51 protein-coding genes, 1 other RNA gene and 1 riboswitch (1 of these 53 only partly in view) are annotated in these 57,126 nt (G+C 57.0%); of the genes, 34 read left to right on the top strand and 18 right to left on the bottom strand.

Translation table 11 applies throughout. The features are described 5' to 3' along the window. The 4 genes from recR to GS632_RS00245 form a co-directional block, all read right to left on the bottom strand. Positions 1 to 262: the 5' end (the start) of a recombination mediator RecR gene (gene recR, locus GS632_RS00260; protein WP_171180150.1), read on the bottom strand. 332 nt of this gene lie to the left of the window's left edge; the window shows 262 of its 594 coding nt (coding positions 1-262); its start codon is at positions 260 to 262; its stop codon lies off the left edge, out of view. 61 nt (positions 263 to 323) lie between these two features. Continuing rightward, positions 324 to 677 carry a YbaB/EbfC family nucleoid-associated protein gene (locus tag GS632_RS00255; RefSeq protein ID WP_171180148.1) on the bottom strand — a complete coding sequence of 118 codons (354 nt, stop codon included), beginning with the start codon at positions 675 to 677 and terminating at the stop codon, positions 324 to 326. A gap of 87 nt (positions 678 to 764) precedes the next feature. Further along, entirely contained in the window at positions 765 to 1,634 is an 870-nt protein-coding gene (locus GS632_RS00250; protein ID WP_171721934.1) for a TauD/TfdA family dioxygenase, read from the bottom strand. An 87-nt stretch (positions 1,635 to 1,721) separates the two neighbouring features. Beyond that, positions 1,722 to 3,485 carry a DNA polymerase III subunit gamma/tau gene (locus tag GS632_RS00245; RefSeq protein ID WP_171721933.1) on the bottom strand — a complete coding sequence of 588 codons (1,764 nt, stop codon included), beginning with the start codon at positions 3,483 to 3,485 and terminating at the stop codon, positions 1,722 to 1,724. Positions 3,486 to 3,657: 172 nt separating this feature from the next. Between GS632_RS00245 and GS632_RS00240 the strand changes: the two genes are divergently transcribed. Continuing rightward, positions 3,658 to 4,158, top strand: coding sequence for a protein-tyrosine phosphatase family protein (locus GS632_RS00240; protein WP_171180143.1), 501 nt, complete (start codon positions 3,658 to 3,660; stop codon positions 4,156 to 4,158). A gap of 2 nt (positions 4,159 to 4,160) precedes the next feature. On the opposite strand, the gene GS632_RS00235 is transcribed toward GS632_RS00240, so the two are convergent. Beyond that, complete coding sequence (locus GS632_RS00235; protein WP_171721932.1) at positions 4,161 to 4,568, bottom strand: hypothetical protein; 408 nt, start codon at positions 4,566 to 4,568, stop codon at positions 4,161 to 4,163. Positions 4,569 to 4,658: 90 nt separating this feature from the next. After that, positions 4,659 to 4,881, bottom strand: a riboswitch (cobalamin riboswitch). Between the two features lie 132 nt (positions 4,882 to 5,013). Between GS632_RS00235 and GS632_RS00230 the strand changes: the two genes are divergently transcribed. Then, positions 5,014 to 5,871 carry a hypothetical protein gene (locus tag GS632_RS00230; RefSeq protein WP_171721931.1) on the top strand — a complete coding sequence of 286 codons (858 nt, stop codon included), beginning with the start codon at positions 5,014 to 5,016 and terminating at the stop codon, positions 5,869 to 5,871. A gap of 36 nt (positions 5,872 to 5,907) precedes the next feature. Here GS632_RS00230 and rsgA read toward each other — a convergent pair whose 3' ends face one another. The 3 genes from rsgA to GS632_RS00215 form a co-directional block, all read right to left on the bottom strand. Then, positions 5,908 to 6,936: a ribosome small subunit-dependent GTPase A gene (gene rsgA / locus GS632_RS00225; protein ID WP_171721930.1), complete on the bottom strand. Its 1,029-nt coding sequence runs from the start codon at positions 6,934 to 6,936 to the stop codon at positions 5,908 to 5,910. A 158-nt stretch (positions 6,937 to 7,094) separates the two neighbouring features. Beyond that, an RNA gene (gene ffs, locus GS632_RS00220) (signal recognition particle sRNA small type) lies at positions 7,095 to 7,193 on the bottom strand. Between the two features lie 39 nt (positions 7,194 to 7,232). Beyond that, on the bottom strand, positions 7,233 to 9,086 hold the full coding sequence (locus tag GS632_RS00215) for a bifunctional 2',3'-cyclic-nucleotide 2'-phosphodiesterase/3'-nucleotidase (protein WP_253284401.1): 1,854 nt from the start codon (positions 9,084 to 9,086) through the stop codon (positions 7,233 to 7,235). 198 nt (positions 9,087 to 9,284) lie between these two features. Between GS632_RS00215 and nudC the strand changes: the two genes are divergently transcribed. Next, positions 9,285 to 10,268: an NAD(+) diphosphatase gene (gene nudC, locus GS632_RS00210; protein ID WP_171620015.1), complete on the top strand. Its 984-nt coding sequence runs from the start codon at positions 9,285 to 9,287 to the stop codon at positions 10,266 to 10,268. Positions 10,269 to 10,305: 37 nt separating this feature from the next. After that, positions 10,306 to 10,773, top strand: coding sequence for an SRPBCC family protein (locus GS632_RS00205; RefSeq protein WP_171721929.1), 468 nt, complete (start codon positions 10,306 to 10,308; stop codon positions 10,771 to 10,773). 155 nt (positions 10,774 to 10,928) lie between these two features. On the opposite strand, the gene GS632_RS00200 is transcribed toward GS632_RS00205, so the two are convergent. Next, positions 10,929 to 11,762, bottom strand: a complete 834-nt coding sequence (locus tag GS632_RS00200) for a prephenate dehydratase (protein WP_171180131.1) — start codon at positions 11,760 to 11,762, stop codon at positions 10,929 to 10,931. A 120-nt stretch (positions 11,763 to 11,882) separates the two neighbouring features. Here GS632_RS00200 and GS632_RS00195 point away from each other — a divergent pair, with 120 nt between their 5' ends. The 5 genes from GS632_RS00195 (at position 11,883) to GS632_RS00175 (ending at position 18,247) form a co-directional block, all read left to right on the top strand. Next, positions 11,883 to 12,395, top strand: coding sequence for a cytochrome c family protein (locus tag GS632_RS00195; RefSeq protein ID WP_171180413.1), 513 nt, complete (start codon positions 11,883 to 11,885; stop codon positions 12,393 to 12,395). Positions 12,396 to 12,565: 170 nt separating this feature from the next. Then, positions 12,566 to 14,470, top strand: a complete 1,905-nt coding sequence (locus GS632_RS00190; protein ID WP_171721928.1) for an extracellular solute-binding protein — start codon at positions 12,566 to 12,568, stop codon at positions 14,468 to 14,470. A gap of 1 nt (position 14,471) precedes the next feature. Beyond that, positions 14,472 to 15,566, top strand: coding sequence for a microcin C ABC transporter permease YejB (locus tag GS632_RS00185; protein WP_171180127.1), 1,095 nt, complete (start codon positions 14,472 to 14,474; stop codon positions 15,564 to 15,566). Further along, a complete protein-coding gene (locus GS632_RS00180) occupies positions 15,567 to 16,673 on the top strand; it encodes an ABC transporter permease (RefSeq protein ID WP_171721927.1) in 1,107 nt (368 codons plus the stop codon). Further along, positions 16,670 to 18,247, top strand: coding sequence for an ABC transporter ATP-binding protein (locus tag GS632_RS00175; RefSeq protein WP_171236027.1), 1,578 nt, complete (start codon positions 16,670 to 16,672; stop codon positions 18,245 to 18,247). The genes GS632_RS00180 and GS632_RS00175 overlap by 4 nt, the downstream gene beginning before the upstream one ends. 24 nt (positions 18,248 to 18,271) lie before the next feature. On the opposite strand, the gene GS632_RS00170 is transcribed toward GS632_RS00175, so the two are convergent. Further along, positions 18,272 to 20,200 carry an elongation factor G gene (locus GS632_RS00170; RefSeq protein WP_171236026.1) on the bottom strand — a complete coding sequence of 643 codons (1,929 nt, stop codon included), beginning with the start codon at positions 20,198 to 20,200 and terminating at the stop codon, positions 18,272 to 18,274. A 211-nt stretch (positions 20,201 to 20,411) separates the two neighbouring features. Next, on the bottom strand, positions 20,412 to 21,767 hold the full coding sequence (hemN, locus tag GS632_RS00165) for an oxygen-independent coproporphyrinogen III oxidase (protein ID WP_171180119.1): 1,356 nt from the start codon (positions 21,765 to 21,767) through the stop codon (positions 20,412 to 20,414). Positions 21,768 to 21,828: 61 nt separating this feature from the next. Between hemN and fnrL the strand changes: the two genes are divergently transcribed. Beyond that, a complete protein-coding gene (fnrL, locus tag GS632_RS00160) occupies positions 21,829 to 22,572 on the top strand; it encodes a transcriptional regulator FnrL (protein WP_171180117.1) in 744 nt (247 codons plus the stop codon). Positions 22,573 to 22,644: 72 nt separating this feature from the next. After that, the gene (locus tag GS632_RS00155) at positions 22,645 to 22,899 is read left to right on the top strand and encodes a GlsB/YeaQ/YmgE family stress response membrane protein (RefSeq protein WP_171180115.1); all 255 of its coding nucleotides are present in this window, start codon (positions 22,645 to 22,647) and stop codon (positions 22,897 to 22,899) included. A 44-nt stretch (positions 22,900 to 22,943) separates the two neighbouring features. Here the strand turns inward: GS632_RS00155 and GS632_RS00150 are convergent, their stop codons facing one another. Further along, positions 22,944 to 23,783, bottom strand: coding sequence for a universal stress protein (locus GS632_RS00150; protein ID WP_171180113.1), 840 nt, complete (start codon positions 23,781 to 23,783; stop codon positions 22,944 to 22,946). Positions 23,784 to 23,984: 201 nt separating this feature from the next. On the opposite strand from GS632_RS00150, the gene ccoN reads away from it, so the two are divergent. The 10 genes from ccoN to nusG all read left to right on the top strand — a co-directional run bounded on the left by ccoN (position 23,985) and on the right by nusG (position 33,053). Continuing rightward, positions 23,985 to 25,592, top strand: coding sequence for a cytochrome-c oxidase, cbb3-type subunit I (ccoN, locus tag GS632_RS00145; RefSeq protein WP_171095983.1), 1,608 nt, complete (start codon positions 23,985 to 23,987; stop codon positions 25,590 to 25,592). 14 nt (positions 25,593 to 25,606) lie between these two features. Beyond that, positions 25,607 to 26,335 (top strand): cytochrome-c oxidase, cbb3-type subunit II, encoded by a 729-nt coding sequence (gene ccoO, locus GS632_RS00140; RefSeq protein WP_171721926.1) that lies wholly within the window; start codon positions 25,607 to 25,609, stop codon positions 26,333 to 26,335. Positions 26,336 to 26,345: 10 nt separating this feature from the next. After that, a complete protein-coding gene (locus tag GS632_RS00135) occupies positions 26,346 to 26,531 on the top strand; it encodes a cbb3-type cytochrome c oxidase subunit 3 (protein WP_171236024.1) in 186 nt (61 codons plus the stop codon). Beyond that, positions 26,528 to 27,391, top strand: coding sequence for a cytochrome-c oxidase, cbb3-type subunit III (gene ccoP / locus GS632_RS00130; protein WP_171180109.1), 864 nt, complete (start codon positions 26,528 to 26,530; stop codon positions 27,389 to 27,391). The genes GS632_RS00135 and ccoP overlap by 4 nt, the downstream gene beginning before the upstream one ends. 417 nt (positions 27,392 to 27,808) lie before the next feature. Continuing rightward, a complete protein-coding gene (gene ccoG, locus GS632_RS00125) occupies positions 27,809 to 29,236 on the top strand; it encodes a cytochrome c oxidase accessory protein CcoG (RefSeq protein WP_171180107.1) in 1,428 nt (475 codons plus the stop codon). 2 nt (positions 29,237 to 29,238) lie between these two features. After that, positions 29,239 to 29,697, top strand: a complete 459-nt coding sequence (locus tag GS632_RS00120) for a FixH family protein (protein ID WP_171236022.1) — start codon at positions 29,239 to 29,241, stop codon at positions 29,695 to 29,697. A gap of 3 nt (positions 29,698 to 29,700) precedes the next feature. Next, positions 29,701 to 31,878, top strand: coding sequence for a heavy metal translocating P-type ATPase (locus tag GS632_RS00115; RefSeq protein WP_171721925.1), 2,178 nt, complete (start codon positions 29,701 to 29,703; stop codon positions 31,876 to 31,878). A 5-nt stretch (positions 31,879 to 31,883) separates the two neighbouring features. After that, the gene (gene ccoS, locus GS632_RS00110) at positions 31,884 to 32,042 is read left to right on the top strand and encodes a cbb3-type cytochrome oxidase assembly protein CcoS (RefSeq protein WP_170596844.1); all 159 of its coding nucleotides are present in this window, start codon (positions 31,884 to 31,886) and stop codon (positions 32,040 to 32,042) included. A gap of 91 nt (positions 32,043 to 32,133) precedes the next feature. Further along, positions 32,134 to 32,331 carry a preprotein translocase subunit SecE gene (gene secE / locus GS632_RS00105; protein WP_050605011.1) on the top strand — a complete coding sequence of 66 codons (198 nt, stop codon included), beginning with the start codon at positions 32,134 to 32,136 and terminating at the stop codon, positions 32,329 to 32,331. Positions 32,332 to 32,519: 188 nt separating this feature from the next. Further along, the gene (nusG, locus tag GS632_RS00100; protein ID WP_170427716.1) at positions 32,520 to 33,053 is read left to right on the top strand and encodes a transcription termination/antitermination protein NusG; all 534 of its coding nucleotides are present in this window, start codon (positions 32,520 to 32,522) and stop codon (positions 33,051 to 33,053) included. A 114-nt stretch (positions 33,054 to 33,167) separates the two neighbouring features. Here the strand turns inward: nusG and GS632_RS00095 are convergent, their stop codons facing one another. From GS632_RS00095 to GS632_RS00085, 3 genes are all read right to left on the bottom strand, one after another. Further along, entirely contained in the window at positions 33,168 to 33,932 is a 765-nt protein-coding gene (locus GS632_RS00095) for a hypothetical protein (RefSeq protein ID WP_171721924.1), read from the bottom strand. Then, positions 33,929 to 34,696 carry a hypothetical protein gene (locus tag GS632_RS00090; protein WP_171180099.1) on the bottom strand — a complete coding sequence of 256 codons (768 nt, stop codon included), beginning with the start codon at positions 34,694 to 34,696 and terminating at the stop codon, positions 33,929 to 33,931. Before GS632_RS00090 ends, GS632_RS00095 begins: the two co-directional genes overlap by 4 nt. A 412-nt stretch (positions 34,697 to 35,108) precedes the next feature. Next, a complete protein-coding gene (locus tag GS632_RS00085; protein WP_171180096.1) occupies positions 35,109 to 36,308 on the bottom strand; it encodes a peptidoglycan-binding domain-containing protein in 1,200 nt (399 codons plus the stop codon). A gap of 454 nt (positions 36,309 to 36,762) precedes the next feature. Here GS632_RS00085 and rplK point away from each other — a divergent pair, with 454 nt between their 5' ends. The 8 genes from rplK to rpoC all read left to right on the top strand — a co-directional run bounded on the left by rplK (position 36,763) and on the right by rpoC (position 49,641). Then, positions 36,763 to 37,212 (top strand): 50S ribosomal protein L11, encoded by a 450-nt coding sequence (gene rplK / locus GS632_RS00080; protein ID WP_010440985.1) that lies wholly within the window; start codon positions 36,763 to 36,765, stop codon positions 37,210 to 37,212. A gap of 1 nt (position 37,213) precedes the next feature. Further along, entirely contained in the window at positions 37,214 to 37,912 is a 699-nt protein-coding gene (rplA, locus tag GS632_RS00075) for a 50S ribosomal protein L1 (protein WP_171180094.1), read from the top strand. Between the two features lie 184 nt (positions 37,913 to 38,096). Continuing rightward, positions 38,097 to 38,510, top strand: coding sequence for a hypothetical protein (locus GS632_RS00070; RefSeq protein ID WP_171721923.1), 414 nt, complete (start codon positions 38,097 to 38,099; stop codon positions 38,508 to 38,510). A gap of 347 nt (positions 38,511 to 38,857) precedes the next feature. Continuing rightward, positions 38,858 to 39,637 carry a methyltransferase domain-containing protein gene (locus GS632_RS00065; protein WP_171721922.1) on the top strand — a complete coding sequence of 260 codons (780 nt, stop codon included), beginning with the start codon at positions 38,858 to 38,860 and terminating at the stop codon, positions 39,635 to 39,637. Positions 39,638 to 39,989: 352 nt separating this feature from the next. Further along, on the top strand, positions 39,990 to 40,508 hold the full coding sequence (gene rplJ, locus GS632_RS00060; protein WP_170387618.1) for a 50S ribosomal protein L10: 519 nt from the start codon (positions 39,990 to 39,992) through the stop codon (positions 40,506 to 40,508). A gap of 79 nt (positions 40,509 to 40,587) precedes the next feature. Further along, the gene (rplL, locus tag GS632_RS00055; RefSeq protein WP_008204003.1) at positions 40,588 to 40,962 is read left to right on the top strand and encodes a 50S ribosomal protein L7/L12; all 375 of its coding nucleotides are present in this window, start codon (positions 40,588 to 40,590) and stop codon (positions 40,960 to 40,962) included. Between the two features lie 250 nt (positions 40,963 to 41,212). Then, positions 41,213 to 45,349, top strand: a complete 4,137-nt coding sequence (gene rpoB / locus GS632_RS00050) for a DNA-directed RNA polymerase subunit beta (protein ID WP_171721921.1) — start codon at positions 41,213 to 41,215, stop codon at positions 45,347 to 45,349. A gap of 50 nt (positions 45,350 to 45,399) precedes the next feature. Further along, complete coding sequence (gene rpoC / locus GS632_RS00045) at positions 45,400 to 49,641, top strand: DNA-directed RNA polymerase subunit beta' (protein ID WP_171180089.1); 4,242 nt, start codon at positions 45,400 to 45,402, stop codon at positions 49,639 to 49,641. A gap of 95 nt (positions 49,642 to 49,736) precedes the next feature. Here rpoC and GS632_RS00040 read toward each other — a convergent pair whose 3' ends face one another. After that, a complete protein-coding gene (locus GS632_RS00040) occupies positions 49,737 to 50,234 on the bottom strand; it encodes a DinB family protein (protein ID WP_171721920.1) in 498 nt (165 codons plus the stop codon). Between the two features lie 223 nt (positions 50,235 to 50,457). Here GS632_RS00040 and GS632_RS00035 point away from each other — a divergent pair, with 223 nt between their 5' ends. Then, complete coding sequence (locus GS632_RS00035; RefSeq protein WP_171721919.1) at positions 50,458 to 51,069, top strand: hypothetical protein; 612 nt, start codon at positions 50,458 to 50,460, stop codon at positions 51,067 to 51,069. 87 nt (positions 51,070 to 51,156) lie between these two features. Beyond that, positions 51,157 to 52,026 carry a DMT family transporter gene (locus tag GS632_RS00030; RefSeq protein WP_171236015.1) on the top strand — a complete coding sequence of 290 codons (870 nt, stop codon included), beginning with the start codon at positions 51,157 to 51,159 and terminating at the stop codon, positions 52,024 to 52,026. Here GS632_RS00030 and GS632_RS00025 read toward each other — a convergent pair. Together GS632_RS00025 and GS632_RS00020 are read right to left on the bottom strand one after the other, a co-directional pair. Next, positions 52,011 to 52,817 (bottom strand): putative rhamnosyl transferase, encoded by an 807-nt coding sequence (locus tag GS632_RS00025; RefSeq protein WP_171721918.1) that lies wholly within the window; start codon positions 52,815 to 52,817, stop codon positions 52,011 to 52,013. The two genes, GS632_RS00030 and GS632_RS00025, sit on opposite strands and share 16 nt — an antisense overlap. A 4-nt stretch (positions 52,818 to 52,821) precedes the next feature. Further along, positions 52,822 to 53,628 carry a putative rhamnosyl transferase gene (locus GS632_RS00020; RefSeq protein ID WP_171721917.1) on the bottom strand — a complete coding sequence of 269 codons (807 nt, stop codon included), beginning with the start codon at positions 53,626 to 53,628 and terminating at the stop codon, positions 52,822 to 52,824. Between the two features lie 389 nt (positions 53,629 to 54,017). On the opposite strand from GS632_RS00020, the gene rpsL reads away from it, so the two are divergent. From rpsL to fusA, 3 genes are read left to right on the top strand one after another with little or no spacing between them, the layout of a single operon-like run. After that, the gene (gene rpsL / locus GS632_RS00015; protein ID WP_005621086.1) at positions 54,018 to 54,389 is read left to right on the top strand and encodes a 30S ribosomal protein S12; all 372 of its coding nucleotides are present in this window, start codon (positions 54,018 to 54,020) and stop codon (positions 54,387 to 54,389) included. Between the two features lie 15 nt (positions 54,390 to 54,404). Continuing rightward, positions 54,405 to 54,875, top strand: coding sequence for a 30S ribosomal protein S7 (gene rpsG, locus GS632_RS00010; RefSeq protein ID WP_010441203.1), 471 nt, complete (start codon positions 54,405 to 54,407; stop codon positions 54,873 to 54,875). An 18-nt stretch (positions 54,876 to 54,893) separates the two neighbouring features. Beyond that, positions 54,894 to 57,011: an elongation factor G gene (fusA, locus tag GS632_RS00005; protein WP_171180077.1), complete on the top strand. Its 2,118-nt coding sequence runs from the start codon at positions 54,894 to 54,896 to the stop codon at positions 57,009 to 57,011. The last annotated feature ends 115 nt before the right edge of the window (positions 57,012 to 57,126 follow it).

Raw genomic sequence — 57,126 nt, 5'->3', positions numbered from 1 at the left:
CGTCTTCGACGACGCACAGCTCTCCGGTTGCGCGGTCCTCGCTGTTGCAGATGTCACAGATATCGGTGGTGCCCACATTGCCGCAATTCAGGCATTCCCGAGCGGTGATTGCGACCTGCTGCATCGCGTCTGAAAGGGGCGTCAGCAGCAGGGCGCGTTTTCGAATCAGGTGCAACACCGCGCGGCGGGCCGAGCGGGGGCCAAGGCCGGGCAGTTTGGCCATCAGGTCGATCAGATTGTCGATGTCGCTGTTCGAACTCACGGTCTGTCCTGCGTATCGCCGGAGGGAAGCTCCGGCGAATCCAATTGTGAAATGATGAAAATCAGAACGGCAGCTTGATGTCTGCGGGCAGGCCCATGCTTTCGGTCAGCTTGGCCATTTCAGCCTGAGAGCGCTCGGCAGCTTTGGTCTGCGCGTCCTTGATGGCAGCCAAAATCAGGTCTTCGACCACTTCCTTGTCGTCACCGTTGAATATCGACGGGTCGATGTCCAGACCTTTGAGCTCGCCTTTGGCGGTCGCCGTCGCCTTGACCAGACCAGCCCCGGATTCACCGACAACCATCATGTTGTTCAGCTCTTCCTGCATTTCGGTCATCTTTGTTTGCAAGTCCTGCGCGGATTTCATCATCTTGGCCATGTCGCCCAGACCGCCAAGCCCGCCGAGTCCTTTCAGCATAGGTATTCTCCTGTGTCTCTGTTTGGTCTCTAGATACGGCCCGTCGAAGCGCGGCACAAGGGTTGTCCCGCCGGTCGGAGAGGTCTTTCAAACCACGCGGACGTCGTGCAAGCCGTCTGTCTCGGTAACCGAGCAGCAGATCGATTTCAGGGTTCTTGGATGGTCGTAGTCCCAGGGACGACCGCGATGCATTGTTGCGCGCTCGTCCCAGATCAATACATCGCCGACGGACCAATGGTGCGAATAGACGTATTCGGGCTGCGTGCAAAACGCGATGGCTTCGTCCAGTAGGGACTGACTTTGTTCATGCCCCATGCCTTCGATGGCAAAGGCGTGCGAGGCGATGAACAGGGCTTCTTCTCCGGTTACCGGGTTCGGCCAAATCGCGCGCCATGGGCGATCTGGCCATCGCGTCATTTTTGGCAGCGCAGCGAGGTCGGCTGAAATTTTTGAACGGGAATGCGACAACCGGTGCCAGATGATGGCGTCCCTAAGAACGGATTTCAGACGATCTGGCAAATCCGCCCAAGCGGCGCGGGTCGATGCGATCTCGGTTTCGCCGCCGGATGGCGGGACGACTTTTGCCGTCAGAATATTGATCAGCGCCGGCGTCGGCAGGAACGTGCTGTCTGTGTGCCACAACATGTTGGCCTGCAAATCCAACAGGCGCAGATCGTCTTTCGCACGCAGCCCATCCTTGGTTTTGTTTGTCAGTTCGGGAAGCTGAAACTCAACATCGCGACCCGCTGCCATGGCTTCACGGTTTTCCAATGGCCCAAAAAGTTCGGCAAGGCGAATGTGGTCCGCATCAGATATCGATTGGGCCGGAAACAAAAGCACAGAGCGGGTTTCGAATGCGCGCCGGATTTCCGGAAAGTAACGCTGTTTGGTAACGTCGCGCAAATCCAGGTCGTGAACGACCAATCCGAAACGTGGGTGCAGTGGTGATGTTCGCATGAAATCCCTCCCTGACATCATGGAAGGGTGTACCTGTTTGAAGGGTCGATCTGCTTCGTTTGCGACACGGGATCGAGCGCTTTCGGGTCAGTCTTCTTCGAACGGGTCCCACTCATCTTCAACTTCAGGAAGCGCTTCGGTCTCGACCTGGGCGGCGCGTTGTTCCGGCGTCTCGATCTTTGTGATCTTTGCCTTGGGGAATTGCGCCAGCACCGCCTGAACCAGAGGATGCTTTTCAGCTTCGGCCTTCAAGGCCAGCTCGGCCTCATCTCGCACTTCGGCAATTGTCGGAGCATCCCCGTTCGAGACGATCGAGACAGCCCATCTGTTGCCTGTCCAGCGTTGCAGGGCAGAGCCCAGCCGGGGCGCAAGGTCTGTCGGTGCCTGCGTGGCTGGGGTGAACTCGATCCGACCGGGCTGATAAGACACAAGTCGCACGCCGTTTTCCACTTCAACCAGAAGCTTCACGTCGCGGTTGGCGCGGATCAGTTCGACCACGTGCTCAAAGGTCGGGTACCGGGCCAGGGCCGTCTGAGCATCCTGTGCCAATGCGGCAACCGGCGCGCCGCTTGAACCACGTGGGGCCGAGGCGTATGTGGATGCGGGGGTGGCGCTGGCCTGCGCGGGTGTTGCACCCTGCCGAGACATCAAGGTGCCGCCGCTGGGTCCACCTGCCGGAGGCGGCGGGGCGTCCTGCAGCCGTTTGACCAGTTCTTCAGGGCTGGGCAGATCCGCCACATGAGTCAGGCGGATAACGGCCATCTCAGCGGCCATCATGGCATTGGGCGCGGCCGAGACTTCTTCGAGCGCTTTCAGCAACATCTGCCACATCCGGGTCAGAACGCGCATCGGCAGGGCCTCTGCCAGGTGCTGTCCACGGCTCCGTTCGTCCGGAGAAACGGTTGGGTCTTCGGCGGCGTCTGGCGTGATCTTCACGACGGACACCCAATGTGTGATCTCAGCCAGATCGCGCAAGACAGCCAATGGGTCAGCACCTTCTGCGTATTGGCCGCTGAGTTCCGTCAGTGCGCCTGCGGCGTCGCCCCGCAGGATCATGTCCATCAGGTCCAGAACGCGGCCACGGTCCGCAAGGCCCAGCATTGCGCGAACCTGTTCGGCAGTGGTTTCACCCGCCCCGTGCGATATCGCCTGATCCAGCAGCGAGGTTGCATCCCTTGCAGACCCTTCCGCGGCGCGCGTGATCAGCGCCAGCGCATCTTCTGCGATCTCAGCGCCTTCCGCTGACGCGATCTTTTGCAGAAGGCCGATCATATCCTCGGGTTCGATCCGGCGCAGGTCAAAGCGCTGACAGCGCGACAGAACTGTGACCGGCACCTTGCGGATTTCAGTGGTTGCAAAGATGAACTTCACATGCTCGGGCGGTTCCTCAAGCGTCTTGAGCAGCGCGTTGAAAGCGCTGGTCGAAAGCATGTGGACCTCATCGATGATGTATATCTTGTAACGCGCGCTGGCGGCGCGATAGCGGACACTGTCGATAATCTCGCGAATATCGTTCACGCCAGTTCGGCTGGCGGCGTCCATCTCCATCACATCGACGTGGCGGCCTTCCATGATAGCTGCGCAGTGTTCGCATTGGCCGCAAGGTTCGGTCGTCGGGCCGCCATTGCCGTCGGGCCCGATACAGTTCATACCCTTGGCGATGATCCGTGCGGTGGTGGTTTTACCGGTTCCGCGAATGCCGGTCATGATGAAAGCCTGCGCAATCCGGTCCGCTTCGAACGCGTTTTTCAGGGTGCGCACCATGGCATCCTGACCCACCAGATCGGCAAAGGTTTCCGGGCGATATTTGCGGGCGAGAACCTGATAGGCGGGGCTGGGCGTGTCGGTCATGTTTTCTCGGTCGGATTCGGTGCTTCGGCTCAGCGTAGTGGTCGCTGCCTTCCGCGTCCACTGCGAGGCGCGATGATTTTTGATTTAGATTCTGACCGGATTCGCACTAAGCTGGTCCAACAAAATTTATGGTGCATTTTCGTTAAGAGTTCTTGGTGGAGGACACTGGTTTATGTCGCAACTGGTTATCTATGCCCTGCAAGTCGCGGGGGGTACACTTGCCCTGACATCGATGCCCGGACGGGGCGGGGATTATGAAAGGGATCTGGATACGATTGCCGCATGGAAGCCGGGGCTGGTTGTTTCAATGACAACGGACGTCGAGATGCTCCAAAACGGGGCGCAGGAATTCGGCAGCGATATCCAAAGCCGCGCCAGCCGGTGGGTGCATCTGCCGATCGAAGACTTTGGCGCCCCTACGCCTGCAGTTGAAGAGGCGTGGCCCTCGATCAGCGCGGCCGCCCGGCATGCTTTGACGGGTGGAGGGCGGGTACTGGTGCATTGTCGGGGCGGCTGCGGCAGGTCGGGAATGGTTGTTCTGCGGCTGATGGTCGAATGCGGCGAACAGCCAGACAAAGCCCTGGAGCGTTTGCGGGCGCTGCGTCCTTGTGCCGTGGAAACAGACGCCCAATTGGCCTGGGCAGCACAGAATTTTCAGGCTCAAGTCGTATAGTCTTAGGCCGAAATCTGTTCAGGCGCGTGCACGGGTTTGCGAGGCCGCAGCTTTGCAACGTCGATCATCGCGCAGGGTGGGTCTGTAATGATGCCGGATGGCAAGGTGCTGAACGTGTTTCCAAAGATCAGATCGGCGTAAGCGTTCAGGTCCTGCGGCTCTGCTTCAGGCTGTGTATCGCAAAAGATGCGAATTCTGTCTGATTGCGCTCGGAAAGTTGCGTGGCATCCTTGCGTGCAATGTGACAATTCACTGCCACCTTCGAACTCGAACCCGTCGCTTGTGGCGGCTGTGGCCTGCTTCATCGCCTCGGAAATTGAGCGTGCCAGCCGCGCCAGGGCAGGGCAGGTTTTGCCCGTCCGCTGACACACCGTTGCACTGTATTCATGCGTCTTCGTCTTCCAGATCATCCTGCGCCCTCCGCGCGTGGTGGGCAGGAGAGTTGGGTCAGGTGGGACGGCAACGTGCTGTCAGGACCTGCCCGGACACCCCGCCCGAGTTTCGGTTTCAGTTCCGATGGCAGGTCTCCTGACTTGCGGGTCATGGCTTTGCCGACCTTCCCAGCCTTTGGGGCCAGTGGTGTTTTGGCATCGCTCACCGCTTACAGTTGCGGGGGCAGTCGCGGATTTGGTTTGCGCCCGGATGACCAGACTGAACCGCACCGTGTTCCCTTTTCATCCCGACCCCTTGTGGGGGACAGGAACCATCACACAATCGCTAGCGTCTGATCCGGTTCCGAGTCAAGCTGATCTTTTACCCCGACGTGTGGTCATGCTGGATGGGGGGAACGTTCCTCTTTAGTGTTTAAAAAATTGAAGCCAAGCAATTCAGTTTTTCAGTGCAGGGTCAGGGATCATGTTGGACGCAGAGCAGACGGTGTCGGCTGAAGATTTCCTTTTCCCATCCGGGTCCACGACCCTTGCAGCACGGTTGTACCGACCGCTGTCAGAGCCTGAAACCGTGGTTGTGCTGAATAGTGCAACGGGTGTGCCGCGCGACTATTATCGCCACTTCGCGCATTGGCTTGCGGCAGAGCGAGGCATGGCATGTCTGACCTATGACTACCGGGATTTCGGGCATTCTCTGACCGGTCGCATGAAAGATGCGCGTGCGACAATGGCGGATTGGGCCTTGATCGATATGCCAGCGGCGCGGGCGGAAATGCGCAGGCGTTATCCCGATGCGCAGCAATGGACCATTGGTCATTCCGTTGGTGCGATGCTGGGGCCTGTTCAGCCCGACATCGACCAAATCGATCGGATGATTTGCGTGTGTTCGGGGCTCGTAACCCTCAGTGATCACCCATGGCCTTACCGTGGATTGGCCGGTGTTTTCTGGTATGGACACGCACCGGTACTGGTCAAAGCACTTGGCTATCTGCCGGGAAAGGCGATCGGGTTTGGTGCGGATTTGCCGGCCTCAGTCTACTGGCAATGGCGCAAATGGTGCACGGCTCCTTTGAATTATGTACCTGAAATCGGACAAAACCTTCCTGAGGCGCGTTGGGACGGCTCCGGTAGACCCGTGGATTTGTTCACTTTCGAGGACGACCAGATGGTCCCGCCCGAAGCTGTCTGGCGGCTTGCCGACCTTTATGGCGCCGAGGCTAAGCGGCACCTGCTTAGGTCTGATGACTTCGGATTGTCAGAGATTGGCCATATCGGAGCTTTTGCTCGGCGTAATGCGGCAGTTTGGCCGAGCCTGATCGCGTGATCAGGCTCGACTTTTGAATTACCGAGCACCTTTCGCTTAGCGCCCTTTATGCAGTTTTCGATCCTTCATGACACCCCGCACCATCTTACCGAACGCTTTGTCCCGTGCCCGGGATTGGGCGACGGTTTCCGAGTTGCGCTGATCTTCGCGCCGAAGCTTTCGCCATCGATCCAAGCGGGCAGGGTCAAGCACGCCTTGTTTGATCGCCCGCTGTACGGCACAGCCTGGTTCGGATTCGTGCTGACAATCTGAAAAACGGCAGTTCAGGCCAAGTTCGGTGAGGTCCGAGAACACCTCGTCGATACCGTCCTGAGCTTCAAGCAGACGCAATGCGCGCATTCCAGGCGTATCAATCAGCCAGCCGCCGTTGCGCATCCGATGTAACGCGCGCGCCGTGGTTGTGTGCCGACCGCGAGCGTCGTTCTCGCGAATACCTGATGTCGCCAGATCCTGATCGGTCAAGCCGTTGGACAATGTTGTCTTGCCAACACCTGACGACCCAACCAGTGCTCCGGTCTGGCCTTTGGGGCACCAGGATAAGACCTTTTCCATTTCCGTTAGGTCCAGCGCGTTGATCGCCAGAACTGTCAGAAACGGGTCCAGAGCCTGCACCTGTTCCGAGAAACGATTGGGGTCATCCGATTGGTCAGCCTTTGTCAGGACAACAACCGGGTAACATCCTGCCTGATGTGCAAGTGCCAGATAACGCTCTAGCCGGGGCAGGTTGAAATCAGCGTTGCACGAACTGACGATGAACAGCACATCGACATTGGCAGCGATCAGTTGCGTCGCAGCGCCTGTACCGGCGGCGCGTCGGTGTAACAGGCTGCGCCGGTCGAGTAGATGTTGCACGCGATTGTCGTCGTCCGTGAGAACCCAGTCTCCGACGGCATAGCTGCCGGTCGATTGATCAAGGGTCAGCAATGGAGTTTCGCCCTGCGGGTTCAGCCCGATCAGGCGGTCCCTATGAACGGAAGCGATGCGAAAAGGCGTGCACGAAGGATGAGCCGCGTGTTGCGCGGCAAAGTGAGAGGACCATCCAAGGTCCGAAAGTGAAGAATTCATTGGTCTGCCTGTTGTCAGAAACAGCAATCCCAACGGATGGCGATCGCGCATCCCCGGGTCATGTGTTCAGGCAGTCAGCAAGTAGTGTGAGATCAGAACCGCGCTGCCCGAAGGGTTTTTGTTACAATCATAAAGCCCTCCTGTGGCTAAGGTTCATGAAGTGAGAGGTTGGACATCGACCCAAGCGGGGCTCGTTGTGGCTGCTTCCTTCCGGACCTGACCAGGTTGGCGAGGCGCTCGCCCGCGCCAACCTCTCGAGTCTGGATATAGGGAAGGTGTGGGCAAAAGACAACCCGTCAGAATGTCAGGCGAATACGTTCGAACCCATTGGAATCTGATTCCAGCAGTCTGGCTTTGAACGGGCGCAATTCGTTAATGTGTTTTAACGCACCCGGACCGGTTCGAAGCACGGATTGTGTACCTGTTTGGGGTGCCAGCACAAAAGGATAAGGTTGCTGCGCGATTGGATCAGGCGGAAGGCGATCGGACAGGTAATCCCGCACCAAATCCTTGATGTCCAGCGACGGCAGATTGATGCGTTGGGCCGTGGAAGCGGCGGGGAAATGCCCACCACCGCTGACGCGGTAATTGTTGCTGGCCAGCACTAATCTCTGTTCAGGAAGAACCGGCTGGCCTGCGTATTTCAGGTCGCGAATCCGTCTGTTAGCAGGATCGATCATGCGCCCCTCGGCGTTGAAGCGCGCTGGTTGCGACGGATCAATTTTATAGGTCAGGCCAAAGATGACGTCGAAATTGTACCCGGCGCGTTCGGGGTTGATCAGATCCGTTTCGACATCACAGGCAAGCTGGTTGAACATGCTTGCCGACATTTCAAGCCAGTCCAGCACATCTGCGCCGCTGATCTGGATGGCACGCAATTCGTTGGGAAACGGATACAGATCCGCAACATGACGCAGGCATATTTCTCCTGCCGGAACATCCGTAAAGTGCCTGGGGCCTGCGCGGCCGCCGCTTTTACCGGGAGCCACGACTGACAAAAGCGGTAATTCGCCCGGGGCGGATCCATGCAGGAAAGGACGCAGAGCTGCAGCCTGTGCCGCGGCAACCAGGGCCAGCCCGCGATCTGGTGCGCAGAAGCTGAAATAGCTGTGCATGGTGTCAGCCACGTGCGCCACAGGTTTGGCCACTGCGCGACGGGTTTGACGATGGGCATTGGCAACAAGGCGCACCAAGTCATCGTCTTCATCGACCTCAGCGCCATTTTCACAGACAGGGTGCAGTTCAACGTGGCAATCCGTAACGCTGAACCCGGCATCTGGCCGAGGTGTAACAACCAGATCGATTACGCCAAGATACGACCCCGCGGAACCGGCCATGACAACCGGTGTTTCATGTATCAACCCTTTTTCCTGATCGAGATACGAGGCGTCGCCGTGGCCGCCGCCTGGAAAGGTCAAGTGAGTGTGCCCGGCGACAATTGCGTCGATTCCATCTATAGCTGCCAGGGGGATGACGGCGTTTTCCATGCCTTCAGAAGCATCCGCCGGACCCAGGCCTGAATGGGCCAACATCACTATCAGATCACACCCTTGATTGCGCAGAAGCCCAGTCAGGTCGCGCGCGGTTGAGAAGATACCGCTGGCTGTTACCTCTCCGTTCAGGTGATGTTCTTCCCAGCGGACGGTCTGGGGGGGAAGACCAGAAATAAGGCCGATGCGAATGGGTGTCTCGGTGCCGTTCACAGATACGGTTCGGTCCAGGATTGCATGGCTATGCCAGATCTGATTGCCGCCCGAGCGAAGCAAGTTGCTGCACAAAACCGGGCATGGCGCTTGTGCGAGGATGTCGTCCAAGGTTGACAGCCCAAAGCCGAAATCATGGTTTCCAAGGCCGATGGCGTCGTAACCAAGCGCCGCGAACGCCTGCATCATCGGATGCGGTGTGTCGTTACGGACAGCCCATTCGCCCAGAGGTGTACCCTGAATAGAATCTCCGTTGTCCACCAAAAGGACCAACGTGTCATGGGCTTGTTGACGGGCGTTTCGGATCAGGCTGGCGGTGCGCGTTAACCCAAGCGTCGGGTCCTGGGTGTCCGTGTAATAGTCAAAACCTGTCAGGTGCATATGCAGGTCAGTCGTTGCCAGAATGCGAACACGCCCGTAGTTTTTCGCGGGGCGTACCTGCTTCAATGGGTTTTGCTTCACTTTGGATAGTCTGCTTTTGAAAAGGGTTATTGATTAAATAGCATAGAGCGTAACTTAAATGATTTTTCCGAGGCCGCCATGCGGCTTTTCGACGGCGGCGATGTGTAGCGCAAAGGATTGAATTGCCATTGCAACGCAGGCTGTGACATGACAGCCCTGTGCCCCGAACCAAAAGGAAACCCAATGAAACACGCAGAGCAGGTGACGTTTGGCGGCTCGGGTCTGGATCGGGCGGCCCATATTCGCGGGAGCGCTGAACTTCTGGCAGAAGCGACAAACAACCCGGCCGCGCAATGCATGATGGTGTGGCGCGGCAAAGTTCTGGTTGAAGGTGACGGGCTGGATCAGCTTGCTTTGCTGCCTATGACGCATTCGTTGGTCAGTGACGGCCCCGAAGGCGTAGTTGAGGCCCCGGTTTTTTTGGGTTTGACCGCCGAAGATGCGCCTTTGTTTGCCTTGGATATCTCGGCCTGGACGGCCGAAGGTCTGGACCTGACCGGACTAGGGGAGTTCGTAGACAAATCTGAGCAGCAGCACCCGGATTTGCCGGATGGGTATGTTTTTGCCGAGTTGCGCCGGATCATGACGCGATTGTCAGCGCGGGATGCGGAACTGGCCGCGATGGCTAAGGCAGTGATCGGCTGGCACGAAACGCATCGATTTTGCGCGCGTTGCGGTGCAGCCAGTGAGATGTCGCAAGGCGGTTGGCAACGCAGTTGTCCATCATGTGGCGGGCAACACTTCCCACGTACCGACCCTGTTGTGATCATGTTGATCACATATGGGGAGAATGTGCTGATGGGGCGGTCTCCGGGTTGGCCCGAGGGGATGTTTTCGTTGCTGGCCGGCTTTGTCGAGCCCGGAGAAACCTTGGAAGCTGCCGTACGCCGCGAGGTAATGGAAGAGGCGGGCGTGCCGGTCGGGGAAGTATCCTATCTGTCCAGCCAGCCCTGGCCATTCCCGGCTTCGTTGATGTTCGGCTGCGCGGGTGAGGCACTATCGTGTGACATCGCTATTGATCCCGTCGAGATCGAAGAGGCGATGTGGGTGAGCAAATCCGAGATGATGCAGGCCTTTGCCGGGGACCATCCAACTCTGTTGCCCGCTCGCAAAGGTGCAATCGCACATTTTCTTCTTGAGAACTGGCTTGCGGATACGCTGGACTGACGAAATATTGGCGCGGCCATAAACATCGAAGGGTATCATGCAGTTTTCAGCCCGTGAGGATATCGAAGCCCCAATCAACGCGGTATTCGACATGGTGTCGGATTTCGAGCGGTTCGAACGCATGGCCATGCGCCGGGGGATCGACGTAAGGCGCTCAGATGCCGAGGCGATCTTTGCTGCGGGAACTGAATGGCAGACAGAGTTCAAGCTGCGCGGCAAGTTGCGCCAGATGTCGGTGATCATGGCGGGCTACGACCGGCATTCGCAAATGCGTTTCGAGGCCAACAGCAAGGGCATGACCGGCCTGACAAGTGTGGATTTTCTGGCCCTGTCACCGCGCAGAACGCGCCTGAGCCTCGAGATGTCACTGGCGGCCAAAACCTTGCCTGCACGCCTGTTGTTGCAATCTGTAAAGTTGGGCCAATCCCGGTTTCGCAAACAGCTGCAATCCCGGCTGAGTGAATTTGCACGCGAGTTGGAGCAGCGCCATCTGCATGGCGCATAACAAAACGCTGTTGCGCTGTTACATTGTGCGATTGAGCAAAAGAGGCAGGTTGTCGAGTTGAACGGCCACAAGCGCTAGCGTGATGATCGCTTGCAAGGAGGCTGGGCGCAGCAACCTGCGCCAATCCAAATTTGCCCAATCGAAGGAATTGTTACCTATCCGCGCGGTTGCGCGGCTGGGTAAACGCCCAGTATTTCAACGTTGGTCGTGAAATGCTCTAACTCGTCCATGGCCAGTTGTACATTCCGGTCGTCGGGATGCCCGACGATATCTGCATAGAACTGTGTCGCGGTGAAGGATCCGTCGACCATATAGCTTTCCAGCTTGGTCATGTTGATCCCGTTGGTAGCAAAGCCGCCCATCGCCTTGTAAAGCGCCGCCGGGATATTGCGGACCTGAAACACAAAGCTGGTGATCATGCCATGTTCGCCGCGACGTGTCAGATCGAACTGGCGGGACATCACAAGGAAACGGGTCGTGTTGTCGTCACTGTCCTCGATGTGGCGGGCCAGCACATTCAGGTTGTAGATCTCACCAGCCAATTCGCTGGCCAGCGCTGCAGAGTGGAGGTCGCCCACCTCAGCCACTTCGCGTGCCGCGCGGGCGTTGTCGGGGCTGACACGCCCGCGAATGTCGTGCTTTTTCAGGAACCCCGCGCATTGCGGCAGCAGCACCAGATGAGAATGTGCCTCGGTGATATCTTCCAGTTTTGCGCCGGGGACGCCCAACAAGTTGATATGTACCCGCACAAATGCCTCGCCGATGATATGCAAGCCGCTATGAGGCAACAGCCGGTGAATATCGGCGACCCGTCCGTAGGTTGTGTTTTCGACCGGAAGCATCGCCAGATCGGCCGCGCCGGAACGAACCGATTCGATCACATCTTCGAAAGTACGGCAGGGCAGGGCCTCCATATCGGGCCGCGCGTTGCGGCACGCCTCGTGACTATAGGCGCCCGGTTCACCTTGAAATGCGATGCGATTGGTCATTTGGTCGATTCCATGCAACAAGTTCGCGATTTGGTCGTTTCGTCGCGGTGTCTATACCTTGCCTCTCGTAAGGGGAAGCCTTAGACAGCAGCCCAGACAGCTGAAATGGACTCGCGATCAATGTTCGACACGATGACAGTTACCAAGGCCGCTGCAGGCCTGTTCGGCACTTTCCTGGTGCTGCTTCTGGCCAAATGGGGGGCGGATGTCCTCTATTCTTCCGGTGGCCATGGCCACGCTGAGGCCGCCTACATTATCGAAACCGAAAGCTCGGGCGAAAGCGCCGACGGTGAAGAAGTGGTCTTCGAAGACCTGCTGGCCGCCGCTGACGTTGAGAAAGGTGCCAAGGTTTTCCGCAAGTGCACCGCGTGCCACAAGCTGGAAGACGGCGCAAACGGAACGGGCCCATACCTGTACGCTGTTGTGGACCGCCCTGTTGCATCGGCCAAGGGCTTTACAGGTTACTCGGCCAGCATGCAGGCCCACGGCGGCAACTGGACGCCTGAGGCGCTGGATGCCTTCCTGGAACGCCCAAGCGCCTACATCTCGGGCACATCGATGAGCTTTGCGGGTCTGAAAAAGCCGCAGGATCGCGCAGACGTGATTGCCTATCTGCAGACAATCGGCAACTGATTGCCAGTCAGATCAAAGCTTTCCAAAGCCGCTGCCCCATGCAGCGGCTTTTTTTGTCTGAAGGAAACTTCACAAAGCGCTCACGCATTCTAAACTTGAATCTGTCAGCGTTGGCACTTTAGCTAGCGGTTACGACATTGATGATAACAATGACCCAAAGGACGAGCCACATGATATCCCTGATGCCCGCTGCACGTGATCTTAAGATACGGCCTTGGGCTGGCATATTGGGGCTGTGCACGGCTTTGATCACTCCGCAAATCGTGCAGGCTTTGGACGATGGTGTTACCAGCAGTCATGGCTACTCATATTTCGGCAATCTGGATTATCCCGCTGATTACGCTCACCTGAACTATGTGAACCCGGATGCTCCTAAAGGTGGTGAGCTTTCTTTGGCTGCCTCGGGCACGTTCGATTCTCTCAATCCCTATTCCCGCAAGGGGCGCGCTGGCGCTTTGACGACGCTGCAATATGATCGCTTGTTTGAAAGTGCGGATGACGGTGTCGGGCAATATTACGGAGTATTGGCAGAAAGTCTGGAGTATGACGAAGGTCGGAACTACGTCATTTTTCACCTGCGACCCGAAGCAACCTTTTGGGATGGAACGCCGGTGACGGCGGAAGATGTCGTCTATAGCCACCGCCTGTTCATCGAACAGGGTCTGCCCTCTTACGCGCAGGCCGTAGGTCGCATGGTGACGGGGGCCGAAGCGCTGGATGAACATACGGTTAAGTTCTCGTTTAACCCCGAAGTCACACGCCGTAGCCTGATCGAAACAGTAGGCTCGACCCCCGTATTTTCAAAAGCGTGGTTCGAAGCGGATGAGTCCAGGCGCCTGGATGAGCCTCGCCTGGAAGTAGCGGTTGGATCAGGTCCGTATAAGCTTGACAGCTACGACATCAATCGTCGGATCGTTTACAAGCGCCGTGATGATTATTGGGGCAAGGATCTGCCGTTTAATGTTGGCCGGAACAACTTCGACACAATCCGCGTCGAGTACTTTGCTGATCAGACCGCGGCGTTCGAGGGTTTCAAAGCCGGTGAGTACACGCTGCGTATCGAAAGCGACCCCAAGCTTTGGGCGACGGGGTATGATTTCCCCAAGCTGAGCGAAGGCGTGGTGGTTCGCGATGAGATCGTGGATGGTAGTCCGCCGACCCCATCGGGTTTTGTTTTCAATCTGGGAAAACCGCAGTTTGCTGACAAGGATGTCCGCAAAGCCCTTGCCTTAGCCTTTAATTTCGAATGGGCAAACGAGTCTTTGCTGTTCGGGCTGAATGCGCCACGCAATTCCTTCATTCAAGGCACCCCGCTTGAGGCAAAAGGTCTGCCTGAAGGTGATGAGCTGGCGTTTTTGCAAGCGTTGGGTAACGTTGTGCCCGGAGACTTTCTGACAGAGCCTGCTGTCTTGGCCCACGAGTCAAATCCTGCGCGTCTGAACGATCGGAGAAATCTTCGCAAAGCAGCGAAAATACTGGACGAGGCCGGTTGGCCTGTTGGTGATGGCAATGTGCGGCGCAATGCCGAAGGGCAGACATTGAAGGTGAATATTCCCTATCCTTCAAACCTGCCGACATCGACAGCAACCATGATCGAAACCTACGTTCAGAACTTGCAGTCTATTGGTGTCGACGCTTCGGCTGAAAAGGTTGACCCGGCGCAGTACACCCTTCGCAGCCGCGAGAGGGACTACGATATGGTCTATTCCACACGTTACGGTTCATTCCTGTCCACAGGCGGCGGGTTAAGCCAGATGTATGGATCGGAAGAAGCTGCATTCAGCCTCTTTAACCCCGCCGGATTGGCTAGCCCCCTAGTTGACGCAATCATTGAAGCGTCTTTTGAAACCGACAATCAGGCAGATCAGGACACGGCACTTACTGCGCTTGATCGCGCCTTGCGTTATGAGTTCTTCGTGGTCCCTGTGGGATTCATCGCTGACTACTGGACGGCATATTACGATATGTACGAATACCCCGAAAACCTGCCGCCCTATTCGTTGGGTCATCTGGATTTGTGGTGGATCAATCCGGAAAAAGAGGCTGCGTTGAAAGCGAAAGGCGCACTGCGATAACATGGGCGCCTATATTCTAAGACGCTTGTTGCTGATCATTCCAACCCTTTTGGGCATCATGATCGTCAACTTCACGCTGGTACAATTCGTGCCGGGTGGACCGGTCGAGCAGATCATCGCGCAGATCGAAGGTCAGGGGGACGTATTTGCCGGATTTGCGGGTGGAGGCGATGCTGGCGCAGGTTCTGAACCCGCAGGTGGTGTTTTCGATGATAAATATGTCGGCGCACGCGGCCTGCCGCCCGAGTTCATTGCTGAGTTGGAAAAAGAATTCGGTTTCGACAAACCGCCTTTGGAGCGGTTCCTGATTATGATGGGCAACTATCTGACGCTGGACTTCGGCGAGAGTTATTTCCGTTCGATCAGTGTGATTGATCTGGTGCTTGAAAAGATGCCGGTTTCAATCTCATTGGGTCTGTGGTCGACCCTGATTGCTTATCTGGTTTCTATTCCGCTGGGCATCCGCAAGGCGATCAAAGATGGATCACAGTTCGATACCTGGACCAGCGGGGCGATCATTGTGGCTTATGCGATCCCGGGCTTTCTGTTTGCGATCCTCCTTCTGGTGCTGTTCGCGGGTGGGTCGTACTGGCAGATCTTCCCGCTGCGTGGGCTGACCTCGGACAATTGGGAGAGCCTGAGCCTCTTCGGCAAGATAGCGGACTACTTCTGGCATATTGCGCTGCCGACCATTGCGCTCACGATCTCGGCTTTTGCGACACTGACATTGCTGACCAAGAACTCGTTTCTGGATGAAATCAAGAAACAATATGTCATGACGGCCCGCGCAAAGGGGCTGAGCGAGCGAAAGGTGCTGTATGGTCATGTTTTCCGCAACGCGATGCTGATCGTGATCGCGGGCTTTCCTGCTGTGTTCATCGGCGTTTTCTTTGGTGGGTCGATCATCATCGAGACCATTTTCTCGCTGGACGGTCTGGGCCGTCTGGGATTCGAGGCAGCCGTGGCGCGCGATTACCCGGTGATTTTCGGCACCCTCTTCATCTTCGGCCTGATGGGGCTGGTCGTTGGTATCATTAGCGATCTTATGTATGTGCTGGTCGATCCGCGCATCGACTTTGAAAAGCGGGAGGGGTAAATGGCGCTCTCCCCTCTGAACCAGCGTCGCTGGAACAACTTCTGTCGCAACCGGCGCGCGTTCTGGTCGCTCATCATATTCTCGGTTCTGTTTGGCCTTTCCCTATGCGCCGAGTTTATCGCAAATGACAAACCTATCCTCGTGAAGTACCGGGGTGAGTTCTATACGCCGATCTTCAATTTCTATGCGGAAACGGAATTTGGTGGCGATTTCCAGACGGAAGCCATTTATCGCGATCCCGAAGTTCAATGCCTGATCGACAGTGGCGGACTGGAAGAGTGTTTCGACGATCCCGAAGGCATTATGGAACAAATCGACGCCGGGACATTCCAGTCGGAAGGGTTCGAGCGTGGCTGGGCGCTTTGGCCGCTGATCCCATACTCCTTCAACACATCGGTAGACCGACCTGGGGCTGCGCCTTTGCCGCCTAACGGTCAGAATCTGTTGGGCACGGATGACACCAAACGCGATGTGCTGGCACGCGTGATATACGGGTTCCGGTTGTCGATCCTGTTCACACTGCTTGTGACCGGTGCCGCCAGCCTGATCGGCATTTTCGCTGGTGCCATTCAAGGGTTCTTCGGCGGTTGGTTGGATCTGATCTTTCAACGGATCATCGAGATCTGGTCAGCGACGCCTTCGTTATATGTGATCATCATCATGTTCGCTGTTCTGGGCCGAAGTTTCTGGCTGCTGGTAGCGTTGATGATCCTGTTCAGTTGGACAGGACTGGTCGGTGTCGTACGCGCGGAATTCCTGAGGGCCCGAAACCTTGAATATGTGCGCGCGGCGCGTGCGCTGGGCGTCGGCAACATGACCATCATGTTCCGCCATATGCTGCCCAATGCAATGGTGGCCACTCTGACGTTCATGCCCTTCATTGTCACCGGAACCATCGGCGGTCTCGCCTCGCTGGATTATCTGGGCTTTGGATTGCCATCTTCGGCCCCGTCTTTGGGAGAGCTGACCTTGCAGGCAAAACAAAACCTGCAAGCCCCGTGGCTGGCTTTCACTGCCTTTTTCACCTTTGCCATCATGCTGTCGCTGCTGGTCTTCATTTTCGAGGGCGTGCGGGATGCGTTTGATCCTAGAAAGACCTTCTCATGAGCTTGCTGGATGTGAACAACCTCAAGGTCTCGTTCCGGCAGGACGGTCAGGTCAGTGCTGCTGTCAAAGGCGTGTCTTTTACCGTGGATCGGGGTGAAACCGTTGCGTTGGTGGGCGAATCCGGCTCAGGCAAATCCGTAACGGCTTTGTCGACAGTGTCACTGCTGGGTGACAGTGCGCTGGTTGAAGGATCGGTGACCTATGATGGGCAAGAGATGATTGGCGCCTCGGAACAACACCTGATGGATGTACGCGGCAATGACATAAGCTTCATCTTTCAGGAGCCAATGACCTCGCTGAACCCGCTGCACACGATTCAAAAGCAAATGGCGGAATCGCTGGCGCTGCATCAGGGGGTAACCGGTGACGCGGCGCGGGGGCGGATTTTGGAGCTACTGACCAAGGTTGGTATCCGCGACCCCGAGGACAGGTTGGACAGCTACCCCCACCAGTTGTCTGGTGGACAAAGACAGCGGGTGATGATCGCAATGGCGCTGGCCAACAAGCCGGACATTTTGATTGCCGATGAACCGACAACGGCGTTGGATGTGACCATTCAGGCGCAGATACTCGAGTTGTTGGCCGAATTGCAGAAATCCGAGAATATGGGGATGCTGTTCATCACCCATGATCTGGGTATCGTACGCCGGATTGCCGACCGCGTTTGTGTGATGAAGGATGGTGAGATTGTCGAAACCGGTGTCACGCAGGACATCTTTGACAACCCACAGCATCCCTATACCCGGAAACTTTTGGCCGCGGAACCTTCGGGTCAGCCCGAACCGGTTGCCTCAGACGCGGAAGAGGTCGCGCGCACCGATCACCTGAAGGTCTGGTTCCCAATCCAGCGCGGATTTCTGAAGCGTACTGTTGGCTATGTGAAGGCGGTGAATGACGCCACGCTGAGTGTACGCGCGGGTGAGACTTTGGGAATCGTCGGCGAAAGCGGTTCGGGCAAGACTACGCTGGCGCTGGCGATCATGCGCCTCATTGCGTCCGAAGGCGGCATCACCTTCCGCGATCAGGATGTGCGAAGATGGTCTACCCGCGAATTACGCAGATTGCGCAAAGATATGCAGATCGTGTTTCAAGACCCGTTCGGCAGCCTTAGCCCACGCATGACCTGTCAGCAGATCATCGCGGAAGGTCTTGCCATTCACAACATTGACCCTCACCGCGCCCCGCGTGAGCTGGTCGCCGAGGTGATGACCGAAGTGGGGCTGGATCCTGCGGCGATGGACCGGTATCCGCACGAGTTCTCAGGCGGACAGCGCCAGCGTATCGCAATTGCGCGCGCGATGGTTTTGCGGCCCAAACTGCTGGTGTTGGACGAACCGACCAGCGCGCTGGACATGACGGTGCAGGTTCAGATCGTTGATCTGCTGCGCGATCTGCAGAAGAAATACGGGTTGGCATATCTGTTCATCAGCCACGACCTGAAAGTCGTGCGGGCGATGTCGCATAACGTAGTCGTCATGCGAAATGGGGATGTGGTGGAAATGGGTGCGGCCGAGGCTTTGTTCGAAAACGCTCAGACTGACTATACTCGCGAGTTGATTGCAGCGGCGGGCTGAAATCAGCCCGCCTTCCTCAGGCCATCACGCGCTTGCCTTTTCTTTGGTCGCCGCTTTCGGCACTGGCCCGCGCAGTTCTTCGTAGTGATCAAAGGTCAGCTTGACCCACCCGGTTCCGCGCGTGGCACTGGCAAGGGTGCGATGCAGTTCATCCTCGGTCACCGCGGGGATTTGGGCGTTGAAGATCTCCCATCCTGACGCGTTTGGGTTGCCCTCAAATCCCAGAACCTGCCCTTGCAGCGAGCTGATCGTTGGGACGAGATCGCCAACAAAATCGGATGGCAAGTGAATCTCGGCGTTCAGCATCGGTTGCAGAACCACTGGTTTGGCCTGAGGCAGCGCTTCACGCACCGCGTTCTTGCCTGCGGTGCGGAACGCATAATCCGAACTGTCCACGTTATGGTGTTTACCGTCGCTCAGCGTGACTTTGACGTCGACGACGGGGAAACCCTCGGGACCTTGCTCCAGTGCATCCTTAGCCCCGTGTTCCACCGACGGGATGTAGTTCTTGGGTACTGCGCCGCCTTTGACAACTTCTTCGAACTTGAACCCCGATCCGCGAGGTAGGGGCGTGACCGAGATCACCACATCCGCAAACTGTCCGGCGCCGCCGGATTGTTTGCGATGACGGTGGCGATGTTCGACAGGCGCGCGGATGGTCTCGCGATAGGCGGTTTCGACCTGATCCGCTTCAATCTCGATCCCAAAATCCTCGGCCAGCTTCGCGGTCACACGGCGCATGTGTTGCGGGCCTTGCGATCCAAGGATCGAATGGCCGCTCAACTCATCCTGTTGCAGGTGCAGGCCGGGGTCGATCTCGGCCAGACGGCTTAGGGCGTTGGACAGGCGCACATCGTCCCTTTCATGCGCGGGTGAGACGATCTGACGATGCGCGACCGGATGCGAGGCCGCCCATTCCGGCAGTTCAGTCGCAGAATTGCTGTCGTAGATATAGCCGGGGTTGAGGTGGTCGGATTTGACCGCCAGACCAATCTGCCCGGCTTCCAGCGTTGCGATTTGGGTCTTGGCATCAAGCGTTGTCAGATTGCCAACGGTCTCACCGCCCAAAGCTTCATGCGCTTTGACGCCATCCCCAAGCCCGCGCAGAACAACGATCTTTCCGATGTGCTTTTTGACATCTGCAAAACCGGCAATGGCTCGGGCACTGTCGGCGGCTTCGTCCCGCCCGGCGGCGATATCGAATTCAGGCGCTTCGTGCCGCAGCGCCTTCATCAGCCGCGTCAGGCCGTTGCCATGGCTCGCGGCACCCAGGCATGCTGGAATCAACTGATGATTTTGCAAGACTTGTGCGGCCAGGTCATAAACCTCGTCGCTGGGGGGCTGCTTGTCTTCGATCAGTTGCTCCAACAGATGGTCGTCAAAATCAGACAGAGTTTCCAGTAACTCGGTGCGCGCTTCCTGCTCTCGGTCTTCCACGGATTGAGGCAACTCGATCAGGGCCGAGGGTTGGCCCTCTTGATACTTCCAGGCCCGTTCAGAAATCAGATCAACCGCGCCGATGATCGTGTCTCCTTCGCGGATTGGCACCTGACGCAGGGCGATATGATGGGTGCAGTACGTTTGCAGTGCTGCGATGATGTCGCGGATGCGCCCATTGGGATTATCCATGCGGTTGATGAATAGAAAGCAGGGGATGCCCGCTTCTTCCACCAGTCGAAGGTAAGGGGCGCACAGAACGGCAGCATTGGGATCGGGGGGCACAACCACGACCGCCGCGTCCGAGATGGCCATTGCAGGCCCGACATAGGCCAGCGCATCGCCGCCGCCATCTACGTCGATCGAACACCAAGGCTCGTCCAGGTAAGAAAAACCGTGCAAATGCACGGTTCCGGAAACATCGAATGTTGTGGGGCGCCCGTCGAGGCGGCTGATGGCCTCGACCAGGGTAGTTTTGCCCGATTGGCTGGGCCCGAGGACGGTGAAAACGCGCATTAGTGTTGTCCCTCTTTCAGGTTGCAGAATGGCTGCACGAAAGGGGCGTCCGCCGCTTTTTCGTCGGCAAGGACCGTCTGTATTTGCCCGCCTCAGGGCGCAGAATGGATGGCCAGTCTGCCCCTTGAGTGTGGAGAAAAGCGCAGGCGCGCGTCAAGCCCCCGTTGTGCCCAGTGGCCTGCGGGCCCGGCGAGGCCCGCAGAAGAAGAGATCAGATCGCCGAGCTGTGGCCTGCCTTGCTCAGGTCATAGGCGTCAAAGCTGCGGGCGATCATCCGGGTCAGGGCGCGTGCCTCGGGCGGGATGAAAAGCCCGTCTTCGGTGATCCGCAACAGCCCGTCGAATGCGGCATTGGCGGAATGATACATGTCATTCAACGCGGCGGCCGAGATGTCGTGGTCGCGCAGGATTTCGGCACTGTTGATCTTAAAATCGCACATCAGCGCCTCGATCAGGCGCGCGCGCAAAATGTCCTGACCCTTGAACAGGTGCCCGCGGGCGGTCGAAAACTGCCCGTCGCGAACCGCTTTGGCATGGGCCGAGGTGGCCGAGGCGTTCTGCGCATAGCCTTGCGGAAAGCGCGAGATCGAACTGGCCCCGACGCCGATCAGAACATCGGCCTGATCGTCGGTATACCCTTGGAAGTTACGCTTTAGACGTCCCGCGTGCAGGGCACGGGTCAGACCGTCATCTTGTATGGCGAAATGGTCGATGCCAATTTCGGCATAGTTGTCCCACAGGAACAGACGGCGGGCGGTATCGAACAGCTCGAGCCGTTGTTCCGGCGTGGGAAGCGCGTCGGACGGGATCATCTGTTGGCGCTTCGCCATCCAAGGCACATGTGCGTAGCCATACAAAGCCACGCGATCCGGGCTGAGCGACAGCAGCTTCTGCACGCTTTCGGTCATCCGGGCCTTTGTCTGATGCGGCAGGCCAAAAAGGATATCTGCGTTCAAACTGGTAATGCCACGTTCGCGGATCATGTCGATGGCGTCGCGGGTGGTGTCGTAGCTTTGGATGCGACCGATGGTTTTCTGAATTTCGTCGTCGAAATCCTGCACCCCGATCGACGCACGGTTCATACCTGCCTCTGCCAGCGCATCCAGACGGTCTTCATCAATTTCGTTCGGATCAATCTCGACCGAAAATTCGGCATCAGGCCCCATGGGCACAATACCCAGGATATATTGCGCCAATTCGCGCATCAGCTGCGCGTTCAGCAAGGTTGGCGTACCGCCACCCCAGTGCAGGCGCGATAGCACCACGCCTTTGGGCAGGCGTGCTGCAAGCAGGTCTAACTCGGCCTTCAGAACGTCCACATAGGCGATCACAGGGTTGTCGGTTTGGGTTCCCTGTGTCCGGCAAGCACAGAACCAGCACAGTCTACGACAGAATGGAACGTGGATGTACAGGGAAATGGCACTGCCGGGTTTGATCCCCGAAATCCAGTCACCAAACAAGTCTGCTCCCACATCATTGCTAAAGTGGGGGGCGGTGGGGTAGCTTGTGTAACGCGGTACTTTCGCGTCAAAAAGTCCAAGCTTTGCCAATTGTGGTTTCACTATCATGGCGATACCCTTAGGCGACAGATGACTTGGTTACTTTGATGGAGATCAAGTGGGGACCCGCATGACAATAAAAGCACAGTTTGATCATTCCAATTGCGAAGACTGCCCGATTCGGCATCGCGCAGTTTGTGCTCGTTGCGATGCGGATGAGCTGGAAGAGCTTGAAAGTATTAAATATTACCGCAGTTTCGAGGCGGGCCAGACCATCATATGGTCGGGCGATCAGATGAATTTTGTGGGCTCGGTCGTGGCCGGGATCGCTTCGTTGACGCAGACCATGGAAGATGGTCGGACCCAGATGGTGGGTTTGCTGTTGCCAAGTGATTTTGTCGGCCGCCCCGGGCGCGAAGTTGCGCCTTACGATGTGCAGGCGACCACAGATGTCGTCATGTGCTGTTTCCGCAAGAAACCGTTCGAAGAGTTGATGGCAACTACACCACATATCGCCCATCGCCTGTTGCAGATGACGCTGGACGAACTTGATGCTGCCCGCGAATGGATGCTGGTGCTTGGGCGCAAGACCGCGCGCGAAAAAATCGCCAGCCTGTTGTCGATCATTGCGCGCCGGGATGCGTCGATTAGCCAGAAGGGTCTGGCAGGGCCGATTGTGTTTGACCTGCCTCTGACCCGAGAGGCCATGGCAGACTATCTGGGCCTGACCCTTGAAACCGTGAGTCGCCAGATTTCGGCCTTGAAAAAGGAAGGCGTGATCACACTGGAAGGCAAGCGCCATGTGACCATTCCGGATATGGGCCGTCTCATGGAAGAAGCTGGCGACGACTCGGATGGTGGCTTTTTGGTCTGATCCTTGTGCGCGATGGGATAGGATAAACGCCGTGACCTTGGATCGCGGCGTTTAACAACTCAGGAGCATCGCATGGTTTTTAGCAGCGTCTTGGCAATGATTTTTATCGGCGCAATCGCCGGATGGCTTTCGGGAAAGATCATGGAGGGCCGCGGATTCGGTTTGCTGGGGAACATCATCGTCGGAATTGTCGGCGCGTTTCTGGCAGGCATGATTTTCCCCGCGCTAGGCTTTTCTGTGGGCGGAGGGTTCTTTTCCTCGGTCTTTTTCGCGACCGTGGGGGCCGTGATCCTGTTGTTTGTGATCGGCCTTATCCGAAAGGCATGACAAAAGCCGCCGACTTGGGCGGCTTTCGAACTTTTTGGCAGAGTTCAGTGTGCCAGGAAAACGGGAACTGAAGATTGTTCCAGCATGTTGCGGGTTGCACCGCCAAGTATTGCTTCGCGGAAGCGCGAGTGACCGTAGGCACCCATTACGATCAAGTCAGATTCCGTGTCCGACGCATGACGGTTCAGAATATCTGACACGCGCGTCATGGTCTTGCTCAGCACATCGATCTCACACTTGACCCCGTGTCGGGCCAGCATCTGAGACAGCATTCCGCCCGGATCCGACCGGTCAGGGCCGTGGCGCGGAGGATCAATGACAACGATGCGGGCCAGTTCCGCCTGTTTCAGGAAGGGCAGAGCGCGCCGGACGGCGCACATCGCCTCGACGCTTTCATTCCAGGCGATCATTACATTGCGTGGCACTTTCATTGGCGGAGTGTCGTCCGGAACCACCAGAACCGGGCAATGGCCTTCAAACATTGCGGACTCGATGATGGGTTCAGCTTCGGCCCCGCGATCTTTTCCATAGGGGTGCGGTAAAACCACAAGATCCGAAAACCGGGCCCGATGCGCGACATGGCGTCCGATGTCAGCGATCTGCGCCACACCATGTTCAGCAGACCAGCGAACGCCGGATTTACCCAAATAGTCTTGGGCAAATGCCAGCACCTCCTGCGCCTCGGTGTTGGCTCGGCTGAGCGTCTCCTGAACGATCAGGGCGTTCGCTCCGGCATAGTAATAGCCGGTCTGGCTGCGATCGACACCAAGGCACAGCGCCTCGGCATGGGCATCCTGCGACTCTGCCAGCGCTATAACCTGAGCCAATGCAGGCTCAGCCGTTTGCGTTTCGGTCATGACAGTGAGAATAGATTTGTACGCCATTTCGACCTCTTAGTTCGGGCATATGGTCTCATGTGACCGGTTGGCCCCTTTCATCCTTTATGCGTGTCACAGAAAACGCGGAACTGTCTTGATACAGATCAAAGCAATAGCGGCTGTCGTGCTTCAGAACGGCAGCCAGTCAAATAGGTTTCGCGTGTCAAAAGAATCAAAACCGCGCGAAGCACGGCAAAGGGACGCAATATGTCGAATTACATCAAGCTGATCGTGCTTGGTCTGGTCGTGGTGTTTGCCGCCATCGGATCAAATTATGCACGCGATTTGGCGTATCAGGTGCATGCGATTCTGGTGATGCTTATCGCCGGTGGATTGTTCATCTGGACGCTTCGAAACACAGAAGAGCCAGATATTCTTGTCGATCGCTCGGGCGAATACATGGATGACGTGATCCGCTACGGCGTGATCGCAACGGCCTTTTGGGGTGTGGTAGGGTTCCTGGCTGGAACCTTTATTGCGTTCCAACTGGCGTTTCCGGTGCTCAACTTCGAATGGGCCCAAGGGTATCTGAACTTTGGACGTTTGCGTCCGCTGCACACCTCGGCGGTGATTTTTGCATTTGGCGGTAACGCGCTGATCGCAACGTCGTTCTACGTGGTGCAGCGCACCAGCGCCGCGCGTCTGTGGGGTGGAAACCTCGCATGGTTCGTGTTCTGGGGCTATCAACTGTTCATCGTGCTGGCCGCGACCGGTTACATTCTGGGCGGTACTCAGTCGAAAGAATATGCCGAACCTGAATGGTATGTGGACCTGTGGCTGACCGTTGTTTGGGTCGCTTACCTTGCTGTCTATCTGGGCACGATCATCAAGCGGAAAGAACCCCACATCTATGTGGCAAACTGGTTCTATCTGGCGTTCATCGTGACCGTTGCGATGCTGCACCTGGTCAACAACATGACCATTCCGGTCAGCATCTGGGGTTCGAAGTCGGTCATCGTCTGGTCGGGTGTTCAAGACGCCATGATCCAGTGGTGGTATGGCCACAACGCTGTGGGCTTCTTCCTGACCGCGGGCTTCCTGGGCATGATGTACTACTTCATTCCGAAACAGGCCGAGCGTCCGGTCTTCTCGTACAAGCTGTCGATCATCCACTTCTGGGCACTGATCTTCCTGTACATCTGGGCTGGTCCGCACCACCTGCACTATACCGCGCTGCCTGACTGGGCCTCGACGCTGGGCATGGTGTTCTCGGTGATCCTGTGGATGCCGTCCTGGGGTGGTATGATCAATGGCCTGATGACCCTGTCGGGTGCATGGGACAAGCTGCGCACCGACCCGGTGATCCGGATGATGGTGATCTCGGTCGGCTTCTACGGCATGTCCACCTTTGAAGGCCCGATGATGTCGATCCGCGCAGTAAACTCGCTGAGCCACTACACCGACTGGACCATTGGTCACGTGCACTCGGGCGCGCTGGGTTGGAACGGCATGATCACCTTTGGTGCGCTGTACTTCCTGGTACCTGTCCTGTGGAAGCGCGAGCGTCTGTACTCGCTGCAGATGGTCAGCTGGCACTTCTGGCTCGCCACCATCGGCATCGTGCTCTACGCCGCTTCGATGTGGGTCACCGGTATCATGGAAGGCCTGATGTGGCGTGAAGTGGATGCCAACGGCTTCTTGGTGAACTCGTTCGCCGACACCGTGGCCGCCAAATTCCCGATGTATGTGGTGCGTGCGCTGGGCGGTGTCCTGTTCGTCGCTGGCTCGGTCATCATGTGCTACAACCTGTGGATGACTGTACGTAAAGCGCCGGCCAAAGAGGCCAGCCTGACCGTCGCAGTCCCGGCTGAATAAGGAGGGCCGGAGCAATGGCAATTCTCGACAAACACAAGATCCTCGAGACCAACGCGACCCTCCTGCTGATCTTCAGCTTCCTGGTCGTAACCATCGGTGGCATCGTTCAGATCACCCCGCTGTTCTACCTTGAGAACACCATCGAAAAGGTGGAGGGCATGCGCCCTTACACCCCACTCGAAATGGCGGGTCGTGAGATCTATCTGCGTGAAGGCTGCTATGTCTGCCACAGCCAGATGATCCGCCCGATGCGGGATGAGGTTGAGCGCTATGGCCACTACTCGCTGGCGGCTGAGTCGATGTATGACCACCCGTTCCAGTGGGGGTCCAAGCGTACCGGACCTGATCTGGCGCGTGTTGGTGGCCGTTACTCGGACGACTGGCATGTGCGCCATCTGCGCGATGCACAATCGGTGGTGCCGGAATCGGTGATGCCCAAGTATGGCTTCCTCGAAACCCGCAAGATCGACGGCGAGTATATCGGTGACATCATGGCTACCAACGCTTTGGTGGGAACGCCCTATACCGAAGACATGCTGGAGAACGCCGTGGCAGATTTCCGCGCGCAGGCCGATCCGGACAGCGACTATGACGGGTTGCTGGAACGCTATGGCGATAAAGTCAACGTGCGCAACTTCGACGGCCAGTCTGATCTGACCGAAGCCGACGCGCTGATCGCTTACCTGCAAATGCTGGGCACGCTGGTCGATTTCTCGACCTTCACCCCGGACGCAAGCCGCTAAGGAGGGTGTGATGGAAGAATATACACTCCTACGGCAGTTCGCGGATAGCTGGATGCTGCTTTTGTTGTTCGTCTTCTTTATCGGCATCATCATCTGGGTATTCCGCCCCGGTGCCAGCAAAGAATACAACGACACCGCCAACATCCCGTTCCGGCATCAAGACAAACCCGCCACATCCAAGGAGGCGCGGCAATGAGCAAGACACCTGAAAAACAGCCGGGTGATCCGAATACAACCGGTCATTCCTGGGATGGGATCGAGGAATTCGACAACCCGATGCCGCGCTGGTGGCTATGGACGTTCTATGCGACCATTTTCTGGGGTCTGATCTATACGATCATGTATCCGGCATGGCCGCTGGTTCAATCTGCAACAGCAGGGGTTCTGGGGTGGTCCTCGCGTGAGCTGGTTCAGCAGGAGCTGGTTTCGTTCGAAGAGGCAAACGCCCCTTGGAATGCCAAGCTGGTAGAGACATCGCTCGAGGATATCTCGAAGGACCCCGAGTTGCAGCAATACGCCGTGAACTCTGGCGGGGCCGTATTCCGCACCTGGTGCGCACAGTGCCACGGTTCCGGTGCTCAAGGCGCGCCCGGCTTCCCCAACCTGTTGGACGATGCATGGCTGTGGGGCGGTTCGCTTGAAGATATCGAGTACACCGTTGCCTATGGTATCCGGAACGAAGAAAGCGACGATGCGCGCTATTCTGAAATGCCGGCCTTTGGTGAGATTCTCGAAAGCGAAGAGATCACCCAGGTTGTCCAATACGTCATGTCTCTGACCAATGCGCAGACCGACGACGCGGCGGCGCAAGCGGGCAAAGTTGTCTTCGATGACAACTGTGCTGCCTGCCACGGCGAAAACGGCCAGGGCGACGTATTCCAGGGTGCTCCGAACCTGACGGACGCAATCTGGCTTTACGGCGGCAGTGAAGAAGCTCTGACTGAAACGGTCACATACAGCCGCTTTGGCGTGATGCCCCCGTGGGAAAATCGTCTGACCGACGCGCAGATCCGCGCTGTCACGGCCTATGTCCACCAGTTGGGTGGTGGTCAGTAAGTTTAAAGGAACACTTTCGGGCGGTTCGCTGCCCGAAAGTTGTGGCACCGGCTGTTCCATCTGTTCGCGCGTTTCCTGAACAGCCGGTGCCTTATTTTCCAACAAACCACCTTACAGACCTACAGCCCGCTTTCGTGGGGCTATTGGGGGCGTTCTTACGGCCCGAGTCTCAGGCTGCGACAATTGGTCGGCCTGAAGCGCGTGGTTTATAAGCGTCGTGATCGGTATCGCGACAATAGCCGGTTTTCTGTTAGAATACGTGAATAATTGGTTAAAAAAACGTCTACTCCGACATCTCAGAGGTCGGTTCATCTTCAAAAGATGTGTGTTCGATGCGCGTTTTGACCCATGTCAAAGTTCGCTTGCCCGTGATCTGGAACAAGACGCCTTCAGAAGACCCATTAGTGGAGCCAGCCAGTGAGCGATTCCGATCCTGCCCCCAGCCTTTACGCAGCCAGAGAGCCGATCTTTCCAAGACGTGTCTCAGGGCCGTTTCGGAACCTGAAATGGATCATTCTTATAGTGACACTGGGCATCTACTACGTGACCCCGTGGATCAGGTGGGATCGCGGCCCCAGCCTGCCGGATCAGGCGGTACTGTTGGATCTGGCGAACCGACGGTTTTATTTTTTCTGGATCGAAATCTGGCCACATGAATTCTACTTTGTCGCCGGTCTGCTGATCATGGCCGGCCTTGGCCTGTTTCTGTTCACTTCGGCCCTTGGGCGCGTCTGGTGTGGCTATGCCTGCCCGCAAACAGTCTGGACCGACCTTTTCATACTGGTCGAGCGTTGGATCGAAGGGGATCGAAATGCTCGTCTGCGCCTGCACCGCCAAGAAAAGCTGGATTTCCGCAAGGCTCGCCTACGGATCACCAAATGGATCGTTTGGTTCTTGATTGGCTTGGCGACGGGCGGGGCCTGGGTATTCTATTTTGCAGACGCCCCGACGCTTTTGATGGATCTAGTCACTGGCAACGCGCATCCGGTCGCGTACACAACGATGCTGATCCTGACGGGCACTACCTTTTTCTTTGGCGGTTTCGCCCGCGAACAGATCTGCATCTACGCTTGCCCATGGCCCCGCATTCAAGCGGCAATGATGGACGAAGACACACTGGTTGTCGGTTACCGCGAATGGCGGGGCGAGCCACGCGGCAAGGGTAAACGGACTGCAGATTCCGAATTGGGGGATTGCATCGACTGTATGGCCTGCGTGAATGTCTGCCCTGTTGGGATCGACATTCGCGATGGACAGCAGCTTGAATGCATCACCTGCGCCCTGTGTATTGATGCCTGTGACGACATGATGGCAAAGATCGGTAAGCCGCGTGGGCTGATCGATTACATGGCCCTCAGCGATGAAACGAGAGAGCGGTCCGGCCAGCCGCCCAAAAGCGTGTGGAAGCATATCTTCCGGGCCCGCACGATCATGTACACGTCCCTGTGGTCGCTGGTTGGCTTTGCCCTGCTCTTTGCGCTGTTCATTCGCTCGGATATCGATTTGACTGTTGCGCCGGTCCGCAACCCGACATTTGTAACCCTGTCTGATGGAACGATCCGCAACACTTATGATGTGCGGCTACGTAACAAACATGGCGAAGATCGTCTGTTCACCCTGTCTCTGACCGGAGATCCGGCTATGCGGCTGGAAATCGAAGGCACGAACCTGCACACTGTGAATGTGCCGGCAGATACAGCACAATTGACTCGTGTATATATTATCTCGTCCCGCGACACGGGCCCAGCCGGAGCGGATTCAACGCCGGTCCGCATCTGGGTTGAAGATCTGAGCAGCGGTGAGCGGGCCTATAAGGACACCACGTTTAACGGACGGGGGAATTGATCATGGCGGAACGGAAATTCACCGGAAAACACGCTTTGGCGGTGTTTGTGGGCGCCTTTGGCGTGATCATCGCCGTGAACCTTGTTCTGGCCTACAGCGCGGTCAAAACCTTTCCGGGGCTTGAGGTCAAGAATTCATACGTGGCCAGTCAGGAGTTCAACGAACGTTTGAAAGAGCAACAAGCGCTGGGGTGGACCGTACGGGCTGAAACCAAGGGCGGGTTGCTGATCCTGCACATCACCGATGAAAGTGGTGCGCCGGTTCAGGTCAGCGAGTTGCAGGCTGTTGTGGGCCGCGCGACTCATGTCCGCGAGGATTTCGTGCCGGATTTCACCTTTGACGGAACGGCCTACGCCACGCCGGCCACGTTGGGCGAGGGCAACTGGAACATTCGTCTGGTGGCGCGGGACAGTGATGGCGCGGAATTTTCGCAGCGCGTTCCGCTGTATGTGAAGGGGTAAGCGATGACGGCGCAGCTTTCTTCCGGCACCGCAGCCTGCCCGGGCTGCCTTGCAGCCCCGGCGGAACCCGCCCGGTCGATTCCGGAGGATGTGCAGATAGCCCTGTCTTTGCCGGGTATTCACTGCTCGGCCTGTATTGCGACCGTCGAAAGGGAACTGAACGCGCATCCCGGTGTTGAAAATGCACGGGTGAACCTAACCCTGAAACGCGCGATGATCAAAGCAACGCCTGAAACACGTGCTGTCGATCTGATCCCAGTGCTTGAGAAAGCCGGTTTTGAAGCGCACGAGCTTGATCCGGGCGCCTTGTCGGCCACTCAGACGGACAAGGCAGGGCGTGACTTACTGATGCGCCTGGCGGTGGCCGGGTTTGCTTCCATGAACGTCATGCTGTTGTCGGTTTCGGTCTGGTCCGGGGCCACTGACGCCACGCGGGACATGTTCCACTGGATTTCTGCCGCGATTGCTCTGCCTGCCATCGCGTTTTCAGCCCAGCCCTTCTTTGCCAATGCGTGGAGCGCCTTGCGGGTGCGCCGCCTGAACATGGATGTGCCAATTGTGTTGGCGATCTTGTTGGCGCTGGTCACATCGCTTTGGGAAACCGCGTTGAGTGGCGAACATGCCTATTTCGATGCGGCCCTGACCCTGACCTTCTTCCTGCTGGCCGGTCGTTATCTGGATTACCGCACCCGTGCCGCAGCCCGATCCGCGGCCGAAGAACTGACCGCGCTTGAGGTGCCGCGCGCGATCCGTTTGGTGGATGGCGTAGAAAATGAAATTGCAGTTGCTGATCTGAAAGTAGGCGATTTGATCCTTGTGCGCCCCGGCGGTCGGATGCCAGTGGACGGTGAGATTGTGTCGGGCCAGTCCGAACTCGACCGCTCGCTACTGACCGGAGAAACGGTGCCTGTATTTGCCGAAATCGGCCAGTTGGTCAGTGCAGGTGAGGTCAACCTGACTGGTCCTTTGACATTGCGCGCAACTGCGGTGGGCGAGGATACGTCGCTGCACCGCATGGCGGATCTGGTGGCCATCGCTGAATCCGGTCGGTCGCGTTATACTTCTTTGGCCGACAAGGCGGCCAAGCTTTATGCGCCGGGCGTTCACATCCTATCAGCGCTCAGCTTTCTGGGCTGGTACATTTATTCCGGCGATATCCGCACGGCGTTGAATATCGCGGCGGCGGTTCTGATTATCACCTGCCCATGTGCTCTGGGTCTGGCCGTTCCAGCGGTGACAACGGCGGCGTCTGGCCGGTTGTTCCGCAAAGGTATGTTGATCAAACATGCAACCGCGTTGGAGCGTTTGTCCGAGGCTGACACGGTGGTGTTCGACAAAACAGGCACTCTGACATCCGGTGCACCGGAACTGGTCAATTTAGGGGATCATTCCCGCGCGAAGGTCGAAGTTGCCCTGGCGCTGGCCGAGGCGTCGGCACACCCATTGTCTGTGGCTTTGGCGAAAGCCGCGCGTGAGGCCGGGATCAAGCCTGCCAACGTGCGGGGCGTCGTTGAGGTTCCGGGTTACGGCACCGAAGGTGAATACCGTGGTCAACGCGTGCGTTTGGGCCGGGCCGCTTGGGTCGGGGCAGAGCAGGGCAGTGAAACCTCAGCCTGGCTGGCTATTGGCGATCATGCGCCTTTGGCCTTCCGGTTCTCGGATGCGTTGCGCCCGGGTGCGGCCGAGGCGGTCGACGCGTTGCGTGCCGCTGGCAAGCATGTGGTCCTGATGTCCGGCGACTCGCAGGGGGCCGTGCGCGCGTTGGCTGAAAAACTGGGGATCACAGATTGGATTGCCGAAGCTTTGCCGCAGGACAAGGCGCATCGCATTCAGGACCTCAGCGATAAGGGTCACCATGTCCTGATGGTGGGCGACGGTCTGAATGACACGGCGGCCTTGGCGGCGGCGCATGTTTCGATCTCACCGGCGTCAGCGTTGGATGCCGCACGGGTGGCGTCGGACATTGTGTTGTTGGGCAATGACCTTTCCCCCATCGCGGATGCTTGCGACACGGCGGTCAAAGCGACAAAACGCATTCGCGAAAACTTCCGCATCGCGACTGTCTACAACGTGATAGCCGTTCCATTGGCAGTGATTGGGCTTGCAACTCCATTGATCGCGGCGCTTGCGATGTCGACCTCGTCCATCACCGTGTCGCTCAATGCCCTGCGGTTGAGGTGAACCGGATGGAAGTTCTTGCCTACCTGATCCCGATTTCACTGTTGCTGGGCGGCGTTGGCCTGGTGGCTTTTGTCTACACTGTCCGGTCGAACCAGTATGAAGATCCTGAGGGTGACGCGCGCCGGATCCTGAGCGATGAATGGGACGACAAACCCAAACCCTGACCGCTCAGGGCAGAGTTGATCCAACTGCCCTTGAAATTGCCGCAATGCCCGGTTATGTCCGGGCCATCCGCTAGCAGAGAGAACACGCCAAATGGCCACCACCAACCCGATTCAGTTCATTCAGCAAGTCCGTGCCGAAGTGTCCAAGGTCGTCTGGCCGACCCGGCGCGAGGTGCTGTTGACCACGGTTATGGTTTTCATCATGGCGGCGCTTACGGCGGTCTTCTTTGCTTTGGTCGATCTGGGTATCCGGGGTGGCCTTCAGCTGATTCTGGGCGCGTTCAGCTAAGCGTGGAAACGCGGCTGCCCCCTTGCACAGCGGGCAATGTCAGAGTAGTTGACGCAGGACTATTCGGAATGGGCGTGTGGCGATTCGGGCTGCGCGCCGCTTTTTATTCCGGATAACGTGACAAGATTTTAATGACGGGTGTATCCGGCAAATCCGATACCCCGAAGACAGACAAGGACGACAGGTTCATGGCGAAACGGTGGTACTCGGTCAGCGTTCTTTCGAATTTCGAAAAGAAGATCGCAGAACAGATCCGCACGTCGGTGGCTGAACAGGGCCTTGAAGACGACATCGACGAAGTACTGGTGCCCACCGAAGAGGTGATCGAAGTGCGCCGCGGCAAGAAGGTCACGACCGAACGCCGCTTTATGCCCGGCTACGTTCTGGTGCATATGGAAATGTCAGACCAGGGCTATCACCTGATCAACTCGATCAACCGCGTGACCGGTTTCTTGGGCCCGCAAGGCCGCCCGATGCCGATGCGTGACGCCGAGGTGAACCAGATCCTCAACCGCGTTCAGGAAGGTGAAGAAGCGCCCAAGCTGATGATCACCTTCGAGGTCGGCGAGAAGGTCAAAGTCAACGACGGACCGTTCGAGGATTTCGACGGCATGGTCGAAGGTGTGGACGACGAAAACCAGAAACTGAAGGTCTCGGTTTCGATCTTTGGTCGCGAAACCCCGGTCGAGCTGGACTTTACGCAGGTTACGAAGCAGGGCTAATCGCTCTTCGCTTATTTTCGACGCCGCGGTGCCACGGGCAGCGCGGCGTTTTTATTTTGACGATCGTTTATCAATCAGCACCAAAAAGCGATCCAGCCACACGGCCAGTCGTTTTTACGGCCGGCCCGGAATAAGCTCTTGTTCTTGAAGCACTGTCAGAATGTCGAGGATTGTCGAAGGGCTGACGTCCACTGAGCCTTCAAGGAGAACGCCAAGACCACCTTCTCCGATCTCGCGCGGGCCGCCTTTGTCGTAGGTTGGGTCAAGTGACGCAAGCTCTGCCGGCAGTTCCGGGCACAGCGGAGTGTCGTTCAGTGCAAGATCCACTGCAGCCAACATCAACTCCTTCACCGAGTCTAATGTGTCGTCTTCCAGCAGTTGCTCGCGCTGTTCTTCGGGGGCCGTAAGGGTAAGATCAATAAGCTTGAAATAGGCGCAGTTGTCCCGCACTTCGACAGTTGCTTCGGTGGATAGGCTTGCCAGTATCGCTCTTTTTTCTTCACCGCGTTCAAAGTTGTGTTCACCGGTGCGGCTGCATTCAAAAATCGTGATGGTCACGTCCCCATCCAGATCTATTACTTGGTCTTCGGCCTTAAAGCTCAAATCATCAAGTCTGACTTGCAGACCACAATTGTCGACGATCGCATTGTCAGCCAACCGCTCGGGCACAACCTTTTGAACTTCGCGCAGGTCGAGAAGGGCACCGACCCCGATCCGAGTGGGCGCAGCGGCGGTGAGGTTCAGATCAAGAGTATACGGCAGTTCGGTATCGCGAACCGGTAGTGTCGCGTCGATGACAAAGTCTACCTGCTGCGCGTCAGGGGCGCGAGGGCCCAGAACTGCTGCGATAAGGGCTGGAAGAATTAACCAAAGTCTCATTCAGCAAACTCCAACACACCAAGTTCTTTCAGCCCTGCAAGGACTTTCACTATCGTCTCGGCGCTTACATCGGCCGAACCGACAACAGCAGCGCCCAATCCTCCTGGCGCGATTTCGCGCGTTCCGCCGGATTCGTAATTCGGATCAAGTACAGAGAATTCTTCAGGTAATGGCGGACAAACCGGATTGGCCGCCAAAAACTCGCCGCCCTTTTCAAGGACAGCTTCATTTATTCGGTTGGTCAGCCCAAAAAGGTCGGTAACAGCTCCGATGAACCCACGCGGTCTGAGGTCAGCGCTTTCGATACTGAACGTAAGGCATTGGCCTTTAACCTCTGCCTTGGCGACAGCAGTTGCATCAACCGTGGCCCCGAAATACCGAAAGCCGGGTTCTTCATTTCGTTTGCACCGCGTAAACTGGGCGCGGGCTGAGCCTTCTACTTTAACGGTTTCACCTATTGCAGTGACATCTCGGATCTCGAGGTAAATCTGGCGTTTACAGCTTTCTTCCAAGGGGCCAGTCAGTATCTGAGGTGCCTTTTCCTGCAATCCACGCAAATCCATGAACGCTCGCAATCGCAGGCGGGTTGGGCTGGATTCCTCTAGACCGCCGTAGACGGTGAAGGGAACGGGAATATCGCGCAAAGGAACTTCCTTGGTCAGCTTGACTTGAAAGCGACCGGCATAGGTGGCGGGGTCAATTCCTGCCGTGTTGCGTGAAGCAGTGTTTTGGGGTGCTTCGGATTGGGCAGTTGTCTCGGACACTGCACCCTGATCCTGGGCGTTGCTGCCGCATCCGGGCACAATTGCGAAAAGAACACAAATCAGTAGCCCTTTGTTTAGTCGAGATGATGCCAACTCAGACCGCCCCTTCTATATCCAACCTGCCCTAAGATAACCGTCGGGGGTTCATAAGCAACTTATGTCTTTGAGAAATCTGTTTTACTTCTTACGCGGTTGTTGGTGTTCGGGAATGGTCAGGGCGCAAAACGGTTGTGTTGCGGTAATTCTTTAGTTGGTTTCCGACGTCTCGGGGCGACGCATACTGATCAGATGAGGATCAGATCAAACTGCGCATTAGTCAGATCAACAAGGTCCGCAAACATGCAAAAAACGCCGCGAAGCATCAGGCACCGCGACGTTGTTTGATGACGAATTACGTTTCATTCTTCTCGCTCTACTGCGCCTGAACCATAGCTGCGCGCAGCAGTTGTGGGCGGTCGGTCTGTGACGGTAGGAAAACAGCTTGCGATCCGGCATCCAGTGCCGAAAGGCTCGCATCGTACCACTGCATCGCCAGATCACGACGTTCTGGCACACCGAAGCCTTCGCGCAGGTGGTGGCCAATAAGCTCTCCGTAGGCGGGCTCACCCATTGCAACCAGCATCAGCGCAGACCCGACTGCGGTGTCCATATTGTCCTGACGGTAGCCGATCGCGAGGCAGACCTTGCTTGTTGCCGCAAGATCTTCGGGGCTAAGGCCGGAATCCAGCGCAAGCTTGCGCATCTGAGTTTCTGCATCAGTTTTTGAGTTTAGAGACAAGGCGACCACTTGCGGTGCCAACATATCGCCATACGAGTCGCACTGGGCCGTTACCTGATCCGGCGTCAGCCCTTGGATGTCCTGCATAAGCTCCTCGCCGCGGGCCATGGCATAGCTTCGGGCGAGGCAGAACTGCTCGCTGAGTGCAAAATCAGGATCAGACATGTTCGACAAAGTTGTATAACCGCCATTGGTCGATGTTTGAAGCATCACCCCGCTACAGCGATTGGCTAGCGATGGACCTCCGGTTCCTCCGGAAAACAGGCTTGGCAGGCTGGCAGATTTTGTCTCTGCGGTCTCGGTCTCCTGAGGGGTCGCGACTGGCGTGGTCGGTGCCGGTGCCTGAGGGGCTGCAGCCACGGCTGATCCGCTATGGAGTTTTTGGCGATAAGCCATAAGCAGCGGTTGGCCCGAAAGTTGCATAGTGGCTTGTCCGCCGCTTGTCGCCCAGTAATAGGCTTGCATCAGGAAATCATATTGATAGGGCTGGAAGTCATGGCCATTCACAGGATAGCCCATTGAAGCCTGGTAGCGTTCGATCGCCGATCGGGTGCCACGGCCGACCTGACCATCGACACGCCCGGCATTGTAGCCAAAATAGTTGAGCGCTGTTTGGGTTTGCGCACCTTGCGTGGTCGACGGAATGCCCGGTCGGTATGTCCGGGTGGATGACCGCGCTTTCTTTTTCTGCTGGTCCTTGCCTATCGCATATCCCACGACCCCGCCGACAACGGCTCCGCCGAGGAAATCGCCAGCGTCTGCTTGTGCTGTCTGAGGCGCGGTCGCAGCGAAAGAGACCGCGATGACAAGTGTTGCTGCTAATCGGAAAATCATAATTAACCTCCACCAAAAATAACTATTTTCACTAAGTATAACACAGCTGGGATCCGCACGGGTGTCCAAGCCCACGACCGTCTGAAGCTTGGGTAGTTTGCCCGCTGGTTTGCAGGTTGTGCGGCAGTGCTTTTTTCACTGCAGTTAAAGGCATTAACACTTTATTGCATTGTTGGGTGCTTAACGCCTGGCATCTCATTGAGGCGATCGGAGCGGACTTGTATCGGACGCTCGGCAAAGCCCAAGCCTTGCTTTGGACGCGAGGGTATTGATTCTATGATTTCCAATTGGAATCCAGACCACTTGCCAAGCTTCACATTCCCCTGTACACGCCGCCTCTATCGTCTTCGGGCGAGATTCTCTCGTGGGAGGTTTCTGGGATCGCGATCCCCGACCGGACCACGCAACATAATCTGGGTGGGACGCGTCCTGCCTAAGTTGAAAGGAAAACCAAATGGCCAAGAAGCTTGCTGGTACAATGAAGCTGCAGGTTCCTGCAGGTCAGGCGAACCCGTCGCCGCCAGTTGGTCCGGCGCTGGGTCAGCGCGGCATCAACATCATGGAATTCTGCAAGGCGTTCAACGCCAAGACAGCAGACATGGAGCCCGGCGCTCCTTGCCCGACCGTGATCACCTACTATCAGGACAAGTCCTTCACCATGGACATCAAGACGCCGCCCGCGTCTTACTACCTGAAAAAAGCAGCTGGTCTGAAGCCGGTCGGCAAGCGTAACCGCCCCCGTGGCGCGGAAAACCCAGGTCGTGAGACCGTGGCTACCGTGACCAGCAAGCAGGTTCGCGAAATCGCCGAAGCCAAAATGAAAGATCTGAACGCCAACGACGTCGAAGGCGCAATGCAGATCATCCTGGGCTCGGCCCGCTCTATGGGTATCGAGGTGAAGTAAGATGGCAAAACTCGGTAAACGTACCCGCGCTGCGCGCGAAGCTGTCGCCGGCAAGGAAAACCTGTCGGTTGAAGAAGCTGTTGCTCTGGTCAAGGGCAACGCAACCTCGAAATTCGACGAGACCATCGAAATCGCGATGAACCTGGGCGTTGACACCCGTCACGCAGACCAGATGGTTCGCGGCGTTGTTGGCCTGCCGAACGGCACTGGTAAAGCGATGCGCGTTGCTGTTTTTGCTCGCGGCCCGAAGGCTGACGAAGCGAAAGAAGCTGGCGCAGATATCGTTGGCGCAGAGGACCTGATGGAAACCATTCAGGGCGGCACCATCGAATTTGATCGCTGCATTGCCACCCCGGACATGATGCCGATCGTTGGTCGTCTGGGTAAGGTTCTGGGGCCCCGTAACCTGATGCCGAACCCCAAAGTTGGCACCGTGACCATGGATGTGAAAGCAGCCGTGGAAGCAGCCAAGGGCGGTGAAGTTCAGTTCAAGGCGGAAAAAGGCGGCGTTGTGCACGCTGGCGTTGGCAAAGCGTCGTTTGACGAAGCCAAGCTGGTCGAAAACGTTCGCGCCTTTGTCTCGGCTGTTGCCAAGGCCAAGCCGTCGGGCGCCAAAGGCACCTATATGAAGAAAATCGCGCTGAGCTCGACCATGGGCCCAGGCGTGACGCTGGATGTTGCGGAAGCTTCGGGCGAATAAGCCCTAGCAATCAGCTAGCAAGAATTGATCCCGGGTGGTGCGAACTGCCCGGGATTTTCTTTGCCCAATGTCTGTTTCCTCGGGCAGCCCCAATACCGCCGTAATTCTCAGATAGCGAAACCAGAAGTGCTTTTACAGCCAGATGGGATCATAGGCCTGTCAGTTGATTTTCCTGGAGAATACAATGTGTGGATATTGCGCACGGAAATTGAATCCTGACCTCATCAAGAAAATGAAAGACGAACTGCCTGACAGTGTAGCCGGCGCAGACAATTCAAACGCGCCTGGAGGCCCAGCTTTAGTAATCGCGAACGCGGCGATTGCTGGTGGTGGCTTGCAAATAGAGGATATGGAAATTTCTTTCCAGCCCATTGAAGGAGCGCTGTCTATCGGCGCTTGGGCTGGCGACGACGATTTTGAAATTATATCTTCTGCTTCGGTGGATGAAAATGACGCATTGGCGAATTGGGTGGGGCGCGGTTTACCCAAGTTGGCAGAGCAGGAAGTTTCGCCACTGTCTTTTCAAACCGCAGATATACCTGACACGGAGTATCGGACAGTTTCTTTAGCTTTGTCATTCGAGGATTGGCATTTTTAGACCGGGATCGAGCCAAATTGGTGGCCATGCCCATGCAGCGAAAGTTTTTTCGCGCTGAATGTCTTGTGATGTTTCTGGATGTTCACGCGTTTCCTAGCGATTTCGCGTCATGCGTTTAGTCGTTGATGGCCCATCGGCATCGCTGCTGTGGCATGTTGAGAAGAATAAGCGTGTTTATGTTTTTGGTAGAACAGGCCGAAGTTTGAAGCTGCGGAGTTTTGATCCAATTTGGTGCAAACTGCTTCGGAATTTGTTTTGGTTTCGCGTGACAAATTGCTCTGAATTTTCCATATCCCTATGCTTGCTGTAGTATCAAGGCGATTTTCGTGCACCGAAGGGGCGGTGAAATGATCAGTTTTGATGCAGAAACGGCCAAGTTGCTTGATGTCGCGTATCAAGGGGCTGATATCACCCGAAGGCGGCAGGCTTCATTTGACGCTCTCGCACCAGCGCCGGGCGAAACAATCCTGGATATCGGTTGTGGGAACGGAATGTTGACGGCAGAGTTGGCGCGCGCAGTCGGGCCGGGCGGCCGTGTCATCGGTGTCGATCCAAGTGAAGACATGATGTCTGCCGCCATAGATCGCTGCAGCAACTATGAATGTGTGGAGCTGCGCGCTGGTTTCGCGAATGAGTTGCCGATTCAAGATTCCGTCGCCGATAAAGCTGCGTCGATCCAGGTTTTCGAATACATTGAAGATGTAGAAGGTGCCTTGACCGAAGTTATGCGTTGCTTGAAGCCCGGTGGCCGCTTGGTTGTGGGAGATTTGCACTTTGGCAGTTTGATTTGGTTCAGCGACGAGCGGGAACGAATGCAGAGGATGCTGTCCAGTTGGGATCAGCACTTTGTAAGCGGATCTGTTCCAGAGCGGCTGCCCGGGCTGATTAGAGATCACGGACATCTAGTAGATGGGGTGGCGCCAATCGCGTTGACAGATCACCAACTGAAGCCAGACGGTATCGCAATGATGATGATGCATCTTATGAAGAACTACGCAGTACAAAACGGTCATATCGAGCCGGAAGTTGTGCAAGCGTGGTTTGATGAACAAAACGATCTTGCTCAGAAGGGAAAGTTCTTTTTCTCAATTACACAATATGTCGTCGTGGCAAGAAAACTGAATTGATGTGGTTTTGCAGTTGGCACTTTGAGTCATCGTCAGGGAAAGATATCCGCAACTAGGAAAACTCGTTCAGACGGTGATTTACCCCTTGGAAACCCTGCCTATCTGCCCTAAGTAGACCTGCGGAATAAAGCGTGCGATTCGTCGTGCGCTTTCTTTCGTTTCGTCCAAGACGGTGGGTGGGTCCATTTGGTCCCTTAATTCCCTGCCTGAGACGGGTAAGACCAAAGAATTCTGAGGGTCCCACCCTCGGGCGCATTTTGGCCAATCCCGTAACAACGGACCTGAACGCCGGAGCGAAAGCTGCGGCAAATATGAGCCGGGGTGAGGTATCGCCCCTAACTTGGAGAGAACTGTGGATAGAGCCCAGAAAGAGAAAGTGGTCGAGGAACTCGGCCAAATCTTCGAAAGCTCTGGCGTCGTAGTGGTTGCTCACTACGCCGGTCTGACAGTTGCCGAGATGCAGGACCTTCGCGCACGTGCTCGTGACGCGGGTGGCTCTGTGCGTGTTGCCAAGAACAGGCTCGCCAAAATCGCCCTTGAGGGTAAGCCGTGTGAAAGCATGGCCGACCTGCTGACAGGGATGACCGTTCTGACCTATTCCGAGGACCCCGTGGCAGCAGCCAAGGTGGCCGAGGACTTCGCCAAGGATAACAAGAATTTTGAGATCCTCGGCGGTGCAATGGGTGAGAACGCTCTGGACCGCAAAGGCGTCGAAACAGTTTCGAAAATGCCGTCTCGCGAGGAGCTTATTGCTTCGATCGTGGGCTGCATTGGCGCACCTGCTTCGAACATCGCCGGCGCGATTGGCGCACCTGCAAGCAACATCGCAAGCATCCTTTCCACCATCGAAGAGAAGGCGGAAGCTGCGTAAGCGGTTGGCACTGAATGATCTGCGTAGGGTGAATACCCTGACGTTGGAACACACACTGTAAACGGAAAGAGCTGATAAAATGGCTGATCTGAAAGCACTCGCAGAAAGCATCGTGGGTCTGACCCTGCTGGAAGCACAAGAACTGAAAACCATCCTCAAAGACGAATATGGCATCGAGCCCGCAGCAGGCGGCGCAGTTGTCATGGCAGCAGGCGGCGACGCCGGCGGCGCAGCTGAGGAAGAAAAAACCGAATTCGACGTCGTTCTGAAGAACGCCGGCGCATCGAAAATCAACGTCATCAAAGAAGTTCGTGGCATCACCGGCCTGGGCCTGAAAGAAGCCAAGGAACTGGTCGAAGCCGGCGGCAAGATCAAAGAAGGCGTGGACAAAGCAGAAGCAGAAGACGTCAAAGCCAAGCTGGAAGCAGCTGGCGCCGAAGTCGAGCTGGCCTAAGCTTAGTCTCAGGTGCATCGCTGATGCGCCGAAAAATTTGGCTGGGTCCGGAGAAATCCGGGTCCAGCCGAACCTGTCTTAGAAAGGGCCTCAACATGTGGGGCGTTTTCTAAGACACGGTTTTCGGATCGGGAGGCCGCCTTCGGGACGGTGGCCATGAATTGATCCGGACGTGTTGTCTCGATTGTGCAAGATGCCGGGGCCCGACGGTGTCTTTGCCCGCTGAGAACATCGAAAGGTGACATCTGACATGGCTCAAACGTTCCTTGGCCAGAAACGTCTTCGTAAATACTACGGCAAAATCCGCGAAGTGCTGGAGATGCCGAACCTTATTGAGGTACAGAAATCTTCTTATGATCTTTTCCTGCGCTCCGGCGATGCAGAGCAGCCGACAGACGGCGAAGGCATCAAAGGCGTGTTCCAGTCGGTTTTCCCGATCAAGGATTTCAACGAAACCTCCGTTCTGGAGTTCGTGAAATACGATCTGGAAAAACCTAAATACGACGTCGAAGAGTGTATGCAGCGCGACATGACTTACAGCGCGCCGCTGAAGGTCACTCTGCGTCTGATCGTGTTTGATGTCGACGAAGACACCGGCGCGAAGTCGGTAAAAGACATCAAGGAACAGGATGTCTTCATGGGCGACATGCCTTTGATGACGCCGAACGGCACCTTTGTCGTGAACGGGACCGAGCGTGTGATCGTATCCCAGATGCACCGCTCGCCCGGTGTGTTCTTTGACCACGACAAGGGCAAGACCCATTCCTCGGGCAAGCTGCTGTTTGCCTGCCGCATCATCCCGTATCGCGGCAGCTGGCTGGACTTTGAATTCGACGCCAAGGACATCGTGTTCGCCCGTATCGACCGTCGCCGCAAACTTCCTGTGACAACCCTGCTTTATGCACTGGGTTTGGATCAGGAAGCGATCATGGACGCGTATTACAACACCGTGTCCTACAAGCTGGACAAGAAGAAAGGGTGGATCACGCCGTTCTTCCCCGAGCGTGTGCGTGGGACCCGTCCGACCTATGATCTGGTTGACGCCAAATCAGGTGAAGTGATTGCCGAAGCAGGTAAGAAAGTCACTCCGCGCGCGGTCAAAAAACTGATCGACGAAGGCACCGTAACCGACCTTCTGGTTCCGTTCGATCACATCGTTGGCAATTTTGTCGCGAAGGACATCATCAACGAAGAAAACGGCGCGATCTATGTCGAAGCCGGTGATGAACTGACCCTGGAATACGACAAAGACGGTGACCTGATTGGCGGTACTGCCAAAGAACTGATCGATGCGGGCATCACCGACATCCCGGTTCTGGATATCGACAACGTCAATGTTGGTCCGTACATGCGCAACACCATGGCTCAGGACAAGAACATGAGCCGCGAAACCGCGCTGATGGATATCTACCGCGTCATGCGTCCGGGCGAACCGCCCACCGTTGAAGCTGCGTCGGCCCTGTTCGACACCCTGTTCTTCGACAGCGAGCGTTATGACCTGTCCGCCGTTGGCCGCGTGAAGATGAACATGCGTCTGGCTCTGGATGCGCCGGACACCCTGCGCACCCTACGCCGTGAAGATATCGTGGCCTGCATCAAGGCGCTGGTTGAACTGCGTGACGGCAAAGGCGACGTGGACGATATTGACCACCTCGGCAACCGTCGTGTGCGTTCGGTTGGCGAACTGATGGAAAACCAGTACCGCGTTGGCCTGCTGCGTATGGAGCGCGCGATCAAAGAGCGTATGTCGTCGGTTGAAATCGACACTGTCATGCCTCAGGACCTGATCAACGCGAAACCTGCTGCGGCTGCTGTTCGCGAATTCTTCGGCTCGTCGCAGCTGTCGCAGTTCATGGACCAGACCAACCCGCTGTCGGAAGTTACGCACAAACGCCGTCTCTCGGCGCTTGGGCCCGGTGGTCTGACGCGTGAGCGTGCGGGCTTTGAGGTGCGCGACGTGCACCCGACCCACTATGGCCGGATGTGCCCGATTGAAACGCCGGAAGGTCCGAACATCGGTCTGATCAACTCGCTGGCCACCTTTGCTCGCGTGAACAAATATGGCTTCATCGAAACACCGTATCGCGTTGTCAAAGACGCCGAGGTGACCGATGAGGTTCACTACATGTCCGCGACCGAGGAGATGCGTCACACCGTGGCGCAGGCGAACGCGACGCTGGATGCCGATGGCAAGTTCATCAACGATCTGGTGTCGACCCGTCAGGCCGGTGACTACACCCTTGCCCCGCGCGAGAATGTAGACCTGATCGACGTGTCGCCGAAACAGCTGGTCTCGGTCGCTGCATCGCTGATCCCGTTCCTTGAAAACGACGACGCCAACCGCGCTCTGATGGGCTCGAACATGCAACGTCAGGCGGTTCCGCTGCTGCGGGCCGAGGCACCGCTGGTCGGCACCGGTATCGAGGAAAAGGTTGCGATCGACTCGGGTGCTGCGATTCAGGCGAAACGCGCCGGTATCATCGACCAGGTCGATGCCCAGCGTATCGTTATCCGCGCCACCGAAGATCTGGAACTGGGTGACGCTGGCGTTGACATTTACCGTCTGCGCAAGTTCCAGCGTTCGAACCAGAACACCTGCATCAACCAGCGTCCGCTGATCAAGGTGGGTGACACCGTCCAGAAGGGCGAGGTTATTGCCGATGGTCCGTCGACCGATATGGGTGAACTGGCGCTTGGTAAGAACGTGGTCGTCGCGTTCATGCCGTGGAACGGTTACAACTACGAAGACTCGATCCTGATCAGCGAACGTATCGCGCGTGATGACGTCTTTACCTCGGTCCATATCGAGGAATTCGAAGTCGCCGCCCGTGACACCAAGCTGGGTCCGGAAGAGATCACCCGCGACATCCCGAACGTCGGTGAAGAAGCGCTGCGCAACCTCGACGAGGCGGGCATCGTTTACATCGGCGCGGATGTTGAACCGGGCGATATTCTGGTCGGCAAGATCACTCCGAAGGGCGAAAGCCCGATGACCCCGGAAGAAAAGCTGCTGCGCGCCATCTTTGGCGAAAAAGCATCTGACGTGCGCGACACCTCGCTGCGCGTGAAGCCGGGCGATTACGGTACGGTCGTGGAAGTCCGCGTCTTCAACCGTCACGGCGTCGAGAAAGACGAGCGTGCGCTGCAGATCGAGCGTGAGGAAGTCGAACGTCTGGCCCGTGACCGGGACGACGAGTTGGCGATCCTTGACCGCAACATCTATGCGCGTCTGCAGGGTCTGATCCTTGGTAAAACCGCTGTCAAAGGCCCGAAGGGCGTCAAGGCAGGCTCGGTGATCACCGAGGAGCTGCTGGAAACCCTGACCCGTGGTCAGTGGTGGCAGTTGGCGCTGGAAGGCGAGCAGGACGCCCAGATCGTTGAGGCTCTGAACGAGCAATACGAAGTGCAAAAGCGTGCTCTGGACGCCCGTTTTGAAGACAAGGTCGAAAAGGTCCGCCGTGGCGACGACCTGCCGCCGGGTGTGATGAAGATGGTCAAAGTCTTCATCGCCGTGAAGCGTAAGCTGCAGCCGGGCGACAAGATGGCCGGTCGTCACGGGAACAAAGGTGTGATCTCCAAGGTTGTTCCGATGGAAGACATGCCGTTCCTTGCCGATGGTACGCCGGTAGACTTCTGTCTGAACCCGCTGGGTGTGCCTTCGCGTATGAACGTTGGTCAGATCCTTGAAACCCACATGGGTTGGGCCGCACGCGGTCTGGGTCTGAACATCGACGACGCTCTGGGTGAATACCGTCGCTCTGGCGATCTGACTCCGGTGCGCGAAGCGATGAAGCTGGCTTATGGCGAGAATGTCTACGAAGAAGGCATCACCGGTCTGGACGAGGATGGCCTGATCGAGGCTGCGGGCAACGTGACCCGCGGTGTTCCGATCGCAACCCCGGTCTTCGACGGCGCCAAAGAGGCTGACGTCAACGACGCGCTGGTGCGTGCGGGCTTCTCGGAAAGCGGTCAGTCGGTTCTGTTCGACGGTCGTACTGGTGAGCAATTCGCGCGTCCGGTGACCGTGGGCATCAAGTACCTGCTGAAACTGCACCACCTTGTGGACGACAAAATCCACGCGCGTTCGACCGGGCCGTACAGCCTGGTGACCCAGCAGCCGCTGGGTGGTAAGGCGCAGTTCGGTGGTCAGCGCTTTGGTGAAATGGAAGTCTGGGCTCTGGAAGCTTACGGCGCCGCCTACACCCTGCAGGAGATGCTCACCGTGAAATCGGATGACGTCGCCGGCCGGACCAAGGTCTATGAGTCGATCGTCAAGGGCGAGGATAACTTTGAAGCGGGCGTACCGGAATCGTTCAACGTTCTGGTGAAAGAAGTCCGTGGCCTCGGCCTGAATATGGAACTCCTGGATGCGGAGGTTGAGGAGTAAGGGCGCTGCCCTTTCTCCCGTCCCCCCTTCCGCAAGATTTGAGGTAACAAATGAACCAGGAAATCACCAACAACCCGTTCAACCCGCTGACGCCCCCGAAGGTCTTTGACGAGATCAAGGTCTCGCTGGCGTCGCCCGAGCGGATCCTGTCTTGGTCCTATGGCGAGATCAAGAAACCCGAAACCATCAACTACCGGACGTTCAAGCCTGAGCGTGACGGTCTGTTCTGCGCGCGTATCTTTGGCCCGATCAAAGATTACGAATGTCTGTGCGGCAAATATAAGCGGATGAAGTATCGCGGCGTTGTCTGCGAAAAGTGTGGCGTGGAAGTCACCCTGCAGAAAGTCCGCCGCGAGCGTATGGGCCACATCGAACTGGCCGCGCCCGTCGCACATATCTGGTTCCTGAAGTCGCTGCCGTCCCGCATCGGTCTGATGCTGGACATGACGCTGCGCGATCTGGAACGCGTTCTGTACTTTGAAAACTATGTCGTCATCGAACCAGGTCTGACTGACCTGACCTACGGCCAGATGCTGACCGAAGAAGAGTACATGGATGCGCAGGATGCCTATGGCATGGACGCGTTCACCGCGAATATCGGTGCTGAAGCCATCCGCGAGATGCTGGCCCAGATCGATCTGGAAGCCGAAGCCGAGCAGCTGCGCGCTGATCTGGCCGAAGCAACCGGCGAGCTGAAGCCCAAGAAGATCATCAAGCGTCTGAAGGTTGTCGAATCCTTCCTCGAGTCGGGCAACCGGCCCGAGTGGATGGTGATGACTGTGATCCCCGTCATTCCGCCGGAATTGCGTCCGCTGGTTCCGCTGGATGGTGGCCGTTTCGCGACTTCGGACCTGAACGATCTGTATCGCCGCGTCATCAACCGGAACAACCGTCTGAAGCGTCTGATCGAACTGCGCGCGCCTGACATCATCGTCCGCAACGAAAAGCGGATGCTGCAGGAATCCGTGGATGCTCTGTTCGACAACGGCCGTCGTGGCCGCGTGATCACTGGCGCCAACAAGCGCCCGCTGAAATCGCTGTCGGACATGCTGAAAGGCAAGCAGGGCCGCTTCCGTCAGAACCTTCTGGGTAAGCGCGTCGACTTCTCGGGCCGTTCGGTCATTGTGACCGGTCCGGAGCTTAAGCTGCACCAGTGTGGTCTGCCCAAGAAGATGGCGCTGGAACTGTTCAAGCCGTTCATCTACTCGCGCCTTGAAGCCAAGGGTCTGTCTTCGACCGTGAAACAGGCGAAGAAACTGGTCGAGAAAGAGCGTCCCGAAGTGTGGGATATTCTCGACGAGGTGATCCGCGAACACCCTGTCATGCTGAACCGTGCGCCGACGCTGCACCGTCTTGGCATTCAGGCGTTCGAGCCGGTCCTGATCGAAGGTAAAGCGATCCAGCTGCACCCGCTGGTCTGTTCGGCCTTTAACGCCGACTTCGACGGTGACCAGATGGCCGTTCACGTGCCGCTGAGCCTTGAGGCGCAGCTGGAAGCCCGTGTTCTGATGATGTCGACGAACAACGTTCTGTCGCCTGCAAACGGCGCACCGATCATCGTTCCATCGCAGGATATGATCCTGGGTCTCTACTATGTGACCCTGGAGCGCGAAGGAATGCCGGGCGAAGGCAAGGTCTTTGGTTCGATCGAAGAAGTTCAGCATGCGCTGGACGCGGGTGAGGTGCATCTGCACTCAAAAATCACCGCGCGGATCACGCAGATCGACGACGAAGGCAACGAAGTTCAAAAGCGCTATGAAACCACTCCGGGCCGTCTGCGTCTGGGTGCTCTGCTGCCGATGAACAACAAAGCGCCGTTCGAACTGGTCAACCGCCTGCTGCGGAAGAAAGAAGTGCAGCAGGTGATCGACACTGTCTACCGTTACTGCGGTCAGAAAGAGTCGGTTATCTTCTGTGACCAGATCATGTCGATGGGCTTCAAAGAAGCGTTCAAGGCGGGCATCTCGTTCGGTAAGGACGACATGGTCATCCCAGGCGACAAGTGGGGCATCGTTGATGACACCCGCGGTCAGGTGAAGGATTTCGAACAGCAGTACATGGATGGCCTGATCACTCAGGGCGAAAAGTACAACAAGGTTGTCGATGCCTGGTCGAAGTGTAACGATCGCGTCACCGACGCGATGATGAGCACGATCTCGTCGTCGGATCGGGCAGAGGACGGTTCCGAGCAGGAACCGAACTCGGTCTACATGATGGCTCACTCGGGTGCTCGTGGCTCGGTCACTCAGATGAAACAGCTGGGCGGTATGCGCGGCCTGATGGCCAAGCCGAACGGTGACATCATCGAGACGCCGATCATCTCGAACTTTAAAGAAGGCCTGACCGTTCTCGAGTACTTCAACTCGACCCACGGTGCCCGTAAGGGTCTGTCGGATACCGCTCTGAAGACAGCGAACTCGGGTTACCTGACCCGTCGTCTGGTGGACGTGGCGCAAGACTGTATCGTTCGTGAGATCGACTGTGGCACCGAGCGTGCGATCACAGCCGAAGCCGCTGTGAACGACGGTGAGGTTGTCGCCTCGCTGGCCGAACGTGTGCTGGGCCGTGTCGCTGCTGACGATGTTCTGCGTCCGGGTACCGATGAGGTGATCGTGGCTGCAGGTCAGCTGATCGACGAACGTATGGCCGACACCATCGACGAAGCCGGTGTTGCCTCAATGCGCATCCGCTCACCTCTGACTTGTGAGTCCGAGGAAGGCGTCTGTGCAACCTGCTACGGTCGTGACTTGGCCCGCGGTACCATGGTGAACACAGGTGAAGCTGTCGGCATCATCGCCGCTCAGTCGATCGGTGAACCCGGTACGCAGCTGACCATGCGGACTTTCCACATCGGTGGTGTTGCGCAAGGTGGTCAGCAGTCGTTCCAGGAAGCCAACCAAGAAGGTGTTGTCGCGTTCGAGAACCCGCAGATCCTGGTCAATGCCGCAGGCGAAAGCCTGGTCATGGGCCGGAACATGAAGCTGGTGATCAACGACGAGCATGGCGAAGAGCGTGCCAGCTTCAAGTTGGGCTACGGCTCCAAGCTGTTCGTCAAAGACGGCACCAAAGTGGCCCGTGGCGACAAGCTGTTCGAATGGGATCCCTACACCCTGCCGATCATCGCCGAGAAAGCCGGTACCGCGAAATACGTTGACCTTGTTTCGGGCCTTGCTGTCCGCGACGAGACTGACGAAGCAACCGGCATGACCCAGAAGATCGTGATCGACTGGCGCGCGGCCCCCAAAGGCAGCGACCTCAAGCCCGAGATCATTCTGGTCGGTGAAGATGGCGAGCCGGTCCGCAACGACGCGGGCAACCCGGTTCACTATCCGATGTCGGTGGATGCGATCCTGTCGGTCGAAGATGGCCAGCAAATCGAAGCCGGTGACGTTGTCGCGCGTATCCCGCGTGAAGGTGCCAAGACCAAGGACATCACCGGTGGTTTGCCGCGTGTGGCCGAACTGTTCGAAGCCCGTCGTCCGAAAGATCACGCGATCATCGCAGAAGCCGATGGTTACGTGCGCTTTGGCCGCGACTACAAGAACAAGCGCCGTATCAGCATCGAACCGGCGGACGAGTCCATGGAGACCATCGAGTACATGGTACCCAAGGGCAAGCACATCCCGGTCGCCGAAGGGGACTTCATCCAGAAGGGTGAATACCTGATGGACGGTAACCCGGCTCCGCATGACATCCTGTCCATCATGGGTGTCGAAGCGCTGGCGGATTACATGATCGACGAGGTGCAGGACGTGTATCGTCTGCAGGGCGTGAAGATCAACGACAAGCACATCGAGGTCATCGTGCGCCAGATGCTGCAGAAGTGGGAGATCCTGGATTCAGGCGACACCACCCTGCTGAAAGGCGAGCATGTCGACAAGCAGGAGTTCGACGCGGCCAACGAGAAGACCCTCTCGCGCGGTGGTCGTCCGGCACAGGGCGAACCGATCCTGTTGGGGATCACCAAAGCCTCGCTGCAGACGCGTTCGTTCATCTCGGCGGCGTCGTTCCAGGAAACCACCCGTGTGCTGACCGAAGCTTCGGTTCAGGGCAAGAAGGACAAGCTGGTTGGCCTGAAAGAGAACGTCATCGTTGGTCGTCTGATCCCCGCCGGTACCGGTGGGGCCACTCAGGCCGTCCGCCACATCGCGCAGTCGCGTGACAACGTGGTCATCGAAGCCCGCCGGGAAGAGGCCGAAGCCGCCGCTGCTCTGGCCGCGCCGACTTTCGACGACGACATGGTTGGTGATGAGCTGGACGTTCTGGTGGAAACCCCGGAAAGCCGCGAGTAAGCTCACAGTATAAATTTGAAAAAGGCCCTGCAAAACGCGGGGCCTTTTTTCTTGGATAAGTGTCAACGTTGGCCCACGGCAATTGAAAGCAATTGCTAAGGCATTAGCGGTATATCTGTAGGCTCTGGCGCGGCCCCTGCGGCGGTGAGCATGGCATGTATTTGCCCCCGGTGATGGGCTTGGTGATTAAAGAACTGAACAACACAGACGGCCTTAGGCATTTCGATTTTGGATAAGCTGCCAGGTGGGTACCACCTGACAAAACCATTGAGATCTTCACAGGTTGTGCCAGAAGCCCATCCTTGGATTTCCGTATCGCGCTGCGTGCGTAAGTCTTTGAATTCAGACCAATCTGAAGGGCTGGTCAGTGAATGGGTGATTGTTTCCTGTGGGCGTTCGTTTCCTTTGATGCGCTCAAGCATAAGGGCATCGGCCCAATAGAGGTGGTTCATAGTTGCAGCGATGTATTTGAAGAACGCGCCTCGATCCTTCCAGCGCTGAGCTTCGGTCAAGCCGTCCGATGCAGTGATGAGCGAGATATTTTGCCATCTATTGTGGCGCGCCATAAGTCGGCAATAAGCGGCTGAAATCATCTTTCATGGCCTCAGAGTTATTGTGGAAGTATTGGGAAAATTGAGCGCTTTACATTGGAACAAGGCAAATTGCGCTGGGGCCCGCACACGCTATCACGTCGTTGGGTGACTATGAAATTACAGATGTCACCGGCTTTGCGTGAGCTTTTTCTCAATCAAGCCTGTCAATGCGCTGCATAACCAAGTCCTGTTTTCGGTTCGCGCTTGTTAACACGAAAGCAGATTGCGTTGTGGCAAGACAGCACGACAATTTGATCCAACACTGCCTTCAAGCACGGTGCTTCGTTCTTGCGGACCCACAATCTCTAGCTTAGCTCCGACCAGAGATATTATTTTGATTTTGAATTGGCTCATGGGCACAGAACACAACTCTTTCGAAGATCGCGTTGCGCGGATCAGGCAGCGCTCAGACGAGAATGCAAGAAACGCACCCCGGCCCAGAGCCGAGAGCTTCTGGCGACGCCTGGCCTATCCAGGTGCATTTTTCGGGGCGTTTTTGCTGGGGATCTTTGCCGTTTTTCTGACCCGCTACATTCAGTATCAATCCGTCGGCATACCAGTTCAACGACAGGTTGATACGCAGGATTTCGTCAGCCTCGGTCTTGCGGGTGGGGCCTGCATCATGGTGACGCTTTTTCTGAAAGGTAAGCTTCGAGAATTTGCAGGTGCGCTAACGGTTGGCGCGTTGCTGACGACATTCACCTTTCACAACCTGGTTTGGAACTACCCGGTATTTTTTGAGCAAACCTACGGAGAAGACTGGGTGGATTTTGTCAAAGACACGACGGAACCTTCGAGCTTGAACGTCTTCGGAATTATTTTGCCTTTAGGCTGACATCTGGATGGTGGCGGCAAGCGATATTGACATCCAAGGTTATACCCTGGCCAATACAGGCGTTTGCCAGCCCGGAGCCCAATCCTTATGACCCCGAACACCAAAGGTGCCTTGCTAATGATGGGCAGCATGGCGGCATTTACCCTGAACGATACGCTGGTGAAGGTCGCGTTACAGGAATTGCCGCTTTTCCAGTTGGTTGCACTAAGGGGTGCTTTGGCCGTTATGCTGGTTTATCTGCTGGCGCGGTCTCTGGGGGCGCTGCACCTGAATTTTTCGCGGCACGACAAGTGGCTGGTCGCCCTGCGTAGCTTGACCGAACTGGCTGCCACTTTCTTTTTTTTGACAGCGTTGAAGAATATGCCGCTTGCCAACGTGACGGCCATTTTGCAGGCGCTGCCACTGACTGTCACGCTGGGCGCGGCGTTGGTTTTCTCAGAGCAGGTCGGCTGGCGGCGTACCTTGGCGATTGTTGTGGGGTTCATTGGTATGGTGTTGATCGTACGACCGGGCCCGGACGGGTTCAGCGTGTATTCTGTCTATGCCCTGATCGCAGTGGCGTCGATTACGGTTCGGGATCTTGTTACCCGACGCATGTCCGCCGATGTGCCGTCGATGGTTGTGACCCTGGCAACTTCGGGCTCAATCGCAGTTGCCGCGGCGATTGCTTCGGTTTTTGAAGGATGGGCGCCGGTCTCGGCGGCAGCAGGGTCTCTGGTCGCCGTCGCTGCCGTCTTTGTGCTGATGGGATATCTTTTAAGCGTCATGGTCATGCGTCAGGGGGATGTTGGATTTGTTGCTCCGTTTCGGTATTCCAGCCTGCTCTGGGCGTTGGGGCTGGGGTGGGTCGTTTTTGACGAATGGCCAGATGCGGTGACGATGCTGGGTGCAGCGCTGATCGTAGGCGCAGGGTTGTTCACACTGTTCCGCGAGCGGGCCCGTCAAGGTGCAGCGTGAACCTGCCTGACATAGGTCTGGTCAATTGCAAAGCGGGATAGGAATTCGGCTTTTTGTGGTGGTGAAAGAGGACTTAGGTCGGCATTCGTGCTTCTTGTGCGGGGCGAGTCGTTGAACCGGTTCAAGCCACGCACCCACATCGGGCCATCGGGGCGGGTGACCACAGGCATGGCCCGGTTCATCCTGTTGTGGGCAAAGTTCATGATTGATTTCCGGTTGCCGCCCTGCACAAACATGCCAAGCCCGGCTGTCATCAGCGGGCGATGCACGCGAATGGCCTGAATCCCTTGGGCATTTGCGCGCGCCAGATACCCGCAGTTGAAATCTATCGCCACCATAGTGCGGCTCTGCAAGAGCGCTGCGCAATCAACTGCCGTTCCCCGCAGCCGTTCGACAAAGTCCACGGCCACTGCATCATCATCGTCGTGACGAAACTGCAGGCAAGGCGCGTCAAGACTTTGACGTGCCGCATTCAGAACCTCTTGCATGACCTTCCTGTGCCGGCCCGGAGATCTGGCGACAATTTGCACCTGTTTCAGGTCAGCGGTCAGGTCATTCAGGCGATCGAAGGCGGGTTTGGGCAGGCATTCACCGATGACGATCCGCAGATGAAAGTCTTGGTCGGTTTGCTGTCGCAGACCGGGCAGGGCGATGGTTTCAAACAATCGGAACCGCTCTTCCAGCCGATCATGACGGTAAAGGAACTGCCGCCGTTCTTCGACAGAGGCATGCATGGTCTGAAACCCACCAATGGCGGGATAGGAAAAGCGGCAAAGACCGAGGACCTGCATCTTCTTAAGTCCCAAAAGGGGTAGTTTCGACCTCTTCGGGGTCGATAGAGAAACGTGTACGCAAATCCTCTGCCTGTTCCCCAGTGACGGGCAACAAATCACGCGTATCCTTCCGGGCGTGGTCCGAGTCGTTGAACCCGTGCAGCATCCGCACCCACATTGGTGCGTCCGGGTAGCTGACGACTGGCATGAACCGCGCCAGTCTGTTGTGCAGTCGGTCAAAGATTGTCCGTTTACTTCCGCCCCGAACATACATACCCAAGCCGACCCCCAGCAGCGACCGATAGACCTGCGCGACGTGTAACTCATTTTTGTCACGCCGGGCGACGTAACCGAGGTTGTAGTCTATCGCGACCGACTCGCTCTGCTGTACCAGTCCTGCATTTTCGCGAATTGCAGAGCGTAGCTTTTCTATGAAATCGACCGAGACCGCGTCATCGTCGTCATGCCGAAACTGAAGGCAGGGTTTATGCGGGTCTGTTCGGGCGGTGTTCAGAACCTCCCGCATCACTCGCTTATGATCTGCGGCTTCTTTTTCGATGATGCGGATCTGTTTGATCCCAGCGGTCAGATCTCGTAGCCGTTGCGCATAGGGTGGCGGCAGGCATGTTCCCGTAAGCACCAGCAGCTCAAACGCCTCATCGGTTTGGGAGCGAAAGCCGGGCAGAGTGATGGTTTCAAACAGGCGAAAGCGTTCCTCCATCCTGTCGGTGTCATACAGAAACCGTCTTTGATCTTCGATTGAGTCTTGGCTGAGCCGAAAGCCGCCAATCGAAGGATAGGAAAAGCGGCACAGGCCAATCACTTGCATCTGTTGTCCATCACCTGGTATTCCGCACGACTATGCCCCCGCCGTGAAATGGCTGCAACGGGGTGGTAGCGTCTTATGTTGAAGTCTCCGACGCCCTAATCCCTGCCCGCCCGAGGCTGCCGGTATAGTGCTGTTGACACTTGGGTCGACTCCGCCTATTACGCGCGTCATCTCGGTACCGGGGGCCGCCCCAAAACCGATTTCAGTAATGAACTGGTCAAGACCCGGACAATTTTGCAGTTCGCGTCCTCTGATAACCAACCGCGACGTTCACCTCGGAATGGGAACGCTCGCGGATTTTGCGCTTGTGGACGCATGAGTGCAACGAATTTAGCCGCACGCAGCCCGCGTGCATGTCATGTGTGTTGCAAAACGGGGAAGAAACCGGAATGCCAACTATTCAACAGCTGATCCGCAAACCGCGGCAGCCTAAAGTAAAACGCTCGAAGTCCATGCACCTGGAGCAGTGCCCGCAGAAGCGCGGCGTCTGCACCCGCGTGTACACCACCACACCGAAAAAGCCGAACTCGGCTATGCGTAAGGTTGCCAAAGTGCGCCTGACCAACGGGTTCGAGGTCATCTCGTACATCCCCGGTGAAAGCCACAACCTGCAGGAACACTCGGTTGTTCTGATCCGTGGCGGCCGTGTGAAAGACCTTCCCGGTGTGCGTTACCACATCCTGCGCGGTGTTCTGGATACTCAGGGCGTCAAAGACCGTAAGCAACGTCGTTCGAAATACGGCGCGAAGCGTCCCAAGTAAGAAGGAGAGGCTGATATGTCACGTCGTCACGCCGCCGAAAAACGCGAAGTCCTGCCTGACGCCAAGTTTGGCGACAAGGTACTGACCAAATTCATGAACAACCTGATGATCGACGGCAAGAAGTCGGTCGCAGAGCGCATCGTTTACAACGCGTTTGACCGCGTTGAGAACAAGGTAAAGCGCGCTCCTGTCGAAGTGTTCCACGAAGCGCTCGACAACATCAAACCGTCGGTCGAGGTTCGCTCGCGCCGGGTTGGTGGTGCAACCTATCAGGTTCCGGTCGAAGTGCGCCCCGAGCGCCGCGAAGCACTGGCCATCCGCTGGCTGATCACTGCTGCGCGCGGCCGCAACGAAAACACCATGGAAGAACGCCTCGCCGGTGAACTGCTGGACGCTGTACAGTCCCGCGGTACTGCCGTGAAGAAGCGCGAAGACACCCACAAGATGGCCGAGGCAAACAAAGCCTTCAGCCACTACCGTTGGTAATTCAGAGGCTTATCAAAAATGGCACGCGAATATCCGCTCGAACTGTACCGTAACTTCGGTATCATGGCGCACATCGACGCAGGTAAGACCACCTGCTCGGAGCGTATCCTGTATTACACTGGTAAATCCCACAACATCGGTGAGGTGCACGATGGTGCAGCCACCATGGACTGGATGGAGCAGGAGCAGGAACGCGGCATCACCATCACCTCGGCTGCGACCACCACTTTCTGGGAGCGCACCGAGGACGGTCAGACCGCCGATACCCCCAAGCACCGCCTGAACATCATCGACACCCCCGGCCACGTTGACTTCACCATCGAAGTTGAACGTTCGCTGGCGGTTCTCGATGGTGCCGTCTGCGTTCTGGACGCAAACGCCGGTGTTGAGCCCCAGACCGAAACCGTGTGGCGTCAGGCTGACCGTTACAAGGTTCCGCGTATGGTTTTCGTCAACAAAATGGACAAGATCGGCGCAGACTTCTTCAACTGCGTTCGCATGATCGAAGACCGCACCGGCGCGCGCGCTGTTCCGGTTGGTATCCCGATCGGCGCCGAGTCCGAGCTTGAAGGTCTGATCGACCTGGTCACCATGGAAGAGTGGCTGTGGCAGGGCGAAGATCTGGGCGCTAGCTGGATCAAAGCTCCGATCCGCGACAGCCTGAAAGACATGGCTGACGAATGGCGCAGCAAGATGATCGAAGCGGCCGTCGAAATGGACGACGACGCGATGATGGAATACCTGGAAGGCAATGAGCCCGACGTTCCGACCCTGCGCGCCCTGCTGCGCAAAGGCACCTTGGACATCGCGTTTGTTCCGGTTCTGGGTGGTTCTGCGTTCAAGAACAAAGGTGTTCAGCCGCTGCTCAACGCTGTGATCGACTATCTGCCCAGCCCGCTGGACGTTGTTGATTACATGGGCTTTAAGCCCGGCGACGAGGAAGAAGTTCGTGACATCGCACGTCGTGCCGATGACGCAATGGCGTTCTCGGGTCTGGCGTTCAAAATCATGAACGACCCCTTTGTTGGCTCGTTGACCTTTACCCGGATCTACTCGGGCACCATGAACAAGGGTGACTCGATTTTGAACTCGACCAAAGGTAAGAAAGAGCGCATCGGTCGTATGATGATGATGCACTCGAACAACCGGGAAGAGATCGAAGAAGCGTTTGCAGGCGACATCATCGCGCTGGCGGGTCTGAAAGACACCACCACCGGTGACACACTGTGTGATGCGAAGGATCCGGTGGTTCTGGAAACCATGACCTTCCCCGATCCAGTGATCGAGATCGCGGTTGAGCCCAAAACCAAGGGCGACCAGGAAAAGATGTCCCAGGGTCTGGCCCGTCTGGCCGCTGAAGACCCGTCTTTCCGCGTGGAAACCGACCTGGAATCGGGTCAAACCATCATGAAAGGCATGGGCGAACTTCACCTGGACATTCTGGTTGACCGTCTGAAGCGCGAGTTCAAGGTTGAAGCGAACATCGGTGCACCGCAGGTGGCCTATCGTGAAACCATCTCGATGCCGGTCGAGCACACCTACACCCACAAGAAACAGTCGGGTGGTTCGGGTCAGTTCGGTGAAGTTAAGCTGGAAATCCAGCCGACTGAGCCGGGCGAAGGGTACTCGTTCGAAAGCCGCATCGTTGGTGGTGCTGTTCCGAAGGAATACATCCCAGGTGTTGAAAAAGGCATCAACTCGGTCATGGACAGCGGCCCGCTGGCTGGTTTCCCTGTGATCGACTTCAAGGTTGCCTTGCTGGACGGTAAGTTCCACGACGTTGACTCGAGCGTTCTGGCGTTCGAAATCGCGGCCCGTATGTGTATGCGTGAAGGTATGCGCAAAGCAGGCGCGAAACTGCTGGAACCGATCATGAAGGTCGAAGTGATCACCCCGGAAGAATACACCGGCGGTATCATCGGCGACCTGACCTCGCGTCGTGGCCAGGTGTCTGGTCAAGAACCGCGCGGCAACGCAATCGCGATCGACGCGTTCGTTCCGCTGGCGAACATGTTCGGCTACATCAACACTCTGCGTTCGATGTCGTCGGGCCGTGCCCAGTTCACCATGCAGTTCGACCACTACGATCCGGTTCCGCAGAACATCTCGGACGAGATTCAGGCGAAATACGCATAAGCGAAGATTTGAGGGAGCTCCGGTGCGGGGCTCCCTTCATTACCGAAAAAGGAGGCCATCATGGCAAAGGAAAAGTTTGAGCGTACAAAACCGCACGTCAACATCGGCACGATTG

Source organism: Ruegeria sp. HKCCD7296 (assembly GCF_013110775.1).
Classification (GTDB): domain Bacteria; phylum Pseudomonadota; class Alphaproteobacteria; order Rhodobacterales; family Rhodobacteraceae; genus Ruegeria.
Note: the sequence above shows the minus strand (reverse complement) of the source record. Positions and strands in the feature narration are given on the sequence as shown.

Excerpts from the sequence above, each read along its gene's own strand:
- GS632_RS00255 (WP_171180148.1), bottom strand. The coding sequence starts at position 677 with ATGCTGAAAGGACTCGGCGGGCTTGGCGGTCTGGGCGACATGGCCAAG.
- GS632_RS00250 (WP_171721934.1), bottom strand. The coding sequence starts at position 1,634 with ATGCGAACATCACCACTGCACCCACGTTTCGGATTGGTCGTTCACGAC.
- GS632_RS00245 (WP_171721933.1), bottom strand. The coding sequence starts at position 3,485 with ATGACCGACACGCCCAGCCCCGCCTATCAGGTTCTCGCCCGCAAATAT.
- GS632_RS00240 (WP_171180143.1), top strand. The coding sequence starts at position 3,658 with ATGTCGCAACTGGTTATCTATGCCCTGCAAGTCGCGGGGGGTACACTT.
- GS632_RS00235 (WP_171721932.1), bottom strand. The coding sequence starts at position 4,568 with ATGATCTGGAAGACGAAGACGCATGAATACAGTGCAACGGTGTGTCAG.
- GS632_RS00230 (WP_171721931.1), top strand. The coding sequence starts at position 5,014 with ATGTTGGACGCAGAGCAGACGGTGTCGGCTGAAGATTTCCTTTTCCCA.
- rsgA (WP_171721930.1), bottom strand. The coding sequence starts at position 6,936 with ATGAATTCTTCACTTTCGGACCTTGGATGGTCCTCTCACTTTGCCGCG.
- nudC (WP_171620015.1), top strand. The coding sequence starts at position 9,285 with ATGAAACACGCAGAGCAGGTGACGTTTGGCGGCTCGGGTCTGGATCGG.
- GS632_RS00205 (WP_171721929.1), top strand. The coding sequence starts at position 10,306 with ATGCAGTTTTCAGCCCGTGAGGATATCGAAGCCCCAATCAACGCGGTA.
- GS632_RS00200 (WP_171180131.1), bottom strand. The coding sequence starts at position 11,762 with ATGACCAATCGCATCGCATTTCAAGGTGAACCGGGCGCCTATAGTCAC.
- GS632_RS00195 (WP_171180413.1), top strand. The coding sequence starts at position 11,883 with ATGTTCGACACGATGACAGTTACCAAGGCCGCTGCAGGCCTGTTCGGC.
- GS632_RS00190 (WP_171721928.1), top strand. The coding sequence starts at position 12,566 with ATGATATCCCTGATGCCCGCTGCACGTGATCTTAAGATACGGCCTTGG.
- GS632_RS00185 (WP_171180127.1), top strand. The coding sequence starts at position 14,472 with ATGGGCGCCTATATTCTAAGACGCTTGTTGCTGATCATTCCAACCCTT.
- GS632_RS00180 (WP_171721927.1), top strand. The coding sequence starts at position 15,567 with ATGGCGCTCTCCCCTCTGAACCAGCGTCGCTGGAACAACTTCTGTCGC.
- GS632_RS00175 (WP_171236027.1), top strand. The coding sequence starts at position 16,670 with ATGAGCTTGCTGGATGTGAACAACCTCAAGGTCTCGTTCCGGCAGGAC.
- GS632_RS00170 (WP_171236026.1), bottom strand. The coding sequence starts at position 20,200 with ATGCGCGTTTTCACCGTCCTCGGGCCCAGCCAATCGGGCAAAACTACC.
- hemN (WP_171180119.1), bottom strand. The coding sequence starts at position 21,767 with ATGATAGTGAAACCACAATTGGCAAAGCTTGGACTTTTTGACGCGAAA.
- fnrL (WP_171180117.1), top strand. The coding sequence starts at position 21,829 with ATGACAATAAAAGCACAGTTTGATCATTCCAATTGCGAAGACTGCCCG.
- GS632_RS00155 (WP_171180115.1), top strand. The coding sequence starts at position 22,645 with ATGGTTTTTAGCAGCGTCTTGGCAATGATTTTTATCGGCGCAATCGCC.
- GS632_RS00150 (WP_171180113.1), bottom strand. The coding sequence starts at position 23,783 with ATGGCGTACAAATCTATTCTCACTGTCATGACCGAAACGCAAACGGCT.
- ccoN (WP_171095983.1), top strand. The coding sequence starts at position 23,985 with ATGTCGAATTACATCAAGCTGATCGTGCTTGGTCTGGTCGTGGTGTTT.
- ccoO (WP_171721926.1), top strand. The coding sequence starts at position 25,607 with ATGGCAATTCTCGACAAACACAAGATCCTCGAGACCAACGCGACCCTC.
- GS632_RS00135 (WP_171236024.1), top strand. The coding sequence starts at position 26,346 with ATGGAAGAATATACACTCCTACGGCAGTTCGCGGATAGCTGGATGCTG.
- ccoP (WP_171180109.1), top strand. The coding sequence starts at position 26,528 with ATGAGCAAGACACCTGAAAAACAGCCGGGTGATCCGAATACAACCGGT.
- GS632_RS00120 (WP_171236022.1), top strand. The coding sequence starts at position 29,239 with ATGGCGGAACGGAAATTCACCGGAAAACACGCTTTGGCGGTGTTTGTG.
- GS632_RS00115 (WP_171721925.1), top strand. The coding sequence starts at position 29,701 with ATGACGGCGCAGCTTTCTTCCGGCACCGCAGCCTGCCCGGGCTGCCTT.
- ccoS (WP_170596844.1), top strand. The coding sequence starts at position 31,884 with ATGGAAGTTCTTGCCTACCTGATCCCGATTTCACTGTTGCTGGGCGGC.
- secE (WP_050605011.1), top strand. The coding sequence starts at position 32,134 with ATGGCCACCACCAACCCGATTCAGTTCATTCAGCAAGTCCGTGCCGAA.
- nusG (WP_170427716.1), top strand. The coding sequence starts at position 32,520 with ATGGCGAAACGGTGGTACTCGGTCAGCGTTCTTTCGAATTTCGAAAAG.
- GS632_RS00095 (WP_171721924.1), bottom strand. The coding sequence starts at position 33,932 with ATGAGACTTTGGTTAATTCTTCCAGCCCTTATCGCAGCAGTTCTGGGC.
- GS632_RS00085 (WP_171180096.1), bottom strand. The coding sequence starts at position 36,308 with ATGATTTTCCGATTAGCAGCAACACTTGTCATCGCGGTCTCTTTCGCT.
- rplK (WP_010440985.1), top strand. The coding sequence starts at position 36,763 with ATGGCCAAGAAGCTTGCTGGTACAATGAAGCTGCAGGTTCCTGCAGGT.
- rplA (WP_171180094.1), top strand. The coding sequence starts at position 37,214 with ATGGCAAAACTCGGTAAACGTACCCGCGCTGCGCGCGAAGCTGTCGCC.
- GS632_RS00070 (WP_171721923.1), top strand. The coding sequence starts at position 38,097 with ATGTGTGGATATTGCGCACGGAAATTGAATCCTGACCTCATCAAGAAA.
- GS632_RS00065 (WP_171721922.1), top strand. The coding sequence starts at position 38,858 with ATGATCAGTTTTGATGCAGAAACGGCCAAGTTGCTTGATGTCGCGTAT.
- rplL (WP_008204003.1), top strand. The coding sequence starts at position 40,588 with ATGGCTGATCTGAAAGCACTCGCAGAAAGCATCGTGGGTCTGACCCTG.
- rpoB (WP_171721921.1), top strand. The coding sequence starts at position 41,213 with ATGGCTCAAACGTTCCTTGGCCAGAAACGTCTTCGTAAATACTACGGC.
- rpoC (WP_171180089.1), top strand. The coding sequence starts at position 45,400 with ATGAACCAGGAAATCACCAACAACCCGTTCAACCCGCTGACGCCCCCG.
- GS632_RS00040 (WP_171721920.1), bottom strand. The coding sequence starts at position 50,234 with ATGATTTCAGCCGCTTATTGCCGACTTATGGCGCGCCACAATAGATGG.
- GS632_RS00030 (WP_171236015.1), top strand. The coding sequence starts at position 51,157 with ATGACCCCGAACACCAAAGGTGCCTTGCTAATGATGGGCAGCATGGCG.
- GS632_RS00025 (WP_171721918.1), bottom strand. The coding sequence starts at position 52,817 with ATGCAGGTCCTCGGTCTTTGCCGCTTTTCCTATCCCGCCATTGGTGGG.
- GS632_RS00020 (WP_171721917.1), bottom strand. The coding sequence starts at position 53,628 with ATGCAAGTGATTGGCCTGTGCCGCTTTTCCTATCCTTCGATTGGCGGC.
- rpsL (WP_005621086.1), top strand. The coding sequence starts at position 54,018 with ATGCCAACTATTCAACAGCTGATCCGCAAACCGCGGCAGCCTAAAGTA.
- rpsG (WP_010441203.1), top strand. The coding sequence starts at position 54,405 with ATGTCACGTCGTCACGCCGCCGAAAAACGCGAAGTCCTGCCTGACGCC.
- fusA (WP_171180077.1), top strand. The coding sequence starts at position 54,894 with ATGGCACGCGAATATCCGCTCGAACTGTACCGTAACTTCGGTATCATG.